The organism is Vallitalea longa (assembly GCF_027923465.1).
In the GTDB taxonomy this organism is placed as follows: domain Bacteria; phylum Bacillota; class Clostridia; order Lachnospirales; family Vallitaleaceae; genus Vallitalea; species Vallitalea longa.
This window is the reverse complement of the sequence record NZ_BRLB01000029.1, coordinates 1-43,050: the sequence shown is the minus strand read 5'-3', so window position 1 is coordinate 43,050 and position 43,050 is coordinate 1. Positions and strand designations below refer to the sequence as shown.

Here is a 43,050-nt window from a genome sequence, read left to right as displayed (position 1 = left end):
TTATATATAAGTACAAAAAATGTTATAATCTTTAACATGAAATAATTTAATCTAGACATTAATTTATTAATGACAGAAGAAAGATAGGGTTAATGATTTATGAAACATAATATAATTATAGCAGAATTTGAGAGTAGAGATTTAGAAGAAATATTGGATTTATTTTATAATACCATTCATTCAGTCAATGCTAGAGATTATTCCAAAAACCAGTTGGATGCATGGGGTATAGCTAATCCCGATAGAGACAGATGGTTATTGGGATTAAGTCGAAACAAGACATATGTAGCTAAGCTAAATAATATCATAGTAGGTTTTGGAGATTTGAATAGCCAATATTATATTGACAGATTGTATACTCATAAAGATTATCAAAACATAGGTATTGGTACTAGTATAGTTGAGATGTTAGAAGAAGATGCAATACAGTTAGGGTATAGGAAAGTATATACGGAAGCCAGTATTACGGCTAAAGCTTTCTTTTTAAGTAAAGGATATACTGTAGTGACACGTCAGAATAAACATCATAATGGAGAGGTATTTATTAATTATATAATGGAGAAGAAATTAGTATAGATGGGAAAATATAAAGGATGTAGGTGTAATGTAGTCAGGGTATAAGTGTTAATAATCACTTGTCTTACCCTAAGAAGCGGTCGGTCTGCGTGATTATTAACACTTATACCCTTCGGTGAAACAAACTTGAGTTTCTTGGGATATTAACTATGTGCTAAAAGGGTTTTTGGGCAACATACTTAGAAATAATTATTTTAGCATCGTTGTGCTCCTGTAAAAAAGTGACTGGAAATTTAGCAGTTATCTCACCGTAAATAGCACGTCTGACAACTGCTCTGTGCCAATCTCTAAACATGTATAATCTTATTTTCCTTGAACTAAGTATTTCTTTCATACCTAAAGTTATACACCATTTAGGTAATACGGAAATAGCACCACCCAAGGCTCCCGCAGCATTTATAGTTCTAGTTTCTCTTGAAATCTTTAAAATTCTAGTGCCTATATTTCTAAATTCTTGATCTATTACATTTTCACTTTCTTCAGGAGGTTCATTGAATGCAATATGTCCGTTGATTCCTACTCCTCCAAAGCAAATATCAACTCCTCCCAGTTCCGTCATTTTTTCATGAATCTCATTTTCTTTACTTGGTTCGGGGAAAAATCTATGGTCTTCAGGAATATTTAATTCTTCATCTATTTTTCCATATAGTTCTCTATACATGAATCCTTTAAAACTAAGAGGGTTGTCAGTATCAATCATAGTCATGTTGGCATTAAGATACTCATCCATGTTGAAAATGTATACGTTACTTAGGTCAAGACGATATTTGTTTACAAGTCTTGCAAATCTTTTATACTGACCTACTGGTCCGACTGGGCATATGAATACGGTTTTTTTCCCTTTTTCATTATTATATTTTATGGTATCAAACATTGTCCATGCCATATCATGATAGACATCGTCTTCTGTATCCATTATTTCTAATGGAATTTTACTGTTTTCTCCTAGCTTTTCTTCTCCTATTTTGTAATAATCCTTCATTGTACTTCCTCCTATTTATATAATATGATTATTATTACTTATGATTTAACGTTTAATCTTTAGTAAAGAAGATAATAATTAATCAAATGTATTTTTAAATACTAAAGCTGCCGGTGAAACTCCGCTTAATATATCTTCGTCTTTTCTATAGGCAAATCTAGTATCATCTCCCATAAGATTAAACAATTGCTCTTTAGTGTGTTCTTTAACTCTTTCCATTACATCTTCTCTATATTTAAAAAATTCTCCAGAACATATTATTATTTCAGGATTAAGTATGTTTATTAAATTCGCTATACCAATCCCTAGAGTTTGTTCTGCTTTATCAAGTATATTACTACATAAATTATCCTTATTAGAAGCACATTTATTTATCAGTTCAAATGTGATTTTCCTATAATCTTCACAGATATAGTCCCTAATTTCGCTGCTCATACCTTTGCTCAGTTCATCTTTAACATTCATACATATAGCTTCCGTACCACAATAAGCTTCTAAACATCCCTTTTTTCCACATGTACATGTTCTTCCATTTTTATCAATCTTTTGGTGTCCAATCTCTCCTGCTACACTATTTTTGCCTCTAAGAATATTCCCTTCTACAATGATTCCGCTTCCAACGCCATGATTACACATTATATAGATAATATTTTTATATCCTCTACCAAAACCATACCAGTATTCACCTAATACACGAATATTAGCATTATTATCTATATACACTGGTATAGATAGTTTATCCTCTAGATATTTTTTCAGATGAATCTCTTTAGGTATTGAATTCAAACTATAATCTATAAGTTTTCCAGTATTATAATCCACAGTACATGGAACACTAATCCCTATTCCTAATATTAACTGTTTATTTATCTTTGACTGTATAACAAGTTTCTCAATTACATTTTTAACATCTTTCATGAATTCATTATCATCTTTAATATATTTTATACTCTCTTCTTTTCTTGTAATTATGTTTCTATTAATATCAAGGACAGCTCCTTTAATACTTGTCCTTTCTATATCTATCCCTACACAATAAAAAGCTTTGGGATTGATCTTTAATAGTATAGGTTTTCTTCCAATGTTTGCATTAGTGACATATGAATCAGCGACTTCAATCAATAAATTATTTTTGACTAATTCATCAGTAATTCTAGATACCGTAGGTTTTGATAATAATGTATTATTACATATATCAGTCCTAGATACTAGCTCATTTATTCTTACATAGTTAAGTAGAATCATTTTATTTCCAGATAGATTTTTATTATTTATCATATACATTTATTTTCATCCTTTATTTCATTATGAAACTATTATTTTATAAATTCTATTAATATGGTTTTTTCTGCAATTTAATATGTTTTACTACATTCAAATTATCATAATTCATTTAATATGTCAAGGAATTAGTTTCATATTGAAACAAATTGCAAGAACAAAGAGGACTACGCCTCATAAAAGATATCAAGGAAATAGGAAGTAGAACTTTCCTAATTTAATAAAAAGCTCACAATCTATTCGTGAGCCTTTCTCGTATAACTATATGTTTCACTAATTTTTATAGTCAAACTCCTTTTTTATGTCGGCAGAACATCATCCACATATTCACATTCAAATCTCTGTCTAATATTTACTTATAATAATATTTATTTACATAATCTATACTTTAATTCTGAATTTTTGACATTTCTAAATAAATATTAATTATTTTTTTCTCTATAATCTTTTGCAGAAATCCCTGTATATTTCTTAAAATTATAAGAAAAATATTTATAATCGCTATATCCAACTTTTTCAGCCACTTCATATATTTTAAGTAATGGATCTTTTAATAAATTTTTAGCTTTATGTATACGTAATTCATTTAACCAATCGATAAAATTTTTATTAGTTTCTTCTTTAAAAATTTTGCTAAAATAATTCGGAGATATTAAAACAAACTCTGCGACTTGAGCTAGAGTTATATTTCTATCATAATTGGCATAAACATAATCTATTGCTACTTTAACTATTTTTTTATATTTATTTATATTAGAATCCTTATTATCATAAAAAACTACTGAATTTTTACCTAAGAAAGTTAAATTATCCAAAACGTATTTTGCATTTTTATAGGAATCACTTATCTCATGAATATTATTACATATTGTCCCAACACCAATACAAAATTTTTCTTCTATACTTTTAGAAAGGTTATCTTTTAAATTCTCATAGAATTGAATATATGCATTTTTAAGTTCTTTATTATTTACCAAAATACATGCCAAAAAATTATAATGTGTGTAGCATATAAATCCTTTAAAATTATATATTTGTAGAATGTCCCTTATTAAATTACCAATATCTTTTTGTTTCTTAGTAAGATATCTTTGGCCCTTAGCAACCTCCATATCCATTTTAACTATGAATACACAATAACTTTCACCTTCTAAATCCAATCCAATAAATTTTGCTTGTTCTAATATATCATTAGAACTACTATAATTGGGTATTAATATATCTTTTAGAATTTTTGATTTAATATCATCCTTGTAACATTCTATCAATTTATCTTTTTTATTAATAATTTCTTTTTTTTCCTTATGTTTTATAATTTCACCTTTTAACTTAATTACAAGTTTTATTAATTCCTCCACATTAACAGGTTTCAATAAATAATCACATGCATTAGTTTTTAAGATTTGCTGTGCATATTCAAATTCATTATAACCACTTAATATTATTATCTTTATATCACTATACTTTTTTGTTATTTCTTTTGACAGATCAATACCATCCATAATAGGCATTTTTATATCAGTAACTATTATATCAGGTTCTAATTTCTCAATCTTTACTAAAGCTTCCTTCCCATTAGCTGCCTCCCCAACAATAACAATTCCATAAGATTCCCAATCAATAGTTATAGTAAATCCTTTTCTAATTAACGGTTCATCGTCTACAATCATCATTTTTATCATATTCTTCGCCCTCTTTTATGTATGGTTGTTTTACTATAGCTGTTGTACCTACATTTATCATACTTTTAAATGATAAACCATATTCATCTCCAAAATATAATTTTATCCTATCATTTACATTTTTTATTCCAAAACCTTTACTAGTTTCAGTATCAGAAATCAAAAGATCATTAATATATTTTTCGTTAATACCTACTCCATTATCTATAATTTCATAAATCAAGTTATCCTTTTCTCTTTTAATTACTATATTTATTTTACCTTTTTGTGGTAACGAGCTAATACCATGATAAATTGCATTCTCAACAAGAGGCTGTATAATCAATTTAACAACTTTACATTCCTTAACTTCATCTTCAACATGAATTACAAAATCTACGAGTGTCTCATACTTTTGTTTTTGTAAAAAAATGTAATTATTCAAATGTTCAATTTCATTTTTCACACTAGTGAACTGACTTCCATTATTAAGACTTAACCTAAAAAGTTTAGATAGTGCTTGTATTAATGCAGAAGTTTCAAATGCAGATTCTATACGAGCTACCCAGTGTATAGTATCCAAAGTATTATACAGAAAATGAGGATTAATCTGTGCCTGAAGAGCCTTTAATTCCGATTCTTTTTGTTTGATTTTAACCAAATACACTTGATTCATCAACTGATTCAGTCTATTTGACATTTTATTAAAACTTTTAAATAGCATAGCTATCTCATCATTACCTTTAACATCTATGCTAACAAAATTTTCATTTTCAATATGTTTCATAAGTACTCTAATCTGCTTTAGCGGTGTCAGAAACTTTTTATAAAAAAATATTACTATCATGATGCATATTATGAAACTAACTATAATACCTATACGTATAACTTTTTGAATTATTTGTAGATCATCTAAAATTTCTTTTATTGGAACTAGACTTATAAGGGTCCAATTCATTGGTTGAATTCTACTATAAGCCAAAAGATATTCTTTATTCTTCCACTCCACTCTATAAAATCCATCTTTATTAATATTAATATCCTCTTTTAATAATTCACTAGGTATCTCATCAAATAAAATATCTGAATCATTAGATGATATAACAATATCGCTATCATTGAATATATAAAATTCGCTGTTCTCATTAACAGTAGACTCATTATAAACTTTAGCTAATTTTTTTTGGTCAATATCAAGTTTTAATATTCCCAGTGTGTTTTCTATATTATTAATATCATTTATTGATCTTATTAAAGAAACTCTATGTATCTTATTGTTCAAATCATCATAAGTATTTATTGACCAAAATGACTTACCTTTTAAATTTAATGCTGTAGTCATATTACTTTCATTTATAAAACGACTTTTCCCAGTTGTATCTATTTCTATACCATTAAATCCTTGTAAAGTTGCAGATTCAATGTATTCATTAGTATATATTAAATAAGATAGTAATGCTTCCGATTTTAATATATAAGCTTGTTTATTCATATCTACATCATCTTTTGACATCATCAAATAATTTCGTAACGAATCATGCTGAATTAATTGTAGAGAAGTATAGTTAATAGAATTCAATATTTTTTCTACATCACTTGTTATATTTTTAACAGTACTTAAATTAGAATATTTAGCATGGTTTTCTATTACCTTTGAAGATTTAGTATATGAAATCGATCCAATAATAATGATTGGTATTACAATTAAACAAAATGAAAATATTAGTAATTTAAATTTTATACTGCAAAATTTCTTCAATTCCATAACCCCTTTGTGTTTGAATAAATTATATCTTGCACTGTTTTTATTGTCAAGCAACTGTATGTAGTAATTTTTGTATACATTTCCTTTAATTATTACATAAAAAGCTCTAAAATAGTAAAAAATTATTATATTCATTTCAAATATTATTGTAGCCTAGTATAAACACCTAATAAATATATTATAAAAAAAGATTTTTTAGTGAAAATAAGATGTTTTTGTAGATATACCCCCTTGATATATAATCATTAAATAGTACTATAAATATAGTCACTTATTACTTATTAGTTAATTTTATTCAAATGATAGGTATGGACAACTATAAAACTTAATTGGGAGGCAATTATGAAACTTAAAAAATTTGGTAGTATTTTAATTGTTATGCTTATGTTAGCTACTTTAATGGTAGGCTGTGGAAAAAAGGATGAGGTAGATAAGCCAGAAGATAATACATCAAAACAAGATACCGATTCTTCTGAAAGCAAAGAAACGGTAACACTTTCTTTTATACATAACTTGGATCCAGAAGTAGAAGCGGGTGGAGCTGCTGCATTACGTAATGCTATTGAAGAATTAAAAGTATCTCATCCAGAAATTATTATTAAAGAAGAAGTTTTATCTCATGATGGATACGATAAAAAAATTAAAGCTTTAGCCGCTGGTAATGAAATGCCAGACTTATTTCAAGTAAAAGGTTCTATGGTTGATACATTTATTTCAAATGGAATAATCTCTGATATTAATGCTGACCTTGATGCTGATCCTGAATGGAAAGATGGATTTTTAACAGGTTCTTTCGCAGCATTCACTAGAGATAGTAAAATCTATGCTGTTCCTCAATCATCCAAAAGTACATCAGTAGTATTTTACAATGAATCAATCTTTAATGAAGTTGGTATAAAAGAATTTCCTAAAACATGGGATGAATTTACATCAGCTATCAAAGCTTTAAAAGACGCTGGATATACTCCTATCTCTTTAGGTAACAAAGGAAAATGGGTAGCAGAATCTTGTATTTTAAGTACATTAGGTGATAGATTCACAGGTGTTGAATGGTTTGAAAGTATTAAAAATCATGATGGTGCTAAATTCACTGATCCTGAATTTGTATCTGCATTAACAACATTTCAAGAATTAGCAAAAATGGGAGCTTTTAATACTGATATGAACAGTATTGATAATATGCAGCAAAAAACTCCATATTATAATGGAAAAGCTGCAATGTTTATTGAAGGTGCTTGGGCTATAAGCAGCATAGAAACGGACGCACCAGAAGAAATCAAAAACTCAACTAAATTAACAATTCTTCCTACAGTAAATGATGGTAAGGGCGAAGCTATGGCTATGTCAGGTGGAGCAAGCTGGGCATTTGATTTGAATGCTAACTTAACAGGTGCAAAAAGAGAAGCTGCTATTACAGTTCTAAAAGCATTATCTAACGAAACTTATGGTGCCATCTTAGCTGAAAACAACAGTAATCCAGCTGTAAAAGCAGGCCCATATGACGAAAGTAAACTTACTCGTTTATTTAAAGAATATAATGCTCTAGTTGATAATTGCATATATACACCAGTATATGATGCTCAATTATCCACTTCTGTAATTGAAGTTATGAACAGTGGTATTCAAGAATTATTAATTGATATGACTACACCAGAAGAACTTGCTAAGAAAATTCAAACAGAGTATGAAAAAGAATCAAACTAATAGTTATTCTAATCAGCTTTGAAAAATATTATTGCAAGGAAACTTGCAATAATATTTTTTTAATAATTCGAAAGAGAGGTTTAGCATGAGTAGTAATGGCGTAAAAGTTAAGAAAAAAGACATCTTTCTCTTATTACTTCCAGGAATTCTTATATTTACATTTGTTATCATTCTTCCTCTATTTTACTCCGTACGATATAGCTTCTTTGAATGGAGCGGCGGACTAAATATGAAATTTATAGGTTTAGAAAATTACAAAGAACTTATACACGATAAAGATTTTTGGAGTTCATTTTTTAACAATATAACAATAGTTACACTTTGTATTATAGGACAAGTAGGTATTTCTCTATTATTAGCAGGTTTACTATCCTCCAAATTAATAAAATTTAGTGAATTACATAGAACACTAGCTTTTATACCAGTTGTTCTTTCAGCAGTTGTTATTGGATTCTTATGGAGTATGATCTATAGTAAAGATTTAGGTTTACTCAATTGGTTATTAACAAAATTAGGTTTAGGAAACTTAATCAAACCATGGCTGGATGATCCCAAGATTGTAATGAAATCAGTAAGTATACCACTTATATGGCAATATATTGGATACTATTTAGTAATCTTTATGGCAGCTATCCAAAGTATTCCAAAATCAATATTAGAGGTTGCTGAAATCGATGGTGCTGTAGGATTTAAAAAACTCAGATATGTAACATTCCCACTTATTAAAAGTACAATATCTGTTGCTATAATGCTTTGTATTTCCGGTAATATGAAAGTATTTGATCATATCTATGTTATGACTGGTGGAGGACCAGGAAAAAGTTCAACAGTTATGGCACAATATGCTTATTCAACATCATTCGACCAATTTAAACTTGGATATGGTAGTTCAATATCTGTAGGTATTCTAGTAATAAGTTTAACGCTTGTTATGATTAGTAGAAAATTGTTAGGAGGAAAATCAAATGACTAAACCATCGAAAAAAATATTAGCAGCACTAGCCAATCTAGTAGTCATTATATATACAATATCATGTGTTTTTCCTGTACTTTGGATTTTCTATTCTTCATTGAAAACACAAAAAGAATTTAATTTGAATATAGTATCATTACCTTCTAATTTAAACTTTACAAATTACATAGAAGCAATAAAAACTAGTCATCTAGATAAATTCTTTTTAAACAGTGTTTTTAATAGTATGATAACAGTAACTCTAGTAGTAATAATAGGTTTTATGACTGGATATTGTCTATCAAGATTCAAATTCAGAGGAAGAGGTTTTGTTTATACATTATTTTTAGCTGGTATGCTAATCCCAGTTCATAGTTTGCTTATTCCAATTTTTATACAATTTAAGAACTTAGGAATGTTAAACAATAGATTAACTCTTATTTTACCTTATGTAGCATTTGGACTTCCGATTTCTATATTTCTATTCGAAAGTTTTATTGTATCAGTTCCAGGAGAAATGGATGAAGCTGCATCATTAGATGGACTCAATATATTCGGTATTATGTTTAGAATTATATTACCACTATGTAAACCTGTTATGTCGACAGTTGTTATACTTAGTTTTCTATCTTCTTGGAATGAGTTTCCTTTTGCACTAACATTAATAAGAGATGATAAATTCAAAACCATTCCAGTAGGACTTGCTAACTTTAGCGGAGCATTTTCAACTAATTATACGCAATTAATGGCAGCATTGGTAATTGCAGTATTACCTGTAATTCTAATATACTTAATCTTTAACAAAAAAGTAGTACAAGGTATGACTGCTGGAGCAGTAAAAGGATAATAGTAAGGGAGATTTAATTATGGAAATTATAACACTTAACGGTAACTGGAAAATGAAAGAATCACATGAAAATACTTGGTTAAATGCAGTAGTTCCAGGCTCTGTATACCTTGATCTTCTTAACAACGGTAAAATTGATGATCCTTTTTACAGAGATAATGAATATAAAATACGAGATTTATCTTACAACGATTATGAATACACAAGAGAATTTAATATTAGTAATGAAATCCTGAAAGAAGAAAACATCTTATTATGTTGTAATGGCATTGATACAATTGCAGATATATATATTAATGACAAGCTTGTAAAGCAAACTATTAATATGCATTGTACATATGAAATTGATATAAAAGAATATATTAATAAAGGTAGTAATACTATTAGAATATATATTCATTCTCCTCTTAAATATACCGAAGCAAAACACGCAGAAATGGAAATCTCTAGGACACCTCATGGTTCTTTACCTGGGATATCATATCTAAGAAAAGCTCATTGTATGTTTGGATGGGATTGGGGTCCTCAATTACCTGACATGGGTATTTGGCGAGATATATTCATAAAAACATATAGCAAAGGCTGTATTGATGATGTCTTTATTACTCAAGACCACAAAGATAACATAGTAAGTGTAAATATAAATGTTAAAAAGAAGCAAATCAAAACATCTTCTACAATAAAAGTTAATATAAAATACCAAGACAAAATTATTGCAAGTGATACAGTATTATCAAACAATGAGTATGAAAAATTAACTTTGAATATTGATGACCCTAAAATATGGTGGCCAACAGGATATGGAAAGCAACCTTTATACTCAGTAGAAATTCATTTAGAAAATAATAAACAAATACTAGATTCAAAAAGACTAAGAATTGGACTTAGAACAATTACTGTTAGTGAAAAACCTGATGAATACGGTAAAGAATTTGCTATCACAGTTAATGGAGTATCTATATTTGCAATGGGTGCTAATTATATTCCTGAAGACAATATCCTAGGTAGATGTAACAAAGAACGCACTAAAAAATTACTTAAAGATTGTGTTAGAGCAAATCATAACTGTATAAGAGTATGGGGCGGAGGAATTTATCCCAATGATTACTTTTTTGATTTATGTGATGAATTAGGAATTATTGTATGGCATGACCTTATGTATGCATGTATGACTTATAGTATGCATAAAGAATTCGAAGAGAATATCAAAGAAGAAACAATACAAAATATTAAAAGAATCAGACACCATGCTTGTCTAGGATTATGGTGCGGAAATAACGAAATTGAATGGGGTTGGTCTGGTAAAGATTGGTTTGATAATGTTCCTCCAAAACTAAGAGTAGATTATATTAAGCAATTTGCTATTATGTTGCCTGAAATTACGAAAGAAACTGATAGCAATACATTTTATTGGAGTTCTTCACCATCTTCTGGATTAGAACCAGAAGATGCTAACAGCGAAAAAGTTGGAGATATGCATTATTGGGATGTATGGCATTACACGAAACCTTTTACGGCTTATAGAGACACTTACCCAAGATTTATGTCTGAATTTGGCTTACAGTCTTTCCCTTCAATGAAAACTGTTAAGACTTTTACCGAAGAAGAAGACAGAAACATCTTCTCATATGTAATGGAATCACATCAAAAGAATAATGGATGTAATGCTAAAATATTACATTATATAGCTGAAAATTATAAGTATCCAAAAGATTTAGATTCACTCTTATATGCTTCTCAGATAATTCAAGCTGAAGGTATCAAATATGGTGTAGAACATTGGAGAAGAAATAGAGGCAGGTGCATGGGTTCTATTTATTGGCAATTAAATGACTGCTGGCCTGTAGCCTCATGGTCAAGCGTAGATTATTATGGTAGATGGAAAGCATTACATTATTTTAGCAAAAATTTCTACTCACCTGTTCTACTATCAGCATGTGAAGAAGGATTCAAAGTTTCATTGCATATAACTAATGACAGATTAGAAAGTTATGTAGGAAAAGTAAATTACTCCTTATACTCCAATGATAAAATCGTAGTATCTGACAGCTTTAATGTAAATGTTGATTCATTATCAGCTCAAAAGATATGTGAAATGGATTTTGAAAAATATATTGATACCAAAGATAAAGAGAGAAATACTTATCTTTATTATGAATTAGTTACTGATGGGAAAGTAGAAAAATACGGAACTATCTTATTCACAAAATATAAACATTTTAATATGAAAGACCCACAAATCAAAGTTGACATAACTGAAACTAATGAAGAATATAATTTAACATTTACTACTAATGCATTCGCAAAATATGTAGAAGTTGATTTTATAAATACTGACGTTGTTCTTAGTGATAATTATTTTGATCTAATTCCTAACAGGGAAAAAATTATTACAATATCAAAAGAGGACATAGATATAAACATTAATACTATGAAAAAAGAATTAGTAATTAGAAGTTTATATAATACATATATGTAAACATATAAACAAACAAATAAATTAAACACAGGAGGAAAAAATTATGAACGTATATGAAAATCTAAAGAAAATGAACATTGAATTACCTAAAGCTCCACCACTTGGAGGAGTATACACACCAGTTAAAAGAGTAGGTAACTTATTATTTACAGCAGGACAAGGTGCAACTAAAGATGGAATTCCTACAATTGCAGGAAAAGTAGGAAAAGATTTAACTATTGAACAAGGTAAAGAAGCTGCAAAAGGAGCATGTTTAAATATGTTAAGTTGTCTACATGCTTACACTGGTGACTTGAATAAAATTAAGAATGTAGTTAAAATTTTAGGTTTTGTAGCTAGTGCTGAAGGTTTTGCTGATCAGCCACAAGTTATGAATGGTGCATCACAGTTCCTTGTAGATGTATTTGGGGATAAAGGTCAACATGCTCGCTCTGCTATTGGAACAAACGAACTACCTGGTGGACTTGCAGTTGAAATAGAAGGAATCTTTGAAATAGAAGAATAATCGGAGGTATGAAAAATGAAAATAGATACTCCTAAAGTAATCATAGATTATGACATAATGAAAAATAACATACATAAGATGCAAGAGTTAGTTTCCAATAACTCTTGCTCATTACGTCCTCATATAAAAACTCATAAAATACCAGATATAGCAAAAATGCAAATCGAAGCTGGTGCAGTTGGAATATCTGTCGCAAAAATAGGAGAAGCAGAAGTAATGGCTGATGCTGGTATTGATGATATATTTATTGCTTATCCAATTATTGGTGAAGATAAAATCAAAAGACTACTTAAGTTAAATAAAAAAATTAGACTAATCGTTGGTACTGAAAGTATATATGCAATAAAACAACTTGATAAATACGCAAAAGAAGATAATCAAATTCTTGAACTAAGAGTAGAAATTGATACTGGAATGGGTAGGTCTGGTGTAGAATATCAAAAAGTTGAATCATTTTTTGATAATATAGCAGGTTTTTCTAATATAAATATTACTGGTATATTCACATTCAAAGGTCTAATCTATAATGGCGAAGTTACTAGAGATGCTAAGAACGCTGGATATGAAGAATCCAACATGATGGTAGATTTAGCAAATAGACTCAGAAAAAAAGGTTTTGATATAAAAGATATTAGTGTTGGCTCAACACCTACTGCAAAATATGCATGTATGGTAGAAGGTGTTACAGAAGTAAGACCTGGCACTTATGTATTTAATGATCAAATGCTTGTTAACCTTAATGTCTGCGAAGAAAAAGATTGCGCAGCAAGAGTATTGTCAACTATAGTAAGCAAGCAAAAATTTGGTAAAGCTATTATTGACGGTGGAAACAAAACATTCTCCACTGATGCATCTATGGATAAATTCCCATATTTTCTAAAAGGATATGGAAAAGTAGTCGGTTATGACAATATAACTTTATCTGGACTGTCTGAAGAACATGGAACGATATTAATAGATAACGATAACGGTGAACTATCTATAGGAGATACTATTTCAATTATCCCTAACCACGTATGTACAACCATTAATCTTCATAATGAATTAGCCTTTGTCAGTAACAATAATATTATTGATAAAAAAATGGTTTCAGCAAGAGGGATGGTGTACTAGTTGTACGATATATTAATAAAACACGGTACTATAGTAGATGGAACAGGAAACAAGAAATTCACTGGAGATATAGCAGTAAAAGATGGCAAAATAGTCAAAATTCAAGACTCCATAGATGCTCAGTCCAAAAAAATTATAGATGCAGAAAACAAAATTGTGTCCCCTGGATTTATAGATATACACAGCCACTCTGATTTACGTGCTGCAAGCTGTAACCTATGTGATATAAAAATCCAACAAGGAGTAACTACAGAGATATATGGAAATTGTGGCTTTTCCATTGCCCCTATTAACAATAAAACATTAAATTTACTAAACGAATATAGTTCCCCTTTTTTAGGAACATTCGATATACCTTTTACATGGAATAGTTACGATGAATATATTGATATGTTAAAAAACAAAAAATATATGCATAATATCGGAGGTTTAGTCGGTAATTCATCATTAAGGATAGCTTTAAAAGGATTTGATAAAGAAAACCTAACTAAAGAAGACATTAAAAAAATGAGAAGTTCTTTATTAGAAGCAATTAATTCCGGTGCCTTAGGTTTATCACTTGGATTAATGTATATGCCAGATACTCTTCATACTACCGATGAACTTGTCAATATTATATCTTGCTTAAAAAATTATAATACAGTTGTAACTGCTCATATTAGAGGTGAAGGTAACAGTCTAGTATCTTCAGTAAAAGAAATAATAGAAATAGGTAAAAAAACCGGCGTTCCCGTTAATATAAGTCATTTCAAATGTGCAGGGAAAAACAATTGGGGTACAGCGATTGATGAAGCAATTGATCTTATTGAAACAGCTAGAAGTAAAGGTCAAGATGTTACCTGTGATGTATATCCTTATACTGCTGGTTCCACAACGCTTAGCAGTGTAATGCCTCCGTGGGCTGTCGAAGGTGGTGTAGACCAATTTCTAAACCGCTTAAAAAACACTATTACACGAAATAAAATTAAAGACGAATTAGCAAAAGATACATCTGATTGGGATAATCTTGTATATTCTACTGGATGGAATTCAGTAGTAATTGTTGACGTTAATACCCCAAAAAATAAATACTGTATTGGAAAAAGTATAGAAGAAATTGCAAAAATACGTGGTGAAGAACCAGACGAATGTGCCATTAACTTATTAATAGAAGAAAATGGTAAAGTTTCTATGGTATTCTTCCATATGAGTGAAGAAGATGTTAAAAAAATAATAAGCTTAGATTACTCATTTATAATATCAGATTCCATATATCTAAACGAAGGTAATCCCCACCCTAGATTATATGGTACTTACCCTAGACTATTTTCCAAATATGTCAGAGAAGAACCTATATTAACGATAGAAAAAGCAGTTCAGAAATGTACATATTTACCAGCTAAAAGAATTAATCTAAACGATAGAGGCTTGTTAAGAGAAGGTTATCAGGCTGATATTGTTATATTTGATATAAATAAAATCAAAGACAAAGCAACATACGAAAATCCAAGACAAAATTGTGAAGGCATAGATTATGTAATAGTAAATGGTATTACATCCCTAGAAAATGGTAAAGTATTAGATAACAAAAACGGAAAACTTTTATTATCAGAATATGCCCATACTACTATTTAATCTATATGTTGAGGGACTATCTCATAATACATTTTTATTTACAATGAATACCATAATAATAAACAAAATGTATTACGTAGTAAGCCCCTCTATAATAACCCACCTAATTCTTTATTTTTTTTATTATAATGCCCTAACTCCTTCTTCCCCAGTTCTGATTTTAATTACATTTTCAACAGGATATAAAAATATTTTTCCGTCTCCAATCTGTCCTGTTTTCAATACTTTCTTTGCCGTTGCAATGACATCATCAACCGGTACTTCGCAAACAACCATCTCTACTTTTACTTTCGGCAGTAGGTTAATAGTCAGTGGTACCCCTCTATATGTTTCAGTTATCCCCTTTTGCATACCACATCCTAGAACCTGTGTTACCGTCATACCTGTTATACCTATATCATGAAGAGCGTCTTTTAACTCTTCAAGTTTTGATGTTCTGGTAATTATCTCGATCTTAGTCATTTTATCCATATATATAATCCTCCCTTTTACTTATAAATATAGTTATCTTTCTCTATATCTCTAACTATAAATTTATGTAAGCCGAAATCCCATGCTCTATATTATCTAGACCATTGACTTCCGTATGTTCCCTAACTCTCAATCCTATTGTTACCTTAATCAGTCCAAATGTTATGAAAGCTAAAACTATAGAAGTTACACCACAGATTAATATCCCTATAATCTGCGAACCCAAAACACTAAATCCTCCACCATATAATAATCCTCCATCTGTAGAAAATATTCCAATGGCAATAGTACCAAAAGTTCCACATACCCCATGTACTGATATTGCACCTACCGGATCATCAATTTTTAGTTTCGTATCAACAAACTCCACTGCTAAAATCATTATTATCCCACTTAATATCCCTATAATAATTGAACCTACAAAAGAAACCTCATTAGCACCTGCTGTAATACCGACAAGTCCAGCCAATGCCCCATTAAGAGTTAAAGGCGCATCAGGATTCTTATACTTCAAACAACTGAATATCAAGCTTGATAATGTGGCTGCTGCTGCACTTAACAACGTAGTAACTGCACTATGTATAGTAACGGAAGATGTAATATCCAAAGTACTTCCTGGGTTAAAGCCAAACCATCCAAACCAAAGAATCAATACACCTAAAGCCCCCAGAGGTATATTATGTCCCGGTATAGCAACTGGTTTATTTTTCTTATATTTTCCTGTTCTAGGACCAACCATGTAAGCTCCAATCAAAGCACAAAATCCTCCGACAGCATGCACAGCTGTTCCCCCAGCAAAATCCCTAAACCCAAATCTTTCTGATAAAAATCCTCCACCCCATATCCAATGACCTATAAGTGGATATATTATTGTTGTAGCTACCAAACAAAAAATAATATAAGATGTAAATTTAGTTCTTTCCGCCATAGCTCCTGACACTATTGTTGCACATGTAGCAGCAAAAATAGCTTGGAAAAAGAAAAATGCATCAAATGATATACCATTCAATTTATCAGGTTTTCCTAATAACATAAACATATCTGTACCGATTATCCCTCCCACATCAGTACCATACATAATAGAATAACCTATCAAGAAATAACACATTACTCCTATAGCAACTGTAACAAAATTCTTCATAATAATGTTAACTGCATTCTTAGATTGGGTAAACCCAATTTCAACCATAGCAAAACCTGCATGCATAAGAAAAACAAAAACACTAGCAATCAGAACCCACATTGAGTTAATAATAAATGTCATGCTCATTATATATCAATCCTCTCATAATAATATAAAAATTGTTTAAAAGATTTCAAGGAATAATCATTATATTTTATATGAATACAAAAAAAAGTTCATACGTCATTATGACGCATGAACTCCATTGTCCACTCATTTATCTATTTTATATAGAGTAATCTATGTAGAATCCTCCCTTGAATTCATGTTGCAAATTATACACTATTATCAGTCTTGTGTCAATATATTTCCCTAAATATATTTGTTAAACAATTCAACCAATTGATTTTATTAATTATCTATCCTTCAAACTTTTATAAAAAGTACATATAGTTATTCTCACGTAAACTTATTTTTAAAGTAAAATGTAATAAAACCAACCATATATAACCAAAATACCCTCTCTTTTGATTAACTTAATATATCAAATTCTTCATCACGGGCTTGAATGGTATATATAGTTAGTTTTACGCAGACTGATCCTTGGAGTAAAGCGTAGTAAAACTAACTATATATACCTACGTACACTTCCCAGTTAACTAATTATATCTAACAATTTTTTTATAGAAAATAAATTTTTTCCATCCTTTCCAAAATGTTATGAAATCTTTACTTGATTATTTACCCAATAACGTATAAACTATATAGTTGGTATAATGAATCAAAAAACCCTTAAATGAAATATCATTTAATTTATATATATATTTTATTTATCAAAACATAAGACATTAAAATTAGAAAGCAGGGTATATACATGTCAGAACAAAAAATTATAAATATAGCAGTAATAGCCCACGTAGATGCAGGAAAATCAACTTTAGTAGATGCATTCCTAACACAAAGTGGCATATTTAGAGAAAATCAAGAGGTTGTTGACCAAGTAATGGATAGCAACGATTTAGAGCGTGAACGTGGAATAACTATTTACTCAAAAAACTGCTCTATAAATTATAACGGCTACAAAATAAATATTGTGGATACACCAGGTCACTCGGATTTCTCATCAGAAGTAGAAAGAATCATAAAAACAGTTGATTCAGTAATCCTTCTAGTAGATTCAAGCGAAGGACCTATGCCTCAAACAAGATTTGTACTTCAAAAATCACTTGAACATAATCTTAACCCAATACTATTCATCAATAAAATAGATAAAAAAGACCAACGAGCTGAAGAAGTTGTAGATATGACATTTGATTTATTCGCTGAATTAAATGCTAATGATGAACAACTGGATTTTCCAATAATATATGGAGTTGCTAGGGATGGTATATCTAAATATTCTATGGACGATGACTATACAGATCTTACACCTTTATTTGAAACAATAATAAAACATACAAAACCTTATCCAGATAAAAATAATGAACCATTACAAATGCAGATATCCGCATTAGCATACGATGATTATATTGGAAGACTAGGTATTGGTAGAATATCTAAAGGTACCATTAAAGAAGGACAACAAATAGCTATATGCAAAAGAGATGGAACAGAAGAAAAAGGTAAAATATCCAAATTATTTGCCTACGAAGGATTAAAACAAGTACCAAAAAAAGAATTAAGAAGTGGTGATATCGCTGTTATTGCAGGTGTTTCCAATATATCCATAGGCGAAACATATTGCGATGTAGATAATATAGAACCTATGGAATTAATTAAAATAGAAGAACCAACACTATCAATGAATTTCTTAGTAAACAATTCACCTTTTGCTGGACAATCTGGTAAATACGTTACTACAAGACATATAAAAGAAAGATTAGACAAAGAATTAGAAATAAATGTAGGTTTAAAAGTAGAAGAATTAGGCGGTATTGATGGATATAAAGTATCTGGTAGAGGAGAACTTCATCTTTCTATCCTTATTGAAAACATGAGAAGAGAAGGATATGAACTCAGCGTATCAAAACCCGAAGTTCTTATGCATCGAGAAGATGGAAAACTATTAGAACCAGTAGAAAGAGTAATTATTAACATCCCTGATGAATATTCAGGAACAGCTATTAGTAAACTTAATGTTAGAAAAGGTAGATTGGAAGCAATGGTTTCCGAAAACGGCTTCACACGTATGGAATTTATAGTTCCAACAAGAGGACTCCTTGGATTCAGAAGTGAACTTATTACTGATTCTAGAGGTGAAGGTACGATAATACGTTCATTTGAAGCTTATGAACCTCATAAAGGTGAAATACCTTCAAGAGGTAATGGAGTATTAGTATCTGGTGAAAAGGGTACAGCAATGCCTTATTCTCTTAATAACCTTTGTCAAAGAGGTACAATGATTATACATCCAACTACGGAAGTTTACGAAGGTATGATTATAGGTATCAACTCCAGAAAAGATGATATGACAGTTAATCCATGTAAAAACAAAAAATTAACCAATACCCGTTCTTCTGGAGCAGATGATGCAATTAAATTATCACCACCAAAAATATTTAGTCTTGAAGAGGCACTAGAGTTTATCAATAATGATGAACTAGTTGAAATAACTCCAGACAGTATAAGATTAAGAAAAAAATACCTTACAGAACAAGAAAGAACTAAATACAATAACAAAAATAGATAATAAAATACTCATAAAAAGGTAATAATAAATTCAAAAGCTACTATTCAATAGTAGCTTTTTTATTGTATAAATTTAAAAGAGACTATTTCTGCAAAAAATTACATCTCAATGTATAATTATAAAAAGCAAAAAATTACTAATACATCAATAATATATTTTTAGTATCTTTTTAAAAAAAAATAATATATTTTTGATTAATACACAAACTTAAAATAGATACAAACTTTTATAAATAAATTTAGATTTTTTATGACTTTTTTTAAGTGAATATACTAATATTTGACATAATGACCATAAAACTATCATAATTGTTTATACCTTTAAATATGTTAACAAAAACATTATAATTTACAAGATAAAACTTAGTTGACATTTGCAAAACGTAATATTATAATTATCATGGGGGAGATTTGAAAGTATTATTATAACCCTTAAATTACGATAATAAATTAATCACTGTGTGATAAATTTATATATATACTATTACAAAATTAATATACATGAAGGAGGAATACCTAATGGCAACAAAAAGAACATTTAATTGGGACGAAATCAAAAAAGAAAACCCTATTTTTTCACAAATCCGTACTACAATCGAATCACCATTCTATGGAAATAATGTAGTTAATGTTAATTCTCTTAAAGAAGCTTACAAATTAGCTGCTAATTCTCCAGGAACTATTGTAACAGATATTCCTGTATACAAACCAGGAAAACTTGGTCTTGACGAAGATGCAAAAGTTTTATTATTCAATGATGGAGCTGTAAAAGGACGTTGTGCAGCTGCAAGAAGAATTATTGGCGAACCTAATGTAGACCAAGAAGAATATGCTTCAAAAATCAGAGAAGCTGTTTACAATACAAGATATCGTAAATTATATCATGCTCAAGCTTATGTTGGTTTAGACGCAGACTTTATGGTAAAAGCTCATCTATTAATTCCAGAAGGCTTCGAGAACATAATGTATTCTTGGTTACTTAACTTCCAATACTTAAATGAAGAATATAATAACCTTTATGCACAATCAAAAAAACTTGATTCAGAAGGTGACCTTTTCATTTTCTCAGATCCAGAATGGACACATGACGAACATCCACTAGGACTTACTTTCTTTGATCCAACACATAACTGTGCTGCATTACTAGGTATGAGATACTTCGGAGAACATAAAAAAGGTACATTAACACTTGCATGGGGAACAGCTAACAGAAATGGATATGCTGCTTGCCATGGTGGACAAAAACGTTATAACTTAGAAAACGGTAAAAAATTCGTTGCTGGTGTATTTGGATTATCAGGTTCAGGAAAATCTACTATTACACATGCAAAACATAATAATAAATATGATATCACAGTACTTCATGATGATGCATTCATTATTTCTACAGAAAACAGTTCATCAGTAGCACTTGAGCCTTCATATTTTGATAAGACTGCCGATTATCCAATGGCAAATAGCGATAATAAATTCTTATTATCTGTTCAAAACAATGGTGTCACTATTGATAATGATGGAAAGATTGTTCTTGTAACAGAAGACATCAGAAATGGTAACGGACGTGCTGTTAAATCAAAATTATGGTCACCTAACCGTGAAAATAAATTTGAAGAACCAGTTAACGCTATTTTCTGGTTAATGAAAGATCCAACACTTCCACCAATCATGAAATTAGACGGTGCTTCTCTTGCTTCAGTAATGGGTGCTACTCTTGCAACTAAGAGAACATCAGCTGAAAGATTAGCAGAAGGTGTAGACCCTAACGCATTAGTTGTTGAACCATACGCTAACCCATTCAGAACTTACCCATTAGCAGATGATTACAAAAAATTCAAGAAATTATTCAGCGACAACCATGTAGATTGCTATATCTTAAATACTGGTTTCTTCATGGATAAGAAAGTTACTCCTGCAATTACATTAGGTTCATTAGAAGCTATTATTGAAGGTACTGCTAAGTTCAAACCATGGGCTCCATTCAGTGATATCGAAATCATGGAAATCGAAGGATTCGTTCCAGATATGAAAGATACTGAATATGTAAACCAATTAAAAGCTAGAATGGTTGACAGAGTTAACTTTGTTAAATCTACTGAAACTGATAAAGGCGGATTTAATAAATTACCAAAAGAAGCTCTAGAAGCTTTACAAGATATTGTTAAAGAATTAAATTAGATAATAATAATAAATTTCACCAATCATAAAACAATGCAATTCACCAATAAAAGGCTACCCAATTATGGGTAGCCTTTATATTCTTGCATTTTTATTTTTCATTTTCTGAAAATATTCATTTATCCCACCTATAGCTTTCAAAAAGCTATTCATCTCTTCATCATCCAACAGATTAATAATATCCTGAATCATATTTTTATGAAACATTTTGTGATGATTATAGACTTTAACCCCTAGATTTGATAAAGAAATCAATACTACCCTTCTATCCTTAGTACTTCTATTTCTATTAACATAACCTTTTTTAACTAAATTATTGATAGCAATCGTTAATGTACCAACAGTTATTTCTAAATCTTTGGCAACAGATGACATATTTCTGCCATTCCCCAATCCTATGGCTTCAATTATATGCATATCTGTAATGGAAATATTACTAAACTCATCTGTTATAAGCGCTTTTTCTTCAATTGTCATTATTTCATTGAACATATTGACTAGTAAATTATTTAAAGTTTCATAAGTATTTTCCATATCTCACCTAACCTTGTACCTTGATATAATCGAAGTATATAATAAATACCAAGTATTGTCAAACCTCTTGTCAAAACAGTTTACCAAAAATTAAATTTTAACTTGTTTTTTACATATAATAATTTTAATGTGTTGTTTTTTACAGAAAAATATTCATCTCATAATTAAAAAAAATTAAATATAAAATTAGTTAGTAAAATATTCCTAAGAAATTTTTATTGATTTTTAAATCTTTTTTACAACCTACTACGTTATTAATAAGGGTGAAAAAAATGCAAACTGACGAAAAGCTGATAAAAAACATAATATCTGGTGATGAAGAAGCATTAAATCTCTTAGTCAAAAAATATTACAATCTAGTATATGGTTTTGTATACAGAAAAATGGGGGACTATCATAAATCGTATGATATAACCCAAGAAATATTTATAAAAGTAATAAAATCAATTAAAAAATATAAACATAAAAAAAATTTCATTAACTGGTTACTAAAGATAGCTGTTAATCATTGTAATGATTATTACAGAAGCAGTAAGAATAAAGAAGATGTTTCAATAGATAATTTTTATGATATTACATCATCCAGTAACCCTTATGAAGAAGTACTTAACAAAACAGATAGTGAAATAATAAGAAAATTGGTTTTATCATTACCTGACTATCAAAGAGATGTAATTATACTTAGATTTTATAATGACCTAAAATTCAAAGAAATAGCTTTCATCACTAAATCCAGTGAATCAACTGCCAAATCAAGATATCGGCAGGGTATTAATAGACTAAAGCTATTGATAAAGGAGGAAGAACACTTTGAGTAACCAATTCAAAGACCCTTTAGATAATATCATAAAGGAATCAATAAATTCACCAATTACTTACCCCAGTGAATTAGAGATAGACAAAACTATTAACACATTAAAACAATATATGCCTAGCGAAGGATGTATAGAAAGTAATAAAAAAAACTTTGACTTATATAAGAAAATCAAAAAAGATTTATCAATGGTTAATGGATTTTACTGGTATTTTAACCTTGCATTATATGTTATAGGATTTATATTAACACTAACCTCTAAAAATCCTTATATCACTATAAGTTTTTATTCACCTATACCATTTATAATTATATTTTTTGAAGATATAAAAGGAAGAGATCCACAAATATTGGAAATGGAACTTGCATGCAAAAACACAGTCCAGACAATTATGTTAACCCGAATAACTATTACAGCCTTTTATAATTTACTTTTAATGTCCATCATATCAGCTATTATTTATTTTATAATACCTACTATTACATTATTCAATTTATTGATTACATGGTTAACTCCTATAATTCTTGTGAACAATATTACTCTTTTTATTATAAAAAGAATAAGAACAAGTTATATATTATCAAGCATAATACTTGTATGGATAGGGGTCATAGTATGGGTTATGAATACACCAAATGTCATTGAATCACTATATACTATTAACTATTCAATCTACATTGGGTTTATATTGATAGGAATTTTATTACTTGTATTTCAATTAAAAGCGTATATCAAAAAGAATTCAGAGAGGAGTATATTATTTGGAACTTAAAATTGAAGGAATAACAAAATTATATAAACATAACACAGCATTAAATAACTTCACCTGTGACTTGAATCCAGGAATATATGGACTAGTCGGTCCTAACGGAGCAGGTAAAACTACTTTACTCAGAATCCTAGCAACAATAATAAAACCTAGTAAAGGAAGAATCCTTATAAACGGCAAAGATATAACACTTAACGAAGATAACTATAGAGAAATAATTGGCTATCTTCCCCAGAAACTTGGTTTTTATAGAGATTATACCGTAACTAAATTCCTTAACTATATCGGATATTTGAAAGATGTAGACAAAAATGAAGCCACAGATAAAATAAATAATCTGTTAAACCTATTGAACCTTGACCAGTATAAAGATAAAAAAATCAAAACACTATCAGAAGGAATCAAACAACGTATAGGTATAGCACAAGCTTTACTTAATAACCCTAAAATACTAATATTTGATGAACCAACATTGAACTTAGACCCAAAAGAGAGAATAAATTTCAAAAATATAATTTCAAGATTATCTTCAGATAAGATTATCATAATATCAACACATATCATTAGTGATATTGAATATTTATCAAAAGAAATAATACTAATACAAAATGGAGAAAAAATAATACAGAATACTCCAGTTGAAATACTGAAAATTATAAAAGATACAGTATGGGAAGCAGATATAAAACCAAATTCCTTATTGGAATTGCAGAAAAACTTTTCTGTCACCGATATAAAAAACAATGGAGAAAATATAAAAGTTCGTATTATATCAGAAAAAAAACCTAATGTGGAATGTCATTTGACTAATCCTACTTTGGATGATTTATATATGTTTTATTTTGGATTGGAGGGGAATTAATTGAGTAAACTCATTAAAAGCGAATTGAGTAAGATTTTTCATAAGAAAATCATATATCTGGCGGCACTAATTTTTCTTATCCTTAACAGCATTAATATATATAATGCTTTTCAGGTATATGATTATGACTTATATACAATCCCTGAAGAAATACAGAAACCAATTTCACAAAAAATATATGATAACAATGTGAAATATATAGAAAGCGGATATAATTACTCTCAATTAGAAGACCAAGAAAAACAAATCATTAATACTAATACTGCTATTACAATGGCAAAAGGGAACCAAGATATATACACAGAACACATTAAACAATTAGAGGAATTAGAAACACTAAAAAATACAAATAAATCTTCGTTTGACTATAGAAATACGAAGCTTCAACATACCTTATTTGGAAAACTACCTAAACCTTATATATTTAATGAAAATGGTTATACTGAAATAATATATTACATTAATCAATATGGATTCGTTTATATCTGTATTCTGATATTATTAGGTATATCTACTATGATTACATCTGAATACAGCACTAACATGGATTCTATAATAAAGAGCAGTAAAAAAGGTAAAAAACAATTTATAACATCCAAAATTATTGCATCAACGATATTTACTTTCATAATAACTTTAGTTTTTAACCTTTTTAACAGTATCCCTTATTTCTTAGCATTGGATAGCTATGGATGGTCTATTCCTATACAGAATATAGGTAATTTCCTAATGTCCCCTTACTTATTGACAATAGGTTCGTATGTACTAGTACAATTTTTAACCCACCTTTTAGGTGCAATAATCTTTTCATTGATTGTACTACTTATATCTTCATTGTGTAGATCAATACTTGCGTCTATATCTATTTCAAGTGCTATATTAGCATTACCATTAGTTATTGAACAGTATACATATATCGATGGAAAAACTCCTGAAATTATTAACTTTTCTCTGACTAATATACTAAAAGCGGAACCTCTATTTAGAAACTATAAAACTTACAATATACTTGGACATCCAATATTATACCCCTATTTAGTGATAGGTATCTATATATTGCTTATTCCAATAATTATATATCTAATTTTTTACTTTTTCAGGAATAAACAAGTATATTAATCAAACAAAATTTAATTAGATTAATAGCTGACAATCACAACCATGAGGGGAGAAACACAATGATAATTAATCCATATAAAAATGGAATAGGAAAAATAAAATCTTACCTTGAAAAACATTTTCCACAAACTTTAGAAAAACACATACTACCAAGAAGTATATATATTTTTGACCGTTTATTTAATCATCAAAGTAAAAAATTAGCAAAAAAATATTTAGCAATGGATGAATATCCAATATTTAAAACAATTGAAGTAGAAACAATAAACAGATGTAATGGAAGCTGCGCATTCTGTCCCATAAATAAACATATTGATCCAAGGCCTTTTAAGATAATGGAAGAATCTCTTCTTTCTTCTATACTTAAGCAATTACAGGAGATTAATTACTCTGGAAGTTTTGGTTTGTATTCCAACAATGAACCTCTTCTGGACAAAAGGATCATAGACCTATTGAAACTCTCTAGAGAAGCTTTACCTAATGCAGAACTATTTTTATTTACTAATGGTTCATTATTAACTGTAGAAAAATTCAAAGAAATAAGAAAATATCTTAATAAGATTATTATCGATAATTATAACGATAAATTAGAAGTTAACGACACTATCGCAAAAGTCAACGAATATAACGAAAAAAATCCTTCTGATTGTAAAGTATATATATATTTAAGAAAAGAGAATGAAATACTCCTTAACCGAGGGGGGCTAGCCAAAAATCGTACCAAGAAGAAATTGAAATTGAAATCAGCGTGTATGTATCCATTTGAACAAGTCATAGTACGTCCTGACGGCAAAATGAGTTTATGCTGTAACGATGCAACTGGAAAAGTGACTATGGGAGACCTAACTAAAGAAAAGCTTGTAGATATATGGAAAGGTGAAAAATATAACAAACTAAGAAAACTAATGCTTACAGATAGAAATATCCATTTCATGTGTAGAAATTGCGATGTCGTAACACCGAAATTTGACTCAGGTTCAACTTTTCGTTTTAAAAACATAATCAAGATGCTATCTAAAAGCAATAGAAAAAACCTAAAAAAATAGCCTGAGTTATTATTTCTACGATAATCTCTAGTCTATAAATAATAATTATGTTTTTTAATAACACAATTAAATAATTATAACATAGTATTAATTATAATTATTTATTAGGTGATTGAATGAAATATACAATAAAAAAGGGTGATACATTAGCTAGAATAAGTTATCGTTTCAAAACTCCATTAAAAAGTATCATATACGCTAACAACATAACTTCTCCAGACACAATTAATGTAGGAGACACAATAATAATACCAGATGAACAAGATAATCCTTTTGCCATAGAAATAATAACTAAAAATAGGATATTAAAATTATTAAGTAACGATAAAGTTCTAAAAGAATATTCTGTGGCAGTTGGTAAACCTTCTACTCCAACTCCAAAAGGCTCTTGGACAATAATTAAAAAGGGATTATGGGGCGAACAATTCGGTGGCTATTTCATGCAACTAAGTGTGCCTTGGGGTATTTATGGAATACATGGCACCAATAAACCTTGGTCCATAGGAACAAGAGCCAGTAACGGCTGTATACGTATGTACTCCAATCAAGCTGCTGAAGTATACTCGATAATCCCTTTAAATACACCTGTATTAATATATTGAATCAAGTTCCAAAAATACGATAAGTTATAATAACAGATGCAATTATACCAGCTAAACTGACCAGAAGAGCACCGGTCAATGTATATCTGGTCTTCTTTATTTTTACTGTCATAAAATAAACAGATAAAGTATAGAAAACCGTCTCCGTGCACCCCATCATAATAGATGTCATCCTACCTATTAAAGAATCAGGACCATGAGTTTTGAACAGATCCAAAATAAGTCCTGTAGTAGCTGACGATGATATAGTCCTCATTAATGCTATTGGTACTAGCTCAGAAGGAAACTTCACTTTACTAGTTATTGGTGTAAGAATATCAGTAAGAAAATCTAAGAAACCTGAAGCTCTTAATATACCAACAGCCACCATGAGCCCAATTAAAGTAGGCATAATCTGCAAAACGATTTTGAAACCTTCTTTAGCTCCAATAATAAATACATCATATACCTTAACGTCCTTTAATAATCCATACCCTATAATAAGGACGAATACAAGTGGAATCATAAAATCAGAAATCATAAGCACAAATTTCATTTTCTCTTCACCTTCATCATTATTTTTGCGAATACAACTCCTACTATAGTTGAAACAATAGTAGCTAATATAGAAGGTCCTATAATTTCTGCAGGATTTTTAGAACCATACTGGGCACGATAAGCTAATATATTAACAGATATAAGCTGTACAGAAGATATATTAATGATTAAGAACGTACACATTGCCGTGCTTGCTGTACTTTTATCTTTATTAAGCTTCTGTAACTCTTCCATTGCTTTCAGACCTGGTGGTGTTGCCCCCCATCCAAGTCCCAGCATATTAGCTATGATATTAGTAGCAATATAGTTTTGTGCAGGATGATTGTCTGGAACTTTTGGAAATAGAAATCTTAGAATAGGTCTCATCTTTTTAGTAAGACCTTTAATCATTCCTGCTTTTTCCGCTATTTTCATTAGTCCAGTCCACATAGCTACTACTCCGACTAACATTATACATAAACTGACTGCTTCTTTTGATGACTCTATCGCAGCATTAGTCACATCACCCATTTTACCGTTAAAAGCACCAAATATAACACCTATCAATATCATAAATGCCCATAGATAATTAAGCATACTCTTTCTCCATATACAATCTTTTAACTATTTATATGCAAGAAAAGTATGCTTTATATCAATATGGATTAATATAAATTAATACCTTAATTTTCCATTTAATTATTCAATTAAATCAACCTAGTGCAAACTTTAATAAACATTTTCACTATTATATACTACAACTTCCTATAAAGATATATAATAAAACCTATCAAAAGAACTATTGAAGTCACTAATAAATTAATCTTAATTGAAAAATCCTGATTGACTAAACTAAACAAATAAAATCTCTTGGTATACTTCCCAAATGTAAACATATCTAGCATATAATAGATAAATGGCACAATATAACCTACTGTCCTTTGTTTTGATACATAGGCTGCAATCATCCCAATAGCACCTAAATAGAAAGCTGTTATAAAACTACCATTAACAATCTCTATGAAATTAAATTCTGCTCCAAATGCTCTTTCTAGCCCAAATACTCCTATCATCAATAAATACATTCCTAAAGCATAAGAAATAATTCTTGACAATACAACTATATGATGAGGAATATTCTTAAGATATGTAAATTCATATATATTATTTTCTTCTTCAAATCCTGGCAAATGAGTAAATAACAATATACCTAAAGGCGTTAGAAGAAACTCTCCAATATCTATTGGTGAAAAATTAAGAGAATGCAGTACATTTATAGAGAATATAATAAGAAAAGCATAAATAACACTAAACACTATAATATTCTTAGGAAGAGTTTTTATATTAAAATAAGATATCCTCATTGTATTTTTAATTTTTTCCACATATGTTACCTCTTTTCTTACTAAATATCCACATTGAAATTACTAATAATATTATTGAAACAACAAGTATAACCAATCTATTGACCATTATATTAGAAGCTACCTGTTCATATTCAGATAAACCTGTTACACTATTGTACCTGATTATATATTTAGTAATATTGTATTGGTTATTACAAAATGACATACTGTAATACCAATAAATAAACTGTATTATTACTGGTACAATACCATTATCAAATATTATCTGTAATAAATACGCTAATGAAGTGACAAGCATTATAGTTGGTAGTATCCATGTAAATGAGTACTTGAAGAAAGCTAAATAATCGATATTATCATATGCTATAGAAAATTTATATGTAGTATACCCAGCCAATATTAAAACCACTATGAATATTAAAATTACATTACCAATATATTTACTTAACAAATATTTAACTGATGATATCTTTTTAGAATAAACAATCTCATAAGTTCTATGTTTTTTATCTCTTACTAATGTAAACCCAGCTATAAAAACAGCAAAGAACCCTACCGCTATACCTATATAATCTGCAAATAACCTAGCATATGACCCTGTGACTTTTTCTGTTTCCAAAATTTGTGTTTGATTTTCCATATACTCATTATTTCTAAGTTCTCTTTCACATAAATTTGTAATAATTTCATTTGTATAAATTGAATTGTTCCCAAGTTCTTTTCTCAATGTCTTAAGAATATTATTATACTCATCTTCATTGATTTCTTTTCTTTCTATCTCTTTTTTAAATGAAGATATCAATTCCATCTTTTTATTATCTAAATCAATGTACCTTATTATTGAAGAATTAGCCAATCCAACATAATAACCCTTTTCTTCATCTCTTAATAATAGGTCATGAAGCATTTTCAATTCTTGTTCATATGTTACATGTATTTCATCCTCATATGATACTATAGAAAATAAGCTTCCCTCCTCTAGTATCTCAATAGGAGATTGATATAATTCTTCTTCTCTTTTAATATCTCCAGAAAATTGAGTAACATAAAAAACAATAACGGATATGCAGAATATGTAGAATGTAATACTTTTCAACTGATATTTCATTTCCTTATTAACCAATTTCAATAACATTAACATCTACCTCCTGCATTAATATCATGTATGAGTCCTCTAGTGTAGGATTAACAGTTTCTGCTCCTTCAGGTTTTGTATCTGATATAATTTTCAGATATGCCATATCTTCATCTAAAACCGTTGAAACTATCACATACCTGTCTTTTATTTCATTTAACTTATCGATACTTACAGGAAGTTTGAATACTTTACCTTTTCCAATCCTAATAAAATCACTGACTTTTCCATTATACTTGATATTTCCCTCTTTTATAACTGTAAGGCTACTACATGTAAGTGCTATATCCTCAACTATATGAGTAGATAAAATAATAACCTTATCTTTACTTAAATCTGATAGGAGATTACGAAATCTTATTCTTTCTTCTGGATCAAGTCCAGCTGTTGGTTCATCAACAATTAATACTTCTGGATTATTAATAAGAGCGATAGCAATGCCAAGCCTCCTTTTCATTCCTCCCGATAATGCTTTTATCTTTAATTTCTTACATGAATCAAGATGAACTTTTCTCAATGAAGATAGGACTTTTGCTTTCGTAGGTTTAATATCTGACAACAAATAAAAATACTCTAATGTCTCATACACTGACATATTAGGATATAGCGAAAATTCTTGTGGTAAATATCCTATTATTTTTCTAACAGCCTTTTTATTATCTACATTAATCCCATTATAAGTAATTTCACCAGAAGTTTTTGTAAGAAGAGTTGTTAGTATTCTCATCAATGTAGTCTTTCCTGCGCCATTAGGTCCAAGAAGCCCATGCATACCATTCTCAAGTTCTAGGTTGATATTATCAAGAACATGTTTCTTACCATATTTTTTATTAAGATTCTTAATACATATTTTCATTTGTAACCCTCCTTCTTATTTCTTTTTCAATAATATTCTCATAGTAAACAGCTGACATAGATAACAGACCTCCAGCTATAATAACAGCATTCAATTCGAACTTTAACAATGTGATAAATATTATCGTTATTATTGATAGACTTCCAAACAACTTCAATTTTATTTTTCTTTCCTTTTCTTTGATTAATTTATAAACTGACAATGCTTTTTCTTTTTGAATTCTTTCATACTCCATCCACCTAATTTTTTTATAAATATTTTTCATATATTTATTCATCTCATCGCTCCTATGACTTAATAATATTTTGCTAATCGATCACTAATCCCATATTTTTCTTCAATTTTTTACGTGCACGAAAAATAATTGCCTTGATTTGTTTATCTGTTTTACCTAATACCGTACCTATTTCTTTGTAATTAAGATTCTCATATACATATAAATATATTGCATACCTTTGTAAGGGTTTAAGGTTGTTTATATTTTCATTTATGAAATTATTCCTCTCTTGTTTCAGCATAATATTTTCTGGCGATACAGTATCAATGATCTCAAATTCCTTATACATCACTTTTTTACTCTTCCTTATATTATCTATAGCTAGGTTTTTAACTATAGAAAAGAAATATGCTTTTAATGATTTGTCAGGATTAATTTTATCTCTATAAACATATAATTTCGCAAAACTATCTTGTACTATATCCTCTACCAAATAATTATCATGAACAATATTCATTGCAAATATTTCAGCTGATACTCTATAAATATGTACAAATTTCTCAAATTCACCAGTATCTCCTTTTATAAGAAGATCAATATTAATCTCCAAGTTGTTTGCCTCCAAAGTATCTTTTATAATAATACTAAACATATTAAAAATTGTTTCTATAACTAATACGAATAACTTAATAAAAAGTTACTTTCTTTTATGGATTTCCTATTAAATAAAAAAAGAATGATATTACTACCATCCTGATTAACAATAATTATAAAAATGTATTATTCCATAGATTAAATATTCCTTTATATTCTCTTATTATTTTTTATAATCTTTTAATTCTACTATTAATATATTACTGAATTTTATCTTCTCCAAAAATCTTCTTTCTTAATTTTCTGCCTGTAGGTGTAGTGGCTATGCCACCTTCTGCTGTTTCTCTAAGATTAACAGGTAACATCTTACCCACTTTACCCATTGCTACTACCACTTCATCAAATGGAATTACACTCTTAATGCCTGCAAGAGTCATCTCTGCTGATATCATTGCATTAGAAGTACCTATAGCATTTCTCTTAGCGCATGGGGCCTCTACAAGCCCTGCTACAGGGTCACAAACTAATCCCATAAGATTTTTAAGTGCTATAGCTGAAGCATTTAGTGCTTGTTCTGGGGTACCACCTAGCATTTCCACTATTGCTGCTGCAGCCATTGCTGAAGCTGAACCTATCTCAGCTTGACATCCGCCTTCTGCACCTGATAGACATGCATTTTTCCCAATAATGATACCTACTGCACTAGACGTCAAGAGACCTTTCACTACGGTATCTTCATCTAAGTTGAATTTCTCCATTACTGCTAATAATACTGCTGGTACAACACCACATGAACCCGCTGTTGGACATGCTACAATTCTTCCCATAGAAACATTTACTTCCATTACACTTAAGGCATAGCTTATAGCTTTTGACATCGTCTTTCCACATATTGATTTATTATTTTCATAGAATTTTTTTAATTTCTTAGCTTCCCCACCAATCATGAAGCCTATTATATTTTTTTCATTTTCATCAAGCCCTTTTTTTATAGAACTTTTCATAATATCAAGGCTATCTTTCATTACATTATATATCTCTTCTTCTGTTAAAGAACTGTTGACACTCTCATTTAAAATAGCAACATCATATATGGCTATATTCTTTTCTCTACAAATTGCTAAGAGCTCTTTTCCATTTTTATAGTTCATTAGCTCACCCTTCCTGTTAATTAGAATTATAATACTAGCTTATCAATTTTAGTTACATCATCTACATAATCCATATTCTTTATATCCTCAATTACACAATTATCAATCTTTTCATCCGATTCAAGTACAAGTCTTGCATAATCCCCTTTTGCATGTCTGTATAATTTCATAAAGGCTATATTTACTCTATTTTTGGCTAAAATAGAAGTTATAGAAGCCATTACTCCAGGTCTATCCAAATGTTTAGTAATTAAAGTAGTATATTCCCCATTAAAATCAACATCAAAATCATTTATTCTTATTATCTTGACTTTACCTCCGCCAACAGATGAACCTATTACTGTCATTTCATGATTATCATCAGATGACATATTAATCTTTACCGTATTAGGATGAACTTCTCCTAAATCTTTTGAATCAAATTTATACTTTATACCTTTTTGTTCTGCTATTTGATAGGCATTCCTTAACCTTTCATCATCTGGAAGAAAACCCATCACTCCTGATAATAGTGCTTTATCAGTACCATGACCTAAATATGTCTTTGCGAAGGAACCATGCAGAGTAAATCTTACATGATTAACATTCTTACCAAAAATTTCTCTTGCTATATACCCTATTTTGGCTGCTCCAGCAGTATGTGAACTGGATGGTCCAATCATTACAGGTCCAATAATATCAAAAATGCTATATTCCATAATACTTTCTCCTTCAATAGATTATTAATAATCATTACTCCTTTTACTATACATTTTTTATCTTTATATTTCAACATTACAAACCTTATTGTTTGCTTTATACTAGATAATTAATACTTACTTTTAATATTCGCCAAAAAAAGATTATTTTTACAAGATTATCCATTTTATTGACACTTATTGCTATTTGTGTTATTCTTATATAGGATAAACATAACGGTTTGAGGGGGAAATATTATGAAATCTACAGGAATAGTTAGAAAACTTGATGAATTAGGTAGAATAACTTTACCAATTGAAATACGCAGAAATTTCGATATCAAAGAAAAAGATGCTCTTGAAATTTATGTCGACAATGAACAAATTATTCTAAAGAAATATCAACCAGCAGATATTTTTACAGGTAATATGGATGATTTAATCGATTACTATGGTAAAAAAGTATCCAAGCAATCTATTGTGGAAATGGCAAAAATTGCTGGACTTAATGTAGACTAAAAAAATAACTAGATAAAACGTTAACTAACCCTCTTAATAAAGAGGGTTTTGTTATATATACATCTTTTATTATTCCACTATCTAAAAACTCTATCAATAATTAACTCAACTTTTCACCTTTAATTTTATATATGTTTATAATCAACTTACCCAAATAAAATATAAAGTGTGAAAAAAAATATTAATTTCCATCTTTTAATCTAATTAAATAATTATAAATATCCCTTTTAGAAGTACCTCTATCTTTGGCAACTTTTTTCATTGCACTTTTTTTGTCTAGACCTTCTTTAATGTATTTATCAAAATGATCTTTTATAGATATATTTTCCCATTTCTCTATTTCTTCGTTTCTCAATTCATCTAATGGTTTACCTTCAATAATTAAAACATATTCACCTCTTGGAAGTTCATCATTATATTTATCTATTGCTTCTTCAAGTGTTGTAGGATTGATTTCTTCAAACTTTTTAGTTAATTCTCTAGTAATCGCTAGATTTCTATTACCCAATATATCTAATAGTTGTTTAAGGGTTTGTTTTAATCTATGAGGTGCTTCATATAATATAATAGTTCTATGCTCAACTGCTAGTTTTTGCATGATACTATTTCTTTGTTTTTTATCAAATGGAAGAAATCCTTCAAAGACAAATCTTCTTGTTGAAATACCTGATAGTATTAGAGCCGTTATTAATGCTACTGCACCAGGTGCAGATGTGACCTCTATATTATTTTCTAAACACAACTTGACTAAATCTTCTCCTGGGTCGGATATACCTGGAGTTCCTGCATCGGTCACTAAAGCTATATTAATTCCGTCTTCTAATTTTTTCACAAGATAAGGACCCTTTTCCATTTTATTGTGTTCATGATAACTGGTTAAGGGTGTATCTATATCAAAGTGATTCAATAACTTCTTAGTGTGTCTAGTATCTTCTGCTGCAATTACATCGACCTCATTCAATAATCTTACTGCCCTATAAGTAATATCTTCTAGATTACCTATAGGTGTCGCTACTAGATATAATTTTCCTGACATATTTTATCCCCATCTCTTTATCTATTGTATCCGTATATTTCATATATCTCATCAGTATACTCACCTACTGATTTATAAACTATTAACGGAGGTTCTACTTTTAACAATGGTTTCCCATGTCTAACTGATTCTATTAATATCATATTAGGTTCTTTGTTGATATAAGGATGAACAAATCTTAATCTCTTGGGTTCCAATTTATATTTTTTAAGTGTTACTATAATCTCTGGTAATCTACTTGGTCTATGCACCATATAAAATCTTCCTCCTACTTTTAGAAGGGACGCTGCATTTTTAATAACATCCTCCAAAGTACATAATATTTCATGTCTTGCTATAGATTTTGGCTGTAAATTATTTTTTATACCATTATTATTATTCATATAAGGAGGATTAGAAGTTATAACATCAAAACTAGATAAAGGAAACAGCTTCACTGCTTCCTTTATATCTCCTTGTATTATGGAAATTTTATCTTCTAAACAGTTAAGTTCAACACTTCTCACAGCCATTTCAACACTTTCTTCTTGAATTTCTAATCCAGTAAAATGACTGCCTTTTGTCTTAGCTTCCAACAGAATAGGAATAATTCCTGTTCCTGTTCCTAAATCTAATACATTTTCTTTATCTTTTACACCAGAAAATCCAGTCAATAATACTGCATCTATACCAAAACAAAATTTCTGTGTATTCTGTATTATCTTATATCCTTTTCTATGGAGATCATCTATTCTTTCATCGTTTTTTAATTCCATTTAATCTACTCTCTTTTCATTTTACCTTCTTTGCGTTCTAGATTCTGTAATTCCTTTAATTCTTTCTTTTCTTCTTCCGATATCTCTGTATCTGCATCTTTACGTTTTTTGTTTACTCTAAATTTCAATTCCTTAGCTTTATACTGTAATATTTCTGGATCTCCATCTTCTTTTCTGACAACTAATCTAACAAGTTGTCTAAGAACATTTACACTAAGTACCTCACCTTTTTCTCCTTCTGGTGTAATTGCCTTATCACCTACATTAGGTAAATGTTTATTTAGGTACTCATATGTTGATTCCTCATATTTAAGGCAACACATCAATCTTCCACATACTCCTGATATTTTAGTTGGATTTAATGAAAGATTCTGTTCTTTAGCCATTTTTATAGATACAGGTTGGAATTCACATAAATGTGTATGACAACAAAGAGGTCTTCCACATATACCTATACTTCCTATCATTTTAGTCTCATCTCTAACACCTATTTGTCTTAATTCTATCCTAGTTTTGAATATAGCTGCCAAATCTTTAACTAATTCTCTAAAATCTATCCTACCATCTGCAGTAAAATAGAATAAAACTTTATTATTATCAAAAGTATACTCTACATCAATTAGTTTCATAACCAATCCATGCTTAGCTATTTTTTTTACACAAATATCAAAAGCATCTTTTTCTTTCAGACGATTTTTTTCTTCTTTTTTATCATCTTCTGGAGTTGTTATTCTTATAACACTTTTTAGGGGTTGTATTATTTCATCGTCTGTTACTTCTTTTATTCCAACTACGACATTTCCATATTCTATGCCCCTAACAGTTTCTACAATAACATTTTGTCCTTGTTTTATATCTAAATTATTCGGATCAAAATAATATATTTTTCCTGCCTTACGAAATCTTACACCGATCACTTTTATCATATTTTAATTCTCCTTTGTCTGTAATATCATCATCTCTATTACTAATTTATAATTTGCATTTTGTTTTAATAAATTTTTAGCTTTGTTAATATTCTCAATCATTACACTAATTTTATTATACGATAAAACCTGCGACTGTTTCAATAAAGTTCTATATTTATCTCTATTTATTATATAAGACTCATCATTTATTTTTTTTATTATCAATAAATCTCTTAACCAAGTCATAAATAAATCTAAAAAATCTTGTATAGTATCTTTATAATCATCAAATTTATTACTAATCTCTAATATTTCATAGTCGTCACCTTTTATAATACACTCTACAATATCAATCATGCTTTCTCTCATATCTAAAAACTCACAAGAAGATGCAAGTTCTTTTGCTTTACCTATGATCCCTTGTGCAAATGAAGTTATTAACTCTGCTTTATCGTCAGATACATTTAATGTTTTCATAACATAATCGTTAACTTTATCTGGCTTGATTGGTCTCAATTTCAAAACCACACATCTGGATATTATAGTTATTAAAAATTTATTAATATTATTTGATAGTAATAGTATCACTACATATGCTGGAGGTTCTTCAATTGTTTTTAACAAAGCATTTTGTGCTTGTTCAGTCATTGTATCAGCATTATCTACAATATAAATTTTATATGGATAGGCATAAGGCTTAATATTTATATCTTGATTAATCTGCTCCCTAATATCATCAACACCGATACCTGTTTTTTTTGTCTGCTCAACATAAATCACATCCGGATTATTTAATGAATCAAATGTTTTACAAGATGTACAATTATCACATGGAGTAACCGACCTTTTTTCACATTGAAGTGTTTTTGCAAAAGTATTGGCTATTAATTTTTTTCCTATCCCTTTCTCACCATCTATTATATAAGCATGGGAGACCTTACTATTTTTAATAGCACTTTGTAGGTGATTTATTATTTCTTCATGTCCAATTATTTCATCAAATGTATACATTTATATTCCCTTCCTAATTATAACTTATATTAATCATATATATATTTATTATTATACACCGTAATAGGATAAAATTTATAGTCTTTTTTCATTTAAATTAACCTTCTTCTCTATCATTATAATATAATATTATTAACATAAACATATATTTTTAATAAAGTTATCCACAGTATTATTGATTATATGCACTTTTTTCTTTAATTTTTAATTAATCTATTCCTATTTTCTAGATTATTTTATCTAAATAAACAGAAATTAAAAAGGCTATCTACTAAAACATTTATTTATATATAAATGTATTATAGACAACCCCATCATACTTCAATAAATAATCATCATGTCATTATATCTAATAAAAGACCTCTTATTTCATCAACATGCCCCAATATATTAATATTATTTTTTTCCTCTTTTATAAGTTCCTTAGCTAAATCATCTAAGTTTTTATCAACTAATTTTACTATGCCATATACTCTATGTCTTCCACGTCTATCTAAAAAGTTTTCTCTTGAAAATTTATGGGAATGGGTTACTACTTCATTAACAAAGTCTTTGATTAATTCTCTATATTTCTTCATATCTTTTACATCCATGTGCTTAGCTATTTTTTCGCCTTGTTTAGATATGTCATCAATCATAGTATTAAGTTTTTCTTTTAATGATGCTTCATCTATCTTGCTAAGTAAAGTGAACTTAAATTCTTTACCTGTTTTATTATCTACTTTATTAATGGTTTCGTTTATATCTGGCATTTTTATTGTATTAACTTTCAAATCCATAGTAAATCCCCCAACGTAGTTATTTATTGTATATTAGATTATCCATTTCATCCACTTATATCTTTATATATTGGTCTACATCTATGACGAATACTGTAGCTCCTCCAACTGTTACTTCAATAGGGTATGGCAAGTAACCATCAGGCATTCCTGCTACTGGTGGATTGAGTAATGACATTTGTTTATTAGTTTTACATTCTTTTTTTATTATTTCTATAACTTCATCGACTTTATCTTTTGGAACTCCTATAAATATAGTTGTATTACCAGTTTTCAAAAAACCACCTGTACTAGCTAATTTAGTAGCCATAAAACCAGATTTATTCAGTCTTTCCGTTAATTTATATGAGTCTTCATCATGAATTACTGCTATGATTAATTTCATAATATCACTCCTAAAAATTATTTTTTATATATTTTATATAAATGTAATTTAATTTGAATTATTAATCTAATATATTATATGTTTAATATCGGATAAATATAGATTTTAGTTTAGAAAATTAATCTAGTATCTATTAATTAATGAAATTCTACAATAATACGAATTCTTTAAATTATTATATATTTCCTATTTACTATTATTATACCTATTTTCTATAATCTGTTCAATAGTATTTATTACTTCGTTATGAATTTCTTCTACTGATAAAGATGCATCTATTTTTTTTATCCTATCTGGATGACGTTCTGCTAATTCTCTATAACCTTCACATACTCTTTTATGAAAATCGAATTCCTGTAATTCCAATCTATCCAACTCTCTTTGGTCTTTTTTTCGATTCAATCCTTCTTCTGCATCAATATCAAGTAAAATAGTTACCTCAGGTTCTAAACCCAATGTAGCATATTTATTGATGTTTTCAATATTATCTATGCCTAATCCTCTGGAATATCCTTGATAAACTACTGATGAATCAACAAATCTGTCACATATAACAATTTTCCCTTGTTCCAATAGAGGTTTAATATGTTGTTCTACGTGTTGTGCTCTTGAAGCCGCATACAAAAGAGCTTCTGTGGTATGTGACATTTCCATATAATCTTTATTGAGGATTATATCCCTTATAGCTTCACTTATGATTGTTCCCCCAGGTTCTCTAGTAAAGACAAAATCATAATTATTACTTTCTAGATACTTCTTCAATTTTTCAATTTGAGTAGATTTACCTGAGCCATCTGCTCCTTCTATGGTAATAAATAGTCCTTTCATTTCACACCTCGTCAATTATATTAATAGTTTTATTTTTTTTATCATCTAAACCCATTATTTCTATACCTATATCCGTATATTCATTAATAAGATTGATATTTTCTGTAGTTATAACTTCTCCTGGAATAATTAGAGGTATTCCTGGTGGAAAAGGTATAACAAAATCCCCTGATATCCTGCCGGCTGCATTTTCTAATTGTATTTTGTATTTATTTTTAGTAGATGCTTCCTTTGGATTATAACAAGTTTGGGTATTATATATTATATCATATTTATTGTTTATTATATGATTTTTTCTTAGTTTACTATCTATTTCTACCAAAGCCTTAACTAACTTACGAAATCCAGATTTACCATCACATATTGATGTCATAGCAATAATATGATTAATACCACTTAACTCCACCTGTATATTATATTTATTCCTAAGAATTTCATCTAGTCGGGTTCCTGTTATATCAGTTTCAGTACAATCTATAACTATCTTGGAACAATCCATATCAAAAATATATTTATTACCGATAACTTCCTGATCTATAAGTTCTAAATTAGTCAGCTGTGTTTTTAGCTTATATCTACAATCTTTCAAGTTGTGTACATATCTTGCAAATAATTTGCTTCCTTTTGTATCTATCATATCTCTACAATCATCCAAACTAGTCATTAATATATAGGACGGACTACTTGTTTGAAATATTGATAAAGCATTTTGTAATTTTCTACTGTCTATTTTATCACTTTTTATGTGTAACATAGCGCTCTGTGTTAAAGAAGGTAATGTTTTATGAGCACTTTGAATAACTATATCTACCCCAAGCTCTAAAGAAGTTTTTGGAAAATAATCATTAAATTTAAAATGTGAACCATGAGCCTCATCGACCATTAATATCTTATTATACTTATGGACTATATCGGATATTTTCCTTATATCTGATATAAACCCTTCATAAGTAGGACTTGTTATCACGACTAATTTTATCATAGAATTCTCTTTTATCTTTTGTTCAAGATCATCAGGACTAATTCCCCCTATTAAACCGTTTTTATTAAGTATTTGAGGATATATATATATAGGCTCCAAATTATTGATTAAAATAGCGTTATAAACGGATTTATGGCTATTCCTTGCTATTAATATCTGATCCTTTTCTTCACATATGGATGATATAGCAGAAATAATTCCTCCTGTGCTTCCATTAACTAAAAAATAAGTTTTGTCAGCACCAAACGTTTTAGCTGCTTTTTCTTGTGCTTTTTCTATAATCCCACAAGGATTATGTAGATTATCAGTTCCTTTCACTTCAGTCACATCTATTTTAGCCATATTTCTGAATTTTATTTTTTTCCCTAATTTATGTCCTGGCATGTGAAATGGATATATATTATTTCTATATTTTAATAATTGATTATAAAGTGTATTTTTCATAATTTAGAATTACTCCTATCTAAATCTATAAATAATTTATTAATCATAATATTGGTAAGCCAAAATTTGACCTAATCTATTATTAACACAATCTCCTCTATCTGGAATAGATTTATTCATAACTTTTTATTTTCGCACCTTGTCTGTTAATAATTATTTATTTATTAGTATATGTATATATTATTCTACAATCTCATTATACTAAAAAATCGCCTATAAAAATAGACGATTTCTTTTTTTAGTGAGCCACCCGGGACTCGAACCCGGGACACCTGGATTAAAAGTCCAGTGCTCTAGCCGACTGAGCTAGTGGCCCATAGTATAAATATTAAATTGTTTTGTGGTGCCCAGAGGCGGAATCGAACCACCGACACGAGGATTTTCAGTCCTCTGCTCTACCGACTGAGCTATCTGGGCATATTGGTTGCGGAGAAAGGATTTGAACCTCTGACCTTCGGGTTATGAGCCCGACGAGCTACCAGACTGCTCCACTCCGCGTTATTATTAATTGCAATATTAATAATTCAGTGGAGGGAGAAGGATTCGAACCTTCGAAGGCGGAGCCAACAGATTTACAGTCTGCCCCCTTTGGCCACTCGGGAACCCCTCCATTGCAAGCCGACGATCGGACTTGAACCGATAACCTGCTGATTACAAGTCAGCTGCTCTGCCAATTGAGCCACGTCGGCGCATATTTATCTTTATCCACTTTATATATTTTGCCTTATACTTACAAAAATTATTCTCTTATAAGTGTACATTATGTAAATTACTAATGGATTAATTATCTTATGCACGTTACCGTGCTATATAAAATTCCTAACTTATAGTAAAGGAATTTGATTTAGTGGGCGCAACAGGGCTCGAACCTGTGACCCCCTGCTTGTAAGGCAGGTGCTCTCCCAGCTGAGCTATGCGCCCTGGGAATAATATACAAATCAATTAGTTTTACAATAAACGACCTAGAAGGGACTCGAACCCTCGACCTCCGGCGTGACAGGCCGGCGTTCTAAACCAACTGAACCACTAGGCCATATTGTGAACACTCAAAACAACACATTGATTATTTTAACTAATCAGACTATCAATCAACCTAAGCAAATAACTACTACATAACTTATACATCTTAACTCTTAGCTTGACTTCTTATATATTCAAACCCTCAGGTTCAAACATATTTCCTTGGTCAAGCCCTCGACCTATTAGT

At 29.3% G+C, this 43,050-nt stretch carries 39 protein-coding genes, 7 tRNA genes and 1 pseudogene; 17 read left to right on the top strand and 30 right to left on the bottom strand.

Annotation, left to right across the window (positions count from 1 at the left end):
- The first annotated feature begins 99 nt into the window (after positions 1–99).
- On the top strand, positions 100–576 hold the full coding sequence (locus QMG30_RS24070; protein WP_281819733.1) for a GNAT family N-acetyltransferase: 477 nt from the start codon (positions 100–102) through the stop codon (positions 574–576).
- A gap of 154 nt (positions 577–730) precedes the next feature.
- Here QMG30_RS24070 and QMG30_RS24065 read toward each other — a convergent pair whose 3' ends face one another.
- The 4 genes from QMG30_RS24065 to QMG30_RS24050 all read right to left on the bottom strand — a co-directional run bounded on the left by QMG30_RS24065 (position 731) and on the right by QMG30_RS24050 (position 6,259).
- The gene (locus QMG30_RS24065; protein ID WP_281819732.1) at positions 731–1,558 is read right to left on the bottom strand and encodes a sugar phosphate isomerase family; all 828 of its coding nucleotides are present in this window, start codon (positions 1,556–1,558) and stop codon (positions 731–733) included.
- 78 nt (positions 1,559–1,636) lie between these two features.
- Complete coding sequence (locus QMG30_RS24060; protein WP_281819731.1) at positions 1,637–2,842, bottom strand: ROK family transcriptional regulator; 1,206 nt, start codon at positions 2,840–2,842, stop codon at positions 1,637–1,639.
- Positions 2,843–3,261: 419 nt separating this feature from the next.
- A complete protein-coding gene (locus tag QMG30_RS24055; RefSeq protein ID WP_281819730.1) occupies positions 3,262–4,521 on the bottom strand; it encodes a response regulator transcription factor in 1,260 nt (419 codons plus the stop codon).
- A complete protein-coding gene (locus tag QMG30_RS24050) occupies positions 4,493–6,259 on the bottom strand; it encodes a sensor histidine kinase (protein ID WP_281819729.1) in 1,767 nt (588 codons plus the stop codon). Before QMG30_RS24050 ends, QMG30_RS24055 begins: the two co-directional genes overlap by 29 nt.
- Positions 6,260–6,607: 348 nt before the next feature.
- Between QMG30_RS24050 and QMG30_RS24045 the strand changes: the two genes are divergently transcribed.
- From QMG30_RS24045 to QMG30_RS24015, 7 genes are all read left to right on the top strand, one after another.
- On the top strand, positions 6,608–7,969 hold the full coding sequence (locus QMG30_RS24045) for an extracellular solute-binding protein (protein WP_281819728.1): 1,362 nt from the start codon (positions 6,608–6,610) through the stop codon (positions 7,967–7,969).
- Between the two features lie 85 nt (positions 7,970–8,054).
- A complete protein-coding gene (locus QMG30_RS24040; protein ID WP_281819727.1) occupies positions 8,055–8,942 on the top strand; it encodes a carbohydrate ABC transporter permease in 888 nt (295 codons plus the stop codon).
- On the top strand, positions 8,935–9,768 hold the full coding sequence (locus QMG30_RS24035; RefSeq protein WP_281819726.1) for a carbohydrate ABC transporter permease: 834 nt from the start codon (positions 8,935–8,937) through the stop codon (positions 9,766–9,768). The genes QMG30_RS24040 and QMG30_RS24035 overlap by 8 nt, the downstream gene beginning before the upstream one ends.
- 19 nt (positions 9,769–9,787) lie before the next feature.
- A complete protein-coding gene (locus QMG30_RS24030) occupies positions 9,788–12,247 on the top strand; it encodes a beta-mannosidase (protein ID WP_281819724.1) in 2,460 nt (819 codons plus the stop codon).
- 43 nt (positions 12,248–12,290) lie between these two features.
- The gene (locus QMG30_RS24025; protein WP_281819723.1) at positions 12,291–12,752 is read left to right on the top strand and encodes a RidA family protein; all 462 of its coding nucleotides are present in this window, start codon (positions 12,291–12,293) and stop codon (positions 12,750–12,752) included.
- A 15-nt stretch (positions 12,753–12,767) separates the two neighbouring features.
- Positions 12,768–13,865, top strand: a complete 1,098-nt coding sequence (locus tag QMG30_RS24020) for an alanine racemase (protein ID WP_281819722.1) — start codon at positions 12,768–12,770, stop codon at positions 13,863–13,865.
- Positions 13,866–15,479, top strand: coding sequence for an N-acyl-D-amino-acid deacylase family protein (locus QMG30_RS24015; RefSeq protein ID WP_281819720.1), 1,614 nt, complete (start codon positions 13,866–13,868; stop codon positions 15,477–15,479).
- 123 nt (positions 15,480–15,602) lie between these two features.
- Here the strand turns inward: QMG30_RS24015 and QMG30_RS24005 are convergent.
- Positions 15,603–17,214, bottom strand: a pseudogene (locus tag QMG30_RS24005) (ammonium transporter).
- Between the two features lie 733 nt (positions 17,215–17,947).
- Between QMG30_RS24005 and typA the strand changes: the two are divergent.
- Together typA and QMG30_RS23995 are read left to right on the top strand one after the other, a co-directional pair.
- The gene (gene typA, locus QMG30_RS24000; protein ID WP_281819714.1) at positions 17,948–19,762 is read left to right on the top strand and encodes a translational GTPase TypA; all 1,815 of its coding nucleotides are present in this window, start codon (positions 17,948–17,950) and stop codon (positions 19,760–19,762) included.
- Positions 19,763–20,280: 518 nt separating this feature from the next.
- Entirely contained in the window at positions 20,281–21,936 is a 1,656-nt protein-coding gene (locus tag QMG30_RS23995; protein ID WP_281819712.1) for a phosphoenolpyruvate carboxykinase (ATP), read from the top strand.
- 75 nt (positions 21,937–22,011) lie between these two features.
- Here QMG30_RS23995 and QMG30_RS23990 read toward each other — a convergent pair whose 3' ends face one another.
- Positions 22,012–22,470, bottom strand: coding sequence for a MarR family winged helix-turn-helix transcriptional regulator (locus QMG30_RS23990; RefSeq protein WP_281819711.1), 459 nt, complete (start codon positions 22,468–22,470; stop codon positions 22,012–22,014).
- A gap of 272 nt (positions 22,471–22,742) precedes the next feature.
- Here QMG30_RS23990 and QMG30_RS23985 point away from each other — a divergent pair, with 272 nt between their 5' ends.
- The 6 genes from QMG30_RS23985 (at position 22,743) to QMG30_RS23960 (ending at position 27,683) form a co-directional block, all read left to right on the top strand.
- Complete coding sequence (locus tag QMG30_RS23985) at positions 22,743–23,288, top strand: RNA polymerase sigma factor (RefSeq protein WP_281819709.1); 546 nt, start codon at positions 22,743–22,745, stop codon at positions 23,286–23,288.
- On the top strand, positions 23,281–24,057 hold the full coding sequence (locus QMG30_RS23980; RefSeq protein WP_281819708.1) for a hypothetical protein: 777 nt from the start codon (positions 23,281–23,283) through the stop codon (positions 24,055–24,057). The genes QMG30_RS23985 and QMG30_RS23980 overlap by 8 nt, the downstream gene beginning before the upstream one ends.
- Positions 24,047–24,916, top strand: a complete 870-nt coding sequence (locus tag QMG30_RS23975; RefSeq protein WP_281819707.1) for an ATP-binding cassette domain-containing protein — start codon at positions 24,047–24,049, stop codon at positions 24,914–24,916. The genes QMG30_RS23980 and QMG30_RS23975 overlap by 11 nt, the downstream gene beginning before the upstream one ends.
- Complete coding sequence (locus QMG30_RS23970; RefSeq protein ID WP_281819706.1) at positions 24,917–26,035, top strand: hypothetical protein; 1,119 nt, start codon at positions 24,917–24,919, stop codon at positions 26,033–26,035.
- A 59-nt stretch (positions 26,036–26,094) separates the two neighbouring features.
- A complete protein-coding gene (locus tag QMG30_RS23965) occupies positions 26,095–27,081 on the top strand; it encodes a radical SAM/SPASM domain-containing protein (RefSeq protein ID WP_281819705.1) in 987 nt (328 codons plus the stop codon).
- Between the two features lie 116 nt (positions 27,082–27,197).
- Positions 27,198–27,683: a L,D-transpeptidase family protein gene (locus tag QMG30_RS23960; protein ID WP_281819704.1), complete on the top strand. Its 486-nt coding sequence runs from the start codon at positions 27,198–27,200 to the stop codon at positions 27,681–27,683.
- A gap of 1 nt (position 27,684) precedes the next feature.
- Here the strand turns inward: QMG30_RS23960 and QMG30_RS23955 are convergent, their stop codons facing one another.
- The 9 genes from QMG30_RS23955 to sdaAB all read right to left on the bottom strand — a co-directional run bounded on the left by QMG30_RS23955 (position 27,685) and on the right by sdaAB (position 34,217).
- Complete coding sequence (locus QMG30_RS23955; RefSeq protein WP_281819702.1) at positions 27,685–28,218, bottom strand: spore maturation protein; 534 nt, start codon at positions 28,216–28,218, stop codon at positions 27,685–27,687.
- Positions 28,215–28,796, bottom strand: a complete 582-nt coding sequence (locus tag QMG30_RS23950) for a nucleoside recognition domain-containing protein (RefSeq protein WP_281819700.1) — start codon at positions 28,794–28,796, stop codon at positions 28,215–28,217. Before QMG30_RS23950 ends, QMG30_RS23955 begins: the two co-directional genes overlap by 4 nt.
- 158 nt (positions 28,797–28,954) lie before the next feature.
- The gene (locus tag QMG30_RS23945; RefSeq protein WP_281819698.1) at positions 28,955–29,584 is read right to left on the bottom strand and encodes a hypothetical protein; all 630 of its coding nucleotides are present in this window, start codon (positions 29,582–29,584) and stop codon (positions 28,955–28,957) included.
- The gene (locus tag QMG30_RS23940; RefSeq protein ID WP_281819697.1) at positions 29,571–30,701 is read right to left on the bottom strand and encodes an ABC transporter permease; all 1,131 of its coding nucleotides are present in this window, start codon (positions 30,699–30,701) and stop codon (positions 29,571–29,573) included. Before QMG30_RS23940 ends, QMG30_RS23945 begins: the two co-directional genes overlap by 14 nt.
- A complete protein-coding gene (locus QMG30_RS23935; RefSeq protein ID WP_281819695.1) occupies positions 30,682–31,557 on the bottom strand; it encodes an ABC transporter ATP-binding protein in 876 nt (291 codons plus the stop codon). The genes QMG30_RS23940 and QMG30_RS23935 overlap by 20 nt, the downstream gene beginning before the upstream one ends.
- A complete protein-coding gene (locus tag QMG30_RS23930) occupies positions 31,541–31,792 on the bottom strand; it encodes a hypothetical protein (protein ID WP_281819694.1) in 252 nt (83 codons plus the stop codon). Before QMG30_RS23930 ends, QMG30_RS23935 begins: the two co-directional genes overlap by 17 nt.
- 73 nt (positions 31,793–31,865) lie before the next feature.
- The gene (locus QMG30_RS23925) at positions 31,866–32,384 is read right to left on the bottom strand and encodes an RNA polymerase sigma factor (protein WP_281819693.1); all 519 of its coding nucleotides are present in this window, start codon (positions 32,382–32,384) and stop codon (positions 31,866–31,868) included.
- A gap of 244 nt (positions 32,385–32,628) precedes the next feature.
- The gene (sdaAA, locus tag QMG30_RS23920) at positions 32,629–33,519 is read right to left on the bottom strand and encodes an L-serine ammonia-lyase, iron-sulfur-dependent, subunit alpha (protein ID WP_281819692.1); all 891 of its coding nucleotides are present in this window, start codon (positions 33,517–33,519) and stop codon (positions 32,629–32,631) included.
- A 26-nt stretch (positions 33,520–33,545) separates the two neighbouring features.
- A complete protein-coding gene (gene sdaAB, locus QMG30_RS23915) occupies positions 33,546–34,217 on the bottom strand; it encodes an L-serine ammonia-lyase, iron-sulfur-dependent subunit beta (RefSeq protein ID WP_281819690.1) in 672 nt (223 codons plus the stop codon).
- A gap of 237 nt (positions 34,218–34,454) precedes the next feature.
- Here sdaAB and QMG30_RS23910 point away from each other — a divergent pair, with 237 nt between their 5' ends.
- Positions 34,455–34,715: an AbrB/MazE/SpoVT family DNA-binding domain-containing protein gene (locus QMG30_RS23910; protein ID WP_281819688.1), complete on the top strand. Its 261-nt coding sequence runs from the start codon at positions 34,455–34,457 to the stop codon at positions 34,713–34,715.
- A 181-nt stretch (positions 34,716–34,896) separates the two neighbouring features.
- Here QMG30_RS23910 and rsmI read toward each other — a convergent pair whose 3' ends face one another.
- From rsmI to QMG30_RS23835, 15 genes are all read right to left on the bottom strand, one after another.
- Positions 34,897–35,751 carry a 16S rRNA (cytidine(1402)-2'-O)-methyltransferase gene (gene rsmI, locus QMG30_RS23905; RefSeq protein WP_281819685.1) on the bottom strand — a complete coding sequence of 285 codons (855 nt, stop codon included), beginning with the start codon at positions 35,749–35,751 and terminating at the stop codon, positions 34,897–34,899.
- 17 nt (positions 35,752–35,768) lie between these two features.
- On the bottom strand, positions 35,769–36,506 hold the full coding sequence (locus QMG30_RS23900) for a tRNA1(Val) (adenine(37)-N6)-methyltransferase (protein ID WP_281819684.1): 738 nt from the start codon (positions 36,504–36,506) through the stop codon (positions 35,769–35,771).
- Positions 36,507–36,511: 5 nt separating this feature from the next.
- Entirely contained in the window at positions 36,512–37,432 is a 921-nt protein-coding gene (locus QMG30_RS23895; RefSeq protein ID WP_281819683.1) for a PSP1 domain-containing protein, read from the bottom strand.
- A 3-nt stretch (positions 37,433–37,435) separates the two neighbouring features.
- Positions 37,436–38,425 carry a DNA polymerase III subunit gene (locus tag QMG30_RS23890; protein ID WP_281819682.1) on the bottom strand — a complete coding sequence of 330 codons (990 nt, stop codon included), beginning with the start codon at positions 38,423–38,425 and terminating at the stop codon, positions 37,436–37,438.
- A 335-nt stretch (positions 38,426–38,760) separates the two neighbouring features.
- Positions 38,761–39,204 carry a YaaR family protein gene (locus QMG30_RS23885; protein WP_281819681.1) on the bottom strand — a complete coding sequence of 148 codons (444 nt, stop codon included), beginning with the start codon at positions 39,202–39,204 and terminating at the stop codon, positions 38,761–38,763.
- 55 nt (positions 39,205–39,259) lie between these two features.
- Positions 39,260–39,589, bottom strand: coding sequence for a cyclic-di-AMP receptor (locus tag QMG30_RS23880; RefSeq protein WP_281819679.1), 330 nt, complete (start codon positions 39,587–39,589; stop codon positions 39,260–39,262).
- Positions 39,590–39,775: 186 nt separating this feature from the next.
- Positions 39,776–40,417: a dTMP kinase gene (gene tmk, locus QMG30_RS23875; protein WP_281819677.1), complete on the bottom strand. Its 642-nt coding sequence runs from the start codon at positions 40,415–40,417 to the stop codon at positions 39,776–39,778.
- A gap of 1 nt (position 40,418) precedes the next feature.
- A complete protein-coding gene (locus QMG30_RS23870) occupies positions 40,419–41,843 on the bottom strand; it encodes an aminotransferase class I/II-fold pyridoxal phosphate-dependent enzyme (RefSeq protein ID WP_281819676.1) in 1,425 nt (474 codons plus the stop codon).
- Positions 41,844–42,085: 242 nt separating this feature from the next.
- Positions 42,086–42,159: transfer RNA gene (locus QMG30_RS23865), tRNA-Lys, on the bottom strand.
- Positions 42,160–42,184: 25 nt separating this feature from the next.
- A tRNA-Phe gene (locus tag QMG30_RS23860) sits at positions 42,185–42,260 on the bottom strand.
- Between the two features lie 4 nt (positions 42,261–42,264).
- Positions 42,265–42,341, bottom strand: a tRNA-Met gene (locus tag QMG30_RS23855).
- Positions 42,342–42,371: 30 nt separating this feature from the next.
- Positions 42,372–42,453 (bottom strand) — tRNA-Tyr (locus QMG30_RS23850).
- Positions 42,454–42,459: 6 nt separating this feature from the next.
- A tRNA-Thr gene (locus QMG30_RS23845) sits at positions 42,460–42,532 on the bottom strand.
- Between the two features lie 159 nt (positions 42,533–42,691).
- Positions 42,692–42,764, bottom strand: a tRNA-Val gene (locus QMG30_RS23840).
- 37 nt (positions 42,765–42,801) lie between these two features.
- A tRNA-Asp gene (locus QMG30_RS23835) sits at positions 42,802–42,876 on the bottom strand.
- Positions 42,877–43,050: the final 174 nt, after the last annotated feature.

Bases quoted from the DNA above. Each gene is read 5' to 3' on its own strand.
- QMG30_RS24070 (WP_281819733.1), top strand. From the start codon at position 100: ATGAAACATAATATAATTATAGCAGAATTTGAGAGTAGAGATTTAGAA.
- QMG30_RS24065 (WP_281819732.1), bottom strand. From the start codon at position 1,558: ATGAAGGATTATTACAAAATAGGAGAAGAAAAGCTAGGAGAAAACAGT.
- QMG30_RS24060 (WP_281819731.1), bottom strand. From the start codon at position 2,842: ATGTATATGATAAATAATAAAAATCTATCTGGAAATAAAATGATTCTA.
- QMG30_RS24055 (WP_281819730.1), bottom strand. From the start codon at position 4,521: ATGATAAAAATGATGATTGTAGACGATGAACCGTTAATTAGAAAAGGA.
- QMG30_RS24045 (WP_281819728.1), top strand. From the start codon at position 6,608: ATGAAACTTAAAAAATTTGGTAGTATTTTAATTGTTATGCTTATGTTA.
- QMG30_RS24040 (WP_281819727.1), top strand. From the start codon at position 8,055: ATGAGTAGTAATGGCGTAAAAGTTAAGAAAAAAGACATCTTTCTCTTA.
- QMG30_RS24035 (WP_281819726.1), top strand. From the start codon at position 8,935: ATGACTAAACCATCGAAAAAAATATTAGCAGCACTAGCCAATCTAGTA.
- QMG30_RS24030 (WP_281819724.1), top strand. From the start codon at position 9,788: ATGGAAATTATAACACTTAACGGTAACTGGAAAATGAAAGAATCACAT.
- QMG30_RS24025 (WP_281819723.1), top strand. From the start codon at position 12,291: ATGAACGTATATGAAAATCTAAAGAAAATGAACATTGAATTACCTAAA.
- QMG30_RS24020 (WP_281819722.1), top strand. From the start codon at position 12,768: ATGAAAATAGATACTCCTAAAGTAATCATAGATTATGACATAATGAAA.
- typA (WP_281819714.1), top strand. From the start codon at position 17,948: ATGTCAGAACAAAAAATTATAAATATAGCAGTAATAGCCCACGTAGAT.
- QMG30_RS23995 (WP_281819712.1), top strand. From the start codon at position 20,281: ATGGCAACAAAAAGAACATTTAATTGGGACGAAATCAAAAAAGAAAAC.
- QMG30_RS23990 (WP_281819711.1), bottom strand. From the start codon at position 22,470: ATGGAAAATACTTATGAAACTTTAAATAATTTACTAGTCAATATGTTC.
- QMG30_RS23985 (WP_281819709.1), top strand. From the start codon at position 22,743: ATGCAAACTGACGAAAAGCTGATAAAAAACATAATATCTGGTGATGAA.
- QMG30_RS23965 (WP_281819705.1), top strand. From the start codon at position 26,095: ATGATAATTAATCCATATAAAAATGGAATAGGAAAAATAAAATCTTAC.
- QMG30_RS23960 (WP_281819704.1), top strand. From the start codon at position 27,198: ATGAAATATACAATAAAAAAGGGTGATACATTAGCTAGAATAAGTTAT.
- QMG30_RS23955 (WP_281819702.1), bottom strand. From the start codon at position 28,218: ATGAAATTTGTGCTTATGATTTCTGATTTTATGATTCCACTTGTATTC.
- QMG30_RS23950 (WP_281819700.1), bottom strand. From the start codon at position 28,796: ATGCTTAATTATCTATGGGCATTTATGATATTGATAGGTGTTATATTT.
- QMG30_RS23940 (WP_281819697.1), bottom strand. From the start codon at position 30,701: ATGTTATTGAAATTGGTTAATAAGGAAATGAAATATCAGTTGAAAAGT.
- QMG30_RS23935 (WP_281819695.1), bottom strand. From the start codon at position 31,557: ATGAAAATATGTATTAAGAATCTTAATAAAAAATATGGTAAGAAACAT.
- QMG30_RS23930 (WP_281819694.1), bottom strand. From the start codon at position 31,792: ATGGAGTATGAAAGAATTCAAAAAGAAAAAGCATTGTCAGTTTATAAA.
- sdaAA (WP_281819692.1), bottom strand. From the start codon at position 33,519: ATGAACTATAAAAATGGAAAAGAGCTCTTAGCAATTTGTAGAGAAAAG.
- sdaAB (WP_281819690.1), bottom strand. From the start codon at position 34,217: ATGGAATATAGCATTTTTGATATTATTGGACCTGTAATGATTGGACCA.
- QMG30_RS23910 (WP_281819688.1), top strand. From the start codon at position 34,455: ATGAAATCTACAGGAATAGTTAGAAAACTTGATGAATTAGGTAGAATA.
- rsmI (WP_281819685.1), bottom strand. From the start codon at position 35,751: ATGTCAGGAAAATTATATCTAGTAGCGACACCTATAGGTAATCTAGAA.
- QMG30_RS23900 (WP_281819684.1), bottom strand. From the start codon at position 36,506: ATGGAATTAAAAAACGATGAAAGAATAGATGATCTCCATAGAAAAGGA.
- QMG30_RS23895 (WP_281819683.1), bottom strand. From the start codon at position 37,432: ATGATAAAAGTGATCGGTGTAAGATTTCGTAAGGCAGGAAAAATATAT.
- QMG30_RS23890 (WP_281819682.1), bottom strand. From the start codon at position 38,425: ATGTATACATTTGATGAAATAATTGGACATGAAGAAATAATAAATCAC.
- QMG30_RS23885 (WP_281819681.1), bottom strand. From the start codon at position 39,204: ATGGATTTGAAAGTTAATACAATAAAAATGCCAGATATAAACGAAACC.
- QMG30_RS23880 (WP_281819679.1), bottom strand. From the start codon at position 39,589: ATGAAATTAATCATAGCAGTAATTCATGATGAAGACTCATATAAATTA.
- tmk (WP_281819677.1), bottom strand. From the start codon at position 40,417: ATGAAAGGACTATTTATTACCATAGAAGGAGCAGATGGCTCAGGTAAA.
- QMG30_RS23870 (WP_281819676.1), bottom strand. From the start codon at position 41,843: ATGAAAAATACACTTTATAATCAATTATTAAAATATAGAAATAATATA.